47 protein-coding genes and 1 pseudogene are annotated in these 47,470 nt (G+C 68.4%); 28 read left to right on the forward strand and 20 right to left on the reverse strand.

The features are described 5' to 3' along the window. From VAE53_RS09315 to VAE53_RS09325, 3 genes are all read left to right on the forward strand, one after another. Positions 1–1,546 (forward strand): ABC transporter substrate-binding protein (locus VAE53_RS09315; RefSeq protein ID WP_322819103.1); only part of this gene is annotated, 1,546 nt, incomplete at its 5' end. Positions 1,547–1,555: 9 nt separating this feature from the next. After that, positions 1,556–2,506 carry an ABC transporter permease gene (locus VAE53_RS09320; RefSeq protein ID WP_322819104.1) on the forward strand — a complete coding sequence of 317 codons (951 nt, stop codon included), beginning with the start codon at positions 1,556–1,558 and terminating at the stop codon, positions 2,504–2,506. Beyond that, positions 2,506–3,399 carry an ABC transporter permease gene (locus VAE53_RS09325; protein ID WP_322819105.1) on the forward strand — a complete coding sequence of 298 codons (894 nt, stop codon included), beginning with the start codon at positions 2,506–2,508 and terminating at the stop codon, positions 3,397–3,399. Before VAE53_RS09320 ends, VAE53_RS09325 begins: the two co-directional genes overlap by 1 nt. 24 nt (positions 3,400–3,423) lie before the next feature. On the opposite strand, the gene VAE53_RS09330 is transcribed toward VAE53_RS09325, so the two are convergent. Both VAE53_RS09330 and VAE53_RS09335 read right to left on the reverse strand, forming a co-directional pair. Then, the gene (locus VAE53_RS09330; protein ID WP_322819106.1) at positions 3,424–3,804 is read right to left on the reverse strand and encodes a hypothetical protein; all 381 of its coding nucleotides are present in this window, start codon (positions 3,802–3,804) and stop codon (positions 3,424–3,426) included. A 32-nt stretch (positions 3,805–3,836) separates the two neighbouring features. Beyond that, on the reverse strand, positions 3,837–4,556 hold the full coding sequence (locus tag VAE53_RS09335) for an RsmE family RNA methyltransferase (RefSeq protein WP_322819107.1): 720 nt from the start codon (positions 4,554–4,556) through the stop codon (positions 3,837–3,839). 121 nt (positions 4,557–4,677) lie between these two features. Between VAE53_RS09335 and VAE53_RS09340 the strand changes: the two genes are divergently transcribed. Then, complete coding sequence (locus tag VAE53_RS09340; protein ID WP_322819108.1) at positions 4,678–5,697, forward strand: LLM class flavin-dependent oxidoreductase; 1,020 nt, start codon at positions 4,678–4,680, stop codon at positions 5,695–5,697. 81 nt (positions 5,698–5,778) lie between these two features. On the opposite strand, the gene otsB is transcribed toward VAE53_RS09340, so the two are convergent. The 5 genes from otsB to VAE53_RS09365 form a co-directional block, all read right to left on the reverse strand. After that, the gene (otsB, locus tag VAE53_RS09345; protein WP_322819109.1) at positions 5,779–6,567 is read right to left on the reverse strand and encodes a trehalose-phosphatase; all 789 of its coding nucleotides are present in this window, start codon (positions 6,565–6,567) and stop codon (positions 5,779–5,781) included. Continuing rightward, the gene (locus VAE53_RS09350; RefSeq protein WP_322819110.1) at positions 6,561–8,030 is read right to left on the reverse strand and encodes a trehalose-6-phosphate synthase; all 1,470 of its coding nucleotides are present in this window, start codon (positions 8,028–8,030) and stop codon (positions 6,561–6,563) included. Before VAE53_RS09350 ends, otsB begins: the two co-directional genes overlap by 7 nt. An 85-nt stretch (positions 8,031–8,115) precedes the next feature. Beyond that, positions 8,116–8,994 (reverse strand): hypothetical protein, encoded by an 879-nt coding sequence (locus tag VAE53_RS09355; RefSeq protein WP_322819111.1) that lies wholly within the window; start codon positions 8,992–8,994, stop codon positions 8,116–8,118. A gap of 199 nt (positions 8,995–9,193) precedes the next feature. Next, complete coding sequence (locus VAE53_RS09360; protein WP_322819112.1) at positions 9,194–11,902, reverse strand: valine--tRNA ligase; 2,709 nt, start codon at positions 11,900–11,902, stop codon at positions 9,194–9,196. 95 nt (positions 11,903–11,997) lie between these two features. Then, the gene (locus tag VAE53_RS09365) at positions 11,998–12,891 is read right to left on the reverse strand and encodes a hypothetical protein (protein WP_322819113.1); all 894 of its coding nucleotides are present in this window, start codon (positions 12,889–12,891) and stop codon (positions 11,998–12,000) included. 113 nt (positions 12,892–13,004) lie between these two features. Between VAE53_RS09365 and VAE53_RS09370 the strand changes: the two genes are divergently transcribed. Continuing rightward, entirely contained in the window at positions 13,005–15,500 is a 2,496-nt protein-coding gene (locus VAE53_RS09370) for a PEP/pyruvate-binding domain-containing protein (protein ID WP_322819114.1), read from the forward strand. Positions 15,501–15,515: 15 nt separating this feature from the next. Here the strand turns inward: VAE53_RS09370 and VAE53_RS09375 are convergent, their stop codons facing one another. Continuing rightward, complete coding sequence (locus tag VAE53_RS09375) at positions 15,516–15,728, reverse strand: hypothetical protein (RefSeq protein WP_322819115.1); 213 nt, start codon at positions 15,726–15,728, stop codon at positions 15,516–15,518. A gap of 7 nt (positions 15,729–15,735) precedes the next feature. Next, the gene (locus tag VAE53_RS09380) at positions 15,736–17,313 is read right to left on the reverse strand and encodes a DEAD/DEAH box helicase (protein WP_322819116.1); all 1,578 of its coding nucleotides are present in this window, start codon (positions 17,311–17,313) and stop codon (positions 15,736–15,738) included. 193 nt (positions 17,314–17,506) lie between these two features. Between VAE53_RS09380 and VAE53_RS09385 the strand changes: the two genes are divergently transcribed. After that, positions 17,507–18,367, forward strand: a complete 861-nt coding sequence (locus tag VAE53_RS09385) for a crotonase/enoyl-CoA hydratase family protein (protein WP_322819117.1) — start codon at positions 17,507–17,509, stop codon at positions 18,365–18,367. 57 nt (positions 18,368–18,424) lie between these two features. On the opposite strand, the gene VAE53_RS09390 is transcribed toward VAE53_RS09385, so the two are convergent. Then, positions 18,425–19,765, reverse strand: a complete 1,341-nt coding sequence (locus VAE53_RS09390; RefSeq protein WP_322819118.1) for a hypothetical protein — start codon at positions 19,763–19,765, stop codon at positions 18,425–18,427. Between the two features lie 141 nt (positions 19,766–19,906). On the opposite strand from VAE53_RS09390, the gene VAE53_RS09395 reads away from it, so the two are divergent. After that, on the forward strand, positions 19,907–20,722 hold the full coding sequence (locus VAE53_RS09395) for an XdhC family protein (protein ID WP_322819119.1): 816 nt from the start codon (positions 19,907–19,909) through the stop codon (positions 20,720–20,722). Here the strand turns inward: VAE53_RS09395 and VAE53_RS09400 are convergent. From VAE53_RS09400 to VAE53_RS09410, 3 genes are read right to left on the reverse strand one after another with little or no spacing between them, the layout of a single operon-like run. Beyond that, a complete protein-coding gene (locus tag VAE53_RS09400) occupies positions 20,703–22,082 on the reverse strand; it encodes a MurT ligase domain-containing protein (protein ID WP_322819120.1) in 1,380 nt (459 codons plus the stop codon). The genes VAE53_RS09395 and VAE53_RS09400 overlap by 20 nt on opposite strands. Positions 22,083–22,124: 42 nt before the next feature. Continuing rightward, positions 22,125–23,276 carry a site-2 protease family protein gene (locus VAE53_RS09405; protein ID WP_322819121.1) on the reverse strand — a complete coding sequence of 384 codons (1,152 nt, stop codon included), beginning with the start codon at positions 23,274–23,276 and terminating at the stop codon, positions 22,125–22,127. A gap of 35 nt (positions 23,277–23,311) precedes the next feature. Beyond that, positions 23,312–23,533, reverse strand: coding sequence for a hypothetical protein (locus VAE53_RS09410; RefSeq protein ID WP_322819122.1), 222 nt, complete (start codon positions 23,531–23,533; stop codon positions 23,312–23,314). Positions 23,534–23,776: 243 nt separating this feature from the next. Between VAE53_RS09410 and VAE53_RS09415 the strand changes: the two genes are divergently transcribed. From VAE53_RS09415 to VAE53_RS09425, 3 genes are all read left to right on the forward strand, one after another. Further along, positions 23,777–24,211 carry a hypothetical protein gene (locus VAE53_RS09415; protein WP_322819123.1) on the forward strand — a complete coding sequence of 145 codons (435 nt, stop codon included), beginning with the start codon at positions 23,777–23,779 and terminating at the stop codon, positions 24,209–24,211. A gap of 99 nt (positions 24,212–24,310) precedes the next feature. Next, the gene (locus VAE53_RS09420) at positions 24,311–25,249 is read left to right on the forward strand and encodes a DMT family transporter (protein WP_322819124.1); all 939 of its coding nucleotides are present in this window, start codon (positions 24,311–24,313) and stop codon (positions 25,247–25,249) included. After that, a complete protein-coding gene (locus VAE53_RS09425; protein WP_322819125.1) occupies positions 25,246–25,734 on the forward strand; it encodes a DUF192 domain-containing protein in 489 nt (162 codons plus the stop codon). The genes VAE53_RS09420 and VAE53_RS09425 overlap by 4 nt, the downstream gene beginning before the upstream one ends. 9 nt (positions 25,735–25,743) lie before the next feature. Here the strand turns inward: VAE53_RS09425 and VAE53_RS09430 are convergent, their stop codons facing one another. Next, positions 25,744–27,417 carry an EAL domain-containing protein gene (locus tag VAE53_RS09430; RefSeq protein ID WP_322819126.1) on the reverse strand — a complete coding sequence of 558 codons (1,674 nt, stop codon included), beginning with the start codon at positions 27,415–27,417 and terminating at the stop codon, positions 25,744–25,746. Positions 27,418–27,611: 194 nt separating this feature from the next. After that, positions 27,612–28,613 (reverse strand): aldolase/citrate lyase family protein, encoded by a 1,002-nt coding sequence (locus tag VAE53_RS09435; protein WP_322819127.1) that lies wholly within the window; start codon positions 28,611–28,613, stop codon positions 27,612–27,614. 187 nt (positions 28,614–28,800) lie between these two features. On the opposite strand from VAE53_RS09435, the gene recF reads away from it, so the two are divergent. Next, entirely contained in the window at positions 28,801–29,970 is a 1,170-nt protein-coding gene (recF, locus tag VAE53_RS09440) for a DNA replication/repair protein RecF (protein ID WP_322819128.1), read from the forward strand. Positions 29,971–30,056: 86 nt separating this feature from the next. Here recF and VAE53_RS09445 read toward each other — a convergent pair whose 3' ends face one another. Then, complete coding sequence (locus tag VAE53_RS09445; protein ID WP_322819129.1) at positions 30,057–30,905, reverse strand: DUF4397 domain-containing protein; 849 nt, start codon at positions 30,903–30,905, stop codon at positions 30,057–30,059. A 120-nt stretch (positions 30,906–31,025) separates the two neighbouring features. Between VAE53_RS09445 and VAE53_RS09450 the strand changes: the two genes are divergently transcribed. From VAE53_RS09450 to VAE53_RS09460, 3 genes are read left to right on the forward strand one after another with little or no spacing between them, the layout of a single operon-like run. Further along, positions 31,026–31,580, forward strand: a complete 555-nt coding sequence (locus VAE53_RS09450) for an RNA polymerase sigma factor (RefSeq protein ID WP_322819130.1) — start codon at positions 31,026–31,028, stop codon at positions 31,578–31,580. Continuing rightward, positions 31,577–32,287 (forward strand): anti-sigma factor, encoded by a 711-nt coding sequence (locus tag VAE53_RS09455; RefSeq protein WP_322819131.1) that lies wholly within the window; start codon positions 31,577–31,579, stop codon positions 32,285–32,287. Before VAE53_RS09450 ends, VAE53_RS09455 begins: the two co-directional genes overlap by 4 nt. Positions 32,288–32,330: 43 nt before the next feature. Then, positions 32,331–33,116: a thioesterase family protein gene (locus VAE53_RS09460; protein ID WP_322819132.1), complete on the forward strand. Its 786-nt coding sequence runs from the start codon at positions 32,331–32,333 to the stop codon at positions 33,114–33,116. A 25-nt stretch (positions 33,117–33,141) separates the two neighbouring features. Here the strand turns inward: VAE53_RS09460 and ccsA are convergent, their stop codons facing one another. Then, a complete protein-coding gene (ccsA, locus tag VAE53_RS09465; RefSeq protein WP_322819133.1) occupies positions 33,142–34,089 on the reverse strand; it encodes a cytochrome c biogenesis protein CcsA in 948 nt (315 codons plus the stop codon). Positions 34,090–34,157: 68 nt separating this feature from the next. Continuing rightward, positions 34,158–35,117, reverse strand: a complete 960-nt coding sequence (locus VAE53_RS09470) for a hypothetical protein (protein WP_322819134.1) — start codon at positions 35,115–35,117, stop codon at positions 34,158–34,160. A gap of 103 nt (positions 35,118–35,220) precedes the next feature. On the opposite strand from VAE53_RS09470, the gene VAE53_RS09475 reads away from it, so the two are divergent. Further along, positions 35,221–36,489: a pitrilysin family protein gene (locus tag VAE53_RS09475; RefSeq protein WP_322819135.1), complete on the forward strand. Its 1,269-nt coding sequence runs from the start codon at positions 35,221–35,223 to the stop codon at positions 36,487–36,489. Between the two features lie 3 nt (positions 36,490–36,492). Here VAE53_RS09475 and VAE53_RS09480 read toward each other — a convergent pair whose 3' ends face one another. After that, positions 36,493–37,716: a GNAT family N-acetyltransferase gene (locus VAE53_RS09480; protein WP_322819136.1), complete on the reverse strand. Its 1,224-nt coding sequence runs from the start codon at positions 37,714–37,716 to the stop codon at positions 36,493–36,495. Between the two features lie 110 nt (positions 37,717–37,826). Here VAE53_RS09480 and VAE53_RS09485 point away from each other — a divergent pair, with 110 nt between their 5' ends. Both VAE53_RS09485 and VAE53_RS09490 read left to right on the forward strand, forming a co-directional pair. Next, positions 37,827–38,207: a hypothetical protein gene (locus tag VAE53_RS09485; RefSeq protein ID WP_322819137.1), complete on the forward strand. Its 381-nt coding sequence runs from the start codon at positions 37,827–37,829 to the stop codon at positions 38,205–38,207. A gap of 24 nt (positions 38,208–38,231) precedes the next feature. Beyond that, complete coding sequence (locus tag VAE53_RS09490; RefSeq protein ID WP_322819138.1) at positions 38,232–39,122, forward strand: PAC2 family protein; 891 nt, start codon at positions 38,232–38,234, stop codon at positions 39,120–39,122. Positions 39,123–39,143: 21 nt separating this feature from the next. Here the strand turns inward: VAE53_RS09490 and VAE53_RS09495 are convergent, their stop codons facing one another. Continuing rightward, positions 39,144–39,467 carry a GntR family transcriptional regulator gene (locus VAE53_RS09495; protein WP_322819139.1) on the reverse strand — a complete coding sequence of 108 codons (324 nt, stop codon included), beginning with the start codon at positions 39,465–39,467 and terminating at the stop codon, positions 39,144–39,146. A gap of 177 nt (positions 39,468–39,644) precedes the next feature. Between VAE53_RS09495 and VAE53_RS09500 the strand changes: the two genes are divergently transcribed. From VAE53_RS09500 to VAE53_RS09550, 11 genes and pseudogenes are all read left to right on the forward strand, one after another. Continuing rightward, positions 39,645–39,845, forward strand: coding sequence for a flagellar FlbD family protein (locus VAE53_RS09500; RefSeq protein WP_322819140.1), 201 nt, complete (start codon positions 39,645–39,647; stop codon positions 39,843–39,845). Beyond that, entirely contained in the window at positions 39,845–40,642 is a 798-nt protein-coding gene (locus tag VAE53_RS09505) for a flagellar motor protein (protein ID WP_322819141.1), read from the forward strand. Before VAE53_RS09500 ends, VAE53_RS09505 begins: the two co-directional genes overlap by 1 nt. Next, the gene (locus VAE53_RS09510) at positions 40,639–41,394 is read left to right on the forward strand and encodes a flagellar motor protein MotB (RefSeq protein ID WP_322819142.1); all 756 of its coding nucleotides are present in this window, start codon (positions 40,639–40,641) and stop codon (positions 41,392–41,394) included. Before VAE53_RS09505 ends, VAE53_RS09510 begins: the two co-directional genes overlap by 4 nt. A gap of 3 nt (positions 41,395–41,397) precedes the next feature. Continuing rightward, positions 41,398–41,925, forward strand: a complete 528-nt coding sequence (locus tag VAE53_RS09515; RefSeq protein WP_322819143.1) for a flagellar basal body-associated FliL family protein — start codon at positions 41,398–41,400, stop codon at positions 41,923–41,925. An 18-nt stretch (positions 41,926–41,943) separates the two neighbouring features. Beyond that, positions 41,944–43,047 (forward strand): flagellar motor switch protein FliN, encoded by a 1,104-nt coding sequence (gene fliN / locus VAE53_RS09520; RefSeq protein ID WP_322819144.1) that lies wholly within the window; start codon positions 41,944–41,946, stop codon positions 43,045–43,047. After that, positions 43,044–43,637, forward strand: a complete 594-nt coding sequence (locus VAE53_RS09525; protein ID WP_322819145.1) for a flagellar biosynthetic protein FliO — start codon at positions 43,044–43,046, stop codon at positions 43,635–43,637. The genes fliN and VAE53_RS09525 overlap by 4 nt, the downstream gene beginning before the upstream one ends. Positions 43,638–43,781: 144 nt before the next feature. Further along, the gene (gene fliP, locus VAE53_RS09530) at positions 43,782–44,567 is read left to right on the forward strand and encodes a flagellar type III secretion system pore protein FliP (protein ID WP_322819146.1); all 786 of its coding nucleotides are present in this window, start codon (positions 43,782–43,784) and stop codon (positions 44,565–44,567) included. 9 nt (positions 44,568–44,576) lie between these two features. Then, positions 44,577–44,846 carry a flagellar biosynthesis protein FliQ gene (gene fliQ / locus VAE53_RS09535; RefSeq protein WP_322819147.1) on the forward strand — a complete coding sequence of 90 codons (270 nt, stop codon included), beginning with the start codon at positions 44,577–44,579 and terminating at the stop codon, positions 44,844–44,846. A 2-nt stretch (positions 44,847–44,848) separates the two neighbouring features. Next, positions 44,849–45,628 carry a flagellar biosynthetic protein FliR gene (gene fliR / locus VAE53_RS09540; protein WP_322819148.1) on the forward strand — a complete coding sequence of 260 codons (780 nt, stop codon included), beginning with the start codon at positions 44,849–44,851 and terminating at the stop codon, positions 45,626–45,628. Next, positions 45,629–46,711: a flagellar biosynthesis protein FlhB gene (gene flhB, locus VAE53_RS09545; RefSeq protein WP_322819149.1), complete on the forward strand. Its 1,083-nt coding sequence runs from the start codon at positions 45,629–45,631 to the stop codon at positions 46,709–46,711. Further along, positions 46,708–47,421: pseudogene (locus VAE53_RS09550) on the forward strand (FHIPEP family type III secretion protein); the annotation flags it as partial. The gene flhB and the pseudogene VAE53_RS09550, both read left to right, overlap by 4 nt. Positions 47,422–47,470: the final 49 nt, after the last annotated feature.

The raw sequence follows: 47,470 nt of genomic DNA on the forward strand, positions 1-47,470 counted from the left end.
CGGCGTCCGCCCCGGCACCCCGACTGCCCCCACCCCCACCACCCCCGGCGAAGTCATCAAAAAAGACGGCACCTACAAACTCCGCCAGGGCGCCATCTTCGCCACCATCAACCCCTACGGCGGCCTCGATAGCGGCCTCCTCTGGGGCTTCACCATCTTCGACCACCTCTGGTACACCCCCCTCGATACCGGAATCCGCGAAAACTTCCTCGCCACCAGCATCGAACAGCCCGACCCCCTCCACTTCACCGTCAAAATCGGCGAAGCCTACTTCCACGACAAACCCCCCATCAACGGCCGCCGCGTCAAAGCCCAAGACGTCGCCGCCTCCTACATGGCCGCCCGCCAGCAAACCCGCATCTCCAACTCCTCCTGGTGGACCCAAGTCCTCGATACCGTCGTCGCCGTCGACGACTCCACCATCAACTTCACCCTCAAACAAGTCGACGCCTGGACGTTCTCCTCTACCAACGGCGGCAGCCCCATCGGCTCCTCCATCCTCCCCGAAGAGATCGCCAAAGACCCCTCCTTCATGGACAAAGACCTCATCGGCTCCGGCCGCTTCCAGTTCGTCAGCCACGAAAACGGCGCCAACTTCAAACTCAAGCGCTTCGAAAAATGGCGCATCCCCGGCGAACCCTACCTCGCTGCCCAGGAATACCGCCTCATCCAAGAACAAGCCGCAGCCCTCGCCGCCTTCTCCGCCGAAGAAATCCACACCGTCGGCCTCAACAACAAACTCGAGCGCGAAGACCTCGTCAGCCGCCTCCGCGACCGCATCGTCATCGACTCCGAAGACTCCCGCTCCGTCTGGACCCTCCTCCCCCGCGGCGATGGCCAATGGGCCGACCCACGCGTCATCCAAGCCATCTCCATGGCCATCGACCGCAAAGAACTCATCAACCTCATGAACTTCGGCGAAGGCAAAATCAGCGGCCCCGTCCCGCCCGCCTTCGGCGAAGCCCTCCCCGAAACCGACCTCATGGCCACCTGGGGCAAACACGACCCCGCCGAAGCCAAAAAACTCCTCGGCGCAACCGCCTTCGATACCACCAAAGAATACGAACTCAAATACATCACCCCCGGCGACCGCAACCAGCAATTCGCCCAGATCGTCCGCTCCCAACTCGAAAAAAACCTCGGCCTCAAAATCAAACTCGTCGGCGAAGACCTCGGCCGCTGGCTCCAACAATCACTCTACGGCTCCCAATACGACGGCTTCATGGTCTACGCCTCCCTCTCCTACGACGACCCCAGCTCCTACATCGGCGGCTACGCCAAACAGATCGGCGGCCGCCCCAACTGGGCCGGCTACAAAAACGACGAAATGGACAAGCTCGTCCTCGAACAAAAAACCATCCTCGACGACGCCAAACGCAAAGCCGCCATCCAAGAAATCCAGCGCAAAGCCTGGCAGCTCGGCGCACCCTTCATCCCCACCTTCATCGCCATCACCAACAGCGCCACCTGGAACTACGTCAAAGGCCGCGTCGTCGGCCGCGGCAGCTACGGGCTCTTCAACGGCAAGGTCTGGATCGACAAATAGGGAAGCGGCATGCGCCAATACATCCTCCGGCGGCTCGTCTACGTGCCGCTCATCATGGCGATCGTCTCCGTCCTCGCCTTCTTCACCCTCCGCATGCCCTGGGCCATCGACCCCGTCACCCTCTACGTCAACCAGAACACCACCCTCGAACAAGAACAGCAGATCCGCCGCGAACTCGGCCTCGATAAGCCCGCCGTCCAGCAATTCTTCCTCTGGCTCGGCGAAGTCGCCCGCGGCGACCTCGGCGTCACCTTCCGCTCCCGCCAACCCGTCTGGGAAGAAATCGTCCGTCGCCTCCCCGTCAACCTCGAAATCCTCGTCCTCTCCGTCCTCTTCTCCACCCTCTTCGGCGTCACCTTCGGCGTCATCACCGCCGTCAAACAGAACACCACCGTCGACTACGCCCTCCGCTTCCTCGCCGTCTTCGGACAGTCCATCCCCGACTTCTTCCTCCTCGTCCTCCTCATCGTCCTCCCCTCCATCTGGTGGAACTACTCGCCCCCCGTCGGCGGCCACATCCCCCTCACCCGCGACCCTCTCGAAAACCTCCGCCTCTACCTCCCACCCACCATCCTCCTCGGCGTCGGCGGAGCCGCCGCCATGATGCGCCTCACCCGCAGCACCCTCCTCGAAGTATTCCGCCAAGATTACATGCGCACCGCCCGCGCAAAAGGCCTGCACGGCCGCGCCGTCGTCCTCCAACACGGGCTCCGCAACGCCCTCATCCCCATCGTCACCCTCATCGGCAGCCAGATCACCGCACTCTTCTTCGGATCCCTCATCCTCGAACAAGTCTTCTCCATCAACGGCCTCGGCCAATTCTTCCTCGTCTCCTCCGTCACCGGCGACTTCCCCGTCATCCAAACCCTCGTCCTCTACACCGCCTTCGTCGTCATGGTCATGAACCTCCTCGTCGACATCTCCTACGCCCTCATCGACCCCCGCGTGAAGTACACCTGATGGCCGCCGCAACCGCCGCCGCACCCCTCGACCTCGCCCCCGCCTACCAGCGCCCCGGACCCCTCCGCCGCCTCGGCCGCACCGCCAAACAGCACCCCGCCGGCGTCTTCGGCTTCATCGTCCTCGTCCTCTTCGTCGCCACCGGCCTCTTCGGACCAGCCCTCGCCCCCTACGACCCAGAAGCGCTCAGCGTCGGCCGCCCGCTCCAAGGCCCCTCCTGGCAACACCCCTTCGGCCTCAACCAGAACGGCCAAGACATGTTCAGCCGCGTCATCGCCGGCGCCCGCGTCTCCCTCATCATCTCCTCCGCCGCCATCTTCATCGGCGCCGCCACCGGCTCCTTCCTCGGCATCCTCGGCGGCTACTACGGGCGCTGGCTCGATTACCTCATCCAGCGCTCAGGCGAAGCCTTCGCCGCCTTCCCCTCGCTCGTCCTCTACTTCATGCTCCGCGCAGCCCTCGGCCCCGGCGTCGAAGCCATCATCGCCGCCATCGCCATCGGCGCCCTCTTCGGCGGCAACCGCGTCCTCCGCTCCGCCACCATCATCGAAGCCCGCCAACCCTACATCGAAGCCGCCCGCGCCATCGGCTGCAGCGAATGGCGCATCTTCACCCGTCACGTCCTCCCCAACGTCCTCCCGCTCGTCATCGTCATCATGAGCGGAGCCCTCGGCGCCGCCATCCTCGCCGAATCCGCCCTCTCCTTCCTCGGCCTCGGCCCCGACGTCGTCTCATGGGGTCGCGACATGAGCGGCCAAAACCTCTCCATCGCCCGCACCGGCTACTGGCACGTCGTCGTCTTCCCCGGCATCGCTATCAGCCTCGTCGTCCTCGGCGCCAACCTCCTGGGCGATTCCCTCCGCGACATCTGGGATCCGCGCCTTCGTCACTGACACCCCGCCAGCGACGCCCACCCCCTACACCCGAGCGAATTCACCCTCCCGCCAGGCGCGCAACGTCAACAACAACGCACTCACCACCGAAACCAGAATCGGCGCCAAAATGAACGTCCACGGCCCGAACGAGCGATCGTTCGATGCCCACAACGCCCCCAACGTCAGCACCATCCCGATCACCGTCCCCAGCGTGTACGTCAGCCGTGCCTCCCGACCCTCCCGGTACCGCATCCCCCCCGCCCAGAGCGCGAACACCGGAAACCCCGCAGCCAGCACATAGATCGCCACCACCGCCACCCCGAACAGCCACGCCCACCCCAGCGCACCCGCCACCACATGCAGCGCGAACGCCGCGCCGAACGCCAGCCCCGTCGCGCCGATCCCCAGCGCACCCCGCCGCATACCCCCAGCATACCACCGCCGCCGCCCCGCCCTCACCCCACCAACGCGCGCACCAACACCACCCCCGCCACCGCCGCCGTCTCCGCCCGCAGCACATGTGGCCCCGCCTGCACGAAGAGCGCCCCCGCCGCCCGTAACGCCGCCACCTCCCCGGGCGCGAATCCCCCCTCCGGCCCGCACACCACCGCCACCCGGCCCCGCCCCGGCAGCAACCGCACCGCCTCCGTCGCCGCCATCCCCGCCCGATCCAGCACCACCACCGACCCCCGGAAGCCCCCCAACAGCCGCTCCAACCCCTGCGCCGGCTCGATCACCGGCAGATACAGCCGCCCGCACTGCTCGCTCGCCTCCACCGCAATCCGCCCCCACCGCTCCACCCTCGCCCCCGAAGGCGCATCGCCGCGCTGGCCGAACACCATCGCCACCGGCCGGATGATATCCGCTCCGGCCTCCGTGCACTTCTCCACCGCCCACTCGAACCGCTGCGCCCGGATGAGCGGCAGCCACGCCTCCAGCACCAATTCCGGCAACGGCTCCTGCCGCACCATCGCCACCACCTCCACCATCACCCGTCCGCGCGCCACCTCCCGCACCACCCCCTGCCACTCCCGACCATCGCCCCCGAACAACCGCACCTCCTCGCCCGGCCGCACCCGCAACACCGTCGCCAGCCGGCTCGCCGCCTCGCCATCCAACCACACCGGCCCCGGCCCCGGTCGCTCGCGCAAAAACAGACGCGGCACATGTCCCACCCCAGTAGCCTACCGCGCCACCCGCACCTCGCGCCCGCCTCCGTTGCCGCCCCTACCCCCGTTTGCCATACTGGCCGTCGGTCCTTCATTGCAACGGATACGCCAACCCCACGAGGTTCCCATGCCCAGGCGCCTGGCCGTCGGAGTCGGATTCACCGGCAGCCCCGAACAAAACCGCCAAACCATCGAAAAAATCAAGGTCGCCGAAGAAGTCGGCGTCGAAGCCGTCTTCACCGCCGAAACCTGGGGACGCGACCAATTCTCCCTCCTCACCCAGATAGCCCTCGCCACCACCAAAATCAAACTCGGCACCGGCATCGCCCCCGTCTACGGCCGCTCGCCCGCCGTCCTCGCCATGACCTTCGCAACCCTCGACGAGCTCTCTGAAGGGCGCGTCGTCATCGGCCTCGGCACCTCCGGCTCCCGCGTCATCGAGCACTGGCACGGCGAACAATTCTCCAAGCCAATTCGCCGCACCAAAGAGTACGTCGAGATCATCAACCTGATCATCAGCGGCGAAAAAGTCTTTTACGACGGCGAGATCTTCAAACTCCAGCGCGGATTCAAGCTCCTCTTCGAACCACCCCGCAAACACATCCCCATCTACGTCGCCTCCATCTCCCCCAAAAGCATGGAATCGCTCGCCACCTGCGCCGATGGCTGGATGCCCATCTACTGGCCCAAATCCAAATACCAAGAAGCCAAAGCGTTCATCAGCCGAGCCGCCGTCGCCGCTGGCCGCCCCGCCGACGCCGTCGAAACGGTCGCCCAGCTCACCGTCGTCATCAACCCCGACATCGAAAAAGCCAAAGTCCAGGCCGCCGGCCCCATCTCCTGGTACGTCACCAACATGGGCGACTTCTACCACGAAATGCTCGCCCGCAACGGCTTCGCCGAAGAAGTCGCCGCCATGCGCAAAGCCGCCGAAACCAGCAAGCCCGCACCCTTCGGCACCACCCCGGAGATCATGGCCGCCATGGGCGACCGCATGCTCGACGAAACCGCCATCTACGGCGACATCGAAACCGTCGCCGCCGGGATCGAAGAGCGCCGCCAACTCGGCGTCGACCTCCCCGTCATCACCATGCCCCAGGGCAGCCTCAGCGAAGTCGAACGCATCCTCGGCACCCTGGTCGCCTGAATCCCGGCCCGAACTTCGCCCCGCAAAAAAGGGGAGGGCACCGGCCCTCCCCCTCCGTTCCCGCGACCGCACACCCCCAGCTCATACCCCGAGCGCGCGAGCTAGCGTCTCCAGCACCTCGAGCGCCTCCCCCGGAGCATCCACGACCACATCCGCCAGCTCCAGAATCCGTGGCGGCGTCTCTCGCCCACCCGAAACCCCGACCAACAACAGGTGGAGTCCATCTCGCTGCGCCGCCTTCAACGCCGCCTCGAACATCGCCACGTCCGTCAGATCGTCACCCATCACGAGCGCCGATTTCGCCCGATATCGCGCGATCAGCGCGCCCAACGCCACCCCCTTTCCGGCATTCGCATCCGGCAGCACCTCCAACACCATCCGCCCCTCCCGCAGGCGCAGCCCCGGAGGGAGCGTCGCCAGCGCCGCCCGCAGCGACTGCTCCAAGTCCGGCGCCCGGCGATAGTGGAACGCCGTCGAGACCGCCTTCCGCTCGATATGCAGAAACGAGCTCGGCACCGCCGTGATCACCTGCTGCTCCACCTGCTCCAGCGCCGACGATAGCGCTGCGCGGTTCACCCCCGGAATCAGCGGATCATCGAAGCTCGCCTCCAGCCCGTGGCTCCCCACCACGTCCACCCCCTCCACCGGCACCATCCGCCGCGCCGTATTCAGATCTCGCCCCGTGATCACCGCCACCTTCGCCCGCTGCGCCAGCCGGTCCAACACCGCCAACGTCCCCGGTGGCACCCGCGCCTCCGCACTGTTCGCCACGATCGGCGCTAGCGTCCCGTCGAGGTCCGAGGCCACCAAGAGCGGCCCCCGCGCCGCCGCCAACGCCTTGATCCGTTCGATAGTCTCGATCGTCAACATGACTCCTCCAGGTCGGCCAAAAACCGCTCGCCCCACGACCGGGCATCGTGCGCATGAACCTCCGCGATGAACGCGTCGCTGATCCGAGCCGGCTGGCCGGCCAGCCCCTCCACCAGCGCCGCCACCAGCGACTCCTGGTCGAGCGGGTCCACGGCCCGCAAACCCCGGCTGCCATCGCCCCCGTACACCTTCGCAACGCCAGCATCCACACCCGCCAACACCACAGCCCGCTCACCAGCAGGTCGGAGCGACTGCGCCACCGCCGCCTGCAGCGGCACGAGATTCATCCCATCCGCTAGCGACGACGTGAACACCACATCCGCGTCTCGTTGCAGCGAAACCACATCGTCCCAGCCGATACTCGCCCGAACCTGCGTGAACGGACACCCCACCCAGTAGGCGGCCTCCCGCGCGCGGGCCGCCTCCCGCTCGATCGCCACCTCCAGCGCCCCGTACGCCTCCACCCCCTCGCGCGTCGGCGACGCGATCCCCACATACGCGAACCGAACCCCTCGCCGGTAAGCCTCCGCGATCGCCCGCAGCCGCTCCGGAATGCCCTTCGTGAAATCGCCCCGTTCCAGCCCGACCACCACCGGTAGCCCGAGTTCACGCGCCATCCCCACCCGGGTCACCGGCTTCGCCCGCTTCGCCGCCGCCAACACCTCCTCCGGATCGATCCCCACCGGATAGGCCCCTACGCGCACCAGCCGCCCCCCCACCGAGAGCCCACCGGCCGTCGGCCGAGCATCACACAGCTCGCCCGCCGCCTCCACGAAGCGCGCCACATCGTCCGTCGTCTGAAGCCCGACCAAATCCGCCCCCAGCATCCCCTCCACGATCGCACGCAGCCGCTCCCGCGAGCCCCCCTCCAGGTACGGCGCCGCCACCGCCAGCGACGGAAACGGGATATGGAGGAAGAACCCGATCGGCCCGCCAAAGCCCCGCGCCCGTAGCATCCCCGGAACCAGCGCCAGCTGATAATCGTGCACCCAGCAGCTCGGTGCGCCCCCCTCCTCGCACGCCGCCTCGGCAAACGCCCGGTTCACCACCACGAACGAATGCCAGCCCGACTCCGTCGGCAGCACAGGCGCCGGATAGTACGGCGTCGCCCGCGGCAAATCCACCCGAACGAGATGGAAAAGCGGCCACGTAAAGCTGTTCGCCACCTCCCCATAGTGCCCCTGCCAAATCGCCGAGCCGAAAAACAACCGCCGGTGCCGCAGCGGCCCCCGCGGCGTATCCAGAATCTCGAAACCGCGCTCGTCCACCCACTCCCGGTCGTACCGCCCCATCCCCACACCGATCCACGTCGTCCCCGAACGGCCGTCCCACGGCGCGATAACCGGCCGCACCGCCGCCAGCAGGCCCCCGCTCGAGGCCGACGAAGGCGAATCCGCCCAGCGCGGCGCCTCGTGATCCAGAAACGCGCGATTCGCCAGGATCAGCTGTGCACGAGCCGTCATCCTTTCAGTAGGCACTACCGCCGCGGCCTCGATCAAGCCGATCGCCTCCGAAACCTCCGCATCGAAACGCGTTCGAAAGGCCACCCTACGCCATGAGCGCGCTCGCGCTCCCCACGATCGTCTTCGTCCCATCGTCCTTCTCGGTCCACACGTCCAGGTGCGCCCGCCGCCTCCGGCCCTCCAGCGTGATCGCTCGCACCACGCCCCGAGCCGTCACCGCCTCGCCACCCCACAGCACGTTCACCAGGTTCAGCGACATCCGACCCCCGGCGAGCCACCCCAGCCCGAACCGGTTCGTCAGCATCTCCGAAACGAACACCGTGCTCAGCGTCCCCTGCACCACCACATCCGGGAAACCCAGCTTCCGCGCCTCCTCCCGGTCGTTGTGGTAGTTCCTCCTCGGCCCGCTGAAGGCCATACAGAGGTCGAGGCTCGCCACCCGTCGCACCGGCTCCAACACCTCCAGCGGCTCGCCCGCCGGCGCCTCCGCTCGCATCCCCTTGCGGGCACCCCGATCCCGCCCCACCACCTCACCAGCGCCCTCCCCTTCGCGCAAGAACGACTGGTGGCATCGCCCGCGCGACACCATCACGTCCGCATCGTCGAAGACACAGAACTCCAGCACCACCACATCCCGGTCCTTCCGAATGTACCGGTCCACGATCATCCCGTGCGTCCACAGCCGCGTCCCGAGAGGCACCGCCCGGAACAGATCCCACTCCTGCTTGATGTGGAGATTCCCGTACAAATTCGGCAAGTACCAGTCCCGCAGCCGGAACGCGTACTGCTCGCTGTGCAACAACAGCGCCGGCACCACCGCTTCGCCCAGCGGCGACGGGCCCGTGTACCACGGATTCGCGTCCCCCGTGGCCGCCATGTACTGCGCCACCATCTCCGCGTCCGCCACGTACTCGTGGCGCCCCAGGTACTTCCCGACGTAGCTATCGTCGACCCAGTCCGGCATTGGCCTTCCCTCCGCGCGCACCATACCGCCCCACCACAGACGGGCGTCAACCCCGCACACCATGCGCCCCAACCGCCTGGCCCACGCCTCGCCGCTGCGCGCCCGGAGCGGGCCGCCACACTCGCCACAGCCCAAGGCAGCCGGGCACGCCGTTCACCACCCCGCCAGGCACCACGTGCCAGCCTCCCGAACCGCGCGCCTACCCCCCGAGCGCAGCTAGGCGCGCCTCCAGGCCCTCCACACGCTCGCGCGTCTCCGCCAGCGTCGCCTCCATCCCCCTCACCACGTGCTCCGGCGCCTTCGCCCGAAAGGTCGGGTTCGCGAGCTGGCGCTCCAGGCGCTCCCGGTGAGCGCGGGCCTCCGCGAGCTCCTTCTCCAGGCGAGCGCGCTCCGCCGCCACGTCCACCGCTGGCAGCGCCACCGCCACCTCCGTATCCGCCACCCGCCCGAACCCCCACTCCCCGGGCGGCAGCGGCTCGCTCTCGCCGATGACCGTCAGCTCCACCCGCGACGTGAAGTTCGTCGCCTCCGCCGTCGCTCGCAGCGCCTCGGCGTAGCTTCCCGCCCGAGCCACCACCTTCGGGCGCGCCCCCGCCTCCAGCCGCTTCTCGGCGCGAATATTGCGAATCGTCCGGTTCACCTCGATCACATGCGCCATCGCCGCCTCGGCACCATCGTCCGACCAATTCCCGCCGCTCTTCGGATACCAAGCCACGATCAGCTGCGGCGCCATCTCATCGTCCACGTGCTCCCGCAGCGCCTGCCAAAGCTCCTCCGTCACGAACGGCATGAACGGGTGGAGCAGCCGCAACCCATGGTCCAGCACATGCACCAGCACCTTCAGCGGCCGCTCATCCCCAGCCTGCAGACGCGGCTTCACCATCTCGATATACCAGTCGCAGAACTCGCCCCACAGAAAGTCCTCGATCTGCCGCGCACACTCGCCCAACTGATACGCCCGCAGGAGCGAATCCACCTCCCGTTCCAGCCGTTCCAGGCGCGAAAGAATCCAGCGGTCCTCCAGCGCGTACGCCTCTCGGTCCAGCGGGTGCGGCCGCTTCAGCCGCCGGTCGCCCACCCGCATCAACACGAACCGCGCCGAGTTCCAGAGCTTGTTCGCGAAGTTCCGCGCCGCCGCCATCCGGTCGTCGCTGTAGCGTTGGTCCTGCCCCAGCGTCGCCCCCGTCACGATCGCGAAGCGAAACGCATCCGCCCCGTACGTCTTCGCAGCCACCAGCGGGTCGACAACGTTCCCGCGCGACTTCGTCATCTTCTCGCCGTGCTGGTCGCGAATCAGCCCGTGGAACAGCACATTCCGGAACGGCACCGATTTCTCCGGCCCCAGATGCCGCATGTTGTAACAACCGAACATGATCATCCGGGCGCACCAGAAGAACATGATGTCGTAGCCCATCTGCATATCGGTTGTCGGGTAGAAGTACCGCAGGTCCTCGGTGTCGTCCGGCCAGCCGAGATCGGCATGCGGCGCCAGCCCCGAGCTGAACCACGTATCCAGCACATCCTCGTCCTGCCGCAACCTCCCCCCGCATTCCGGGCAAGCCGCCGGGTCCTCCACCTGGCAGATCGTGTGCCCGTTCTCGCAATACCACACCGGGATCTGGTGCCCCCACCAAAGCTGGCGGCTGATACACCAGTCGCGGATATTCTCCATCCAGTTCAGGTACACCCGCTCGAAGCGCTGCGGCACGATCCGGATCCGCCCCTCCTTCACCGCCGCGATCGCGTCTCCCGCCAGCGAATGCCCCGGCTCGTACTCCTTGTTCACCGCCACCCACCACTGCTCGCTCGGCAACGGCTGCACCGGCGTCTTGCAGCGGCTGCAGTGCCCCACGCTGTGGTGGTACTCCTCCACGTGGTCGAGAAACCCCTCGTCCTCCAAATCGCGCACGATCGCCTCGCGCGCCTCCTCCACCGTCATCCCGGCGTAGGGCCCCGCCTCCTCGTTCATGCGCCCCTGCAAATCGATCGCCACCACAACCGGCAAGTCATGCCGCTGCCCAATCTCCCAGTCGTTCGGGTCGTGCCCTGGCGTCACCTTCACCGCGCCCGTCCCGAACTCCATCCTCACCGCCTCGTCGGCAACCACCGGAATCTCCCGCCCCACGATCGGCAGCAGCAGCATCCGCCCCACCTTCTCCTCGTACCGTTCATCCGCCGGGTTCACCGCCACCCCCGTATCGCCCACCATCGTCTCCGGCCTCGTGGTCGCGACCACCACATAATCCGGCAGCGGCATCCCGCCCTCGCCCACCACCGGATACCGGATATACCACAGCTTCGAGGGCACCTCGAGGTAATCCACCTCCAGGTCGCTCAGCGCCGTCTCGCAGCGCGGACACCAATTGATCATCCGCAGCCCGCGATAGATCAGCCCATCCCGGTAGAGGTTCACGAACGTCGTCCGCACCGCCTTCACGATCTGCGGGTCCAGCGTGAACACATCCCGCGTCCAGTCGGCGCTCGCCCCCAGCTTCCGGTGCTGGTCCTGGATGCGCCCCCGGTACTTGCGCACCCACTCCCACGTCCGCTCGATGAACCGCTCCCGGCCGAGGTCGTGCCGGGTCAGCCCCTCCTTCGCCAGCTCCTTCTCGATCACGTTCTGCGTCGCGATGCCCGCATGGTCCTCGCCCGGCAACCAGAGCGTCGGGTCCCCCTGCATCCGGTGCCAGCGCACCAGCGCATCCGTGATCGCGTCCTCCAGCCCGTGGCCCAGATGGAGCTCGCCCGTCACGTTCGGCGGCGGCATGATGATGCAATACGGCTCGCGGCCCGGGTCGATGCGCGGCCGGAAATAGCCCGCCTCCTCCCACATCCGATAGATCCGCTCTTCTACGCTCGCCGGCTCGTAGGCAGGTGGCAACACGGGACCCGGCGTCGATGTCGTCATCGGAGCAACCCTGGCAACGAAATATGCGAACGGGCGCATCGCGCCCGGGCATCCAGTGTAGCAGGGCATCCCCTTCCGGCCTTCCTGCCCGCCCCTCAGCTCGCCAGCAATAGCCGACCCCCGCCCGGGACAGCCGGCTCGCCGCTCTCCCGCGCCCGGCCCACCGGACGCCGCCACGGCTGCACCTCCACCCGCGGCCCCACCTCGCCGAGAGCGAACTCCACCCCCTCCGCTCCCGCCAACACCGCGAACAGCGGCCGCGCGAGCGCCACCAGCTCCCGCCCGTCGTGGAGCGGGCCACCCGCCCGAAGCCGCCACCGCCGCTCGCCATCGCCGGTCCAGGCCGCCACCTCCAGCGCCCTGCAGCTCGCACCATGCAGAGCCATCACGCGCCCGAGCCGCTCCAGTGCCGCCTCCAGCCGCTCCCGCGTCAGCACGCCCGCAACCCGCACCGCGAGCCCCTCCCGTCGCGGCAGCACACCGACCGCACCGCGGCGCTCGGAAATGGCCACCCGCACGCGGGCAGCCCGCGCCGCCGCCACCGCCTCCTCGACCGTATCGGCGATCGCCCCCCGCACATCCAACCCCAGCCACGCCCGAGCCAGCCCGAGGATCGCCTCCCCTGCCGTCCGCTCGTCGGCGAACGCTCCCCCCAAGCCACCCAGATCCACCCCGATCGCCTCGCGCGACAAGATCGCGACGCGCGGCGTCACCTTCACCCGTAAGGCTGCCGCCATGCGCTCCAACTCCGCGAGTTCCACCTCCGGGTGCGCCGCCACCGTCACGAGCCCCGGGCAGTGCCCGCTCGCCTCCTCGGCCGTCATCCCCGGCTCCACCCCCGCACCCGTCGCCTCCACCGAGGCCACCGCCACCAGCCGTGTACCCGTCACCTCCTGCATCACCGCGAGCGGCTTCCCCTTCAGCTCCGGTGCCCCCCGCCGCGCCAATTGCACGGCCAGCCGCGGTACCACCAGGGCCAGCATGCGCATCTCCAACCTCCGGGCGGCACACCGCCATCCGAAAGGTAGAACAAATGTACTAATACCGCAACACCCCGCTCACCTTGCTGACCGTCCGGTCCACTGCCGGTACGATCCCCGCCATGACAGCCCACCTCCCGTGGCTCCGCGAAGCCGACCCCAGCAACCGCGCCCGCTACGGCGGCAAAGCCGCCTCCCTCGCCGCCCTCGCCCGCGCAGGATTCGATGTCCCCGAGGGCTTCATCATCCCCGTCGAAATCGCCCACTCCCTCGCCGGCGAACCCGCCAATTGGGACCCCGACCTCCGACGCGACCTCCTCGCCCGGCTCGCCGCCCTCGTCCCCGATTACGAACCCGTCGCCGTCCGCTCCTCCGCCGCCGACGAAGACGGCGCCGAAGCCTCCTTCGCCGGCCAACACGAGACCGTCCTCGGCGTCATCGGCGGCGACGCCTTCCTCGAAGCCATCGCCCGCTGCCTCGCCTCGGCAACCTCGGCATCCGCGCTCGCCTACCGCGCCTCCACCGGTGCAGCCCGCGACGCCCACATGGCCCTCGTCGTCCAGCGCATGGTCCCAGCCCAAGCAGCCGGCGTCGCCTTCTCCATCGACCCCGTCACCGGGGACCCCGACCGCGTCGTCGTCGAAGCCGTCCCCGGCCTCGGCGATGCCCTCGTCTCCGGCCAGGCCGAGGGCGAGCGCTTCGTCGTCCACCGCCGCTCGCTCGCCATCGTCGAACGGCCCGCCGGCCCGCCCGTCCTCGACGACGTCCAGCTCCTCTCCGTCGTCCGCTCCGCGCTCCGCGCCGAAGAGCTCTTCGGCAGCCCCCAGGATATCGAGTTCGCCTTCGACGCCCGCGGCAAACTCTGGCTCCTCCAATCCCGCCCCGTTACCGCCGTCGCCGCGGGTCCACGCCCCGACGGGCTCGGTGGCTGGTTCAACGAATTCGATACCCCCACCTCCGACGCCGACCTCTGGACTAGCGCCAACGTCCAGGAGATCCTCCCCGGCCTCCTCACCCCACTCACCATCACCACCTTCGAAGAAACCGTCCCTCGCGCCTACACCGAGGACTACCACGAGCTCGGCCTCCTCGGCAGCCACGAAAACCCTCGCTTCATGGGCTGCTTCTACAATCGCGCCTTCCTCAACATGGAGGCGACCAGGCTCATCGCCTCCCGCGTCCTCGGCTTCCGCGAAGGCGCCCTCGAACAACAGTACCTCGGCGGCCCCATCGAAGACGGCTGGCGAACCCCGCTCCCCCGCTTCGCAACCTGGCGCCGCCGCCTCCTCACCGCCCCGCGCATGGTCCGCGTCATGGCGACCCTCTCCAAACAGGCCGACCGCGCCGAGCACGCCGTCCTCGATGCCGAACGAACGGTCCGCGCCCTCGACCCGGCCAGCCTCTCGTCCGCCGAACTCCAACGCTACCGCGCCCGCATCCTCGACTTCTCAGCTCGAATCGCCCGCGTCCATCTCCGCGTCACCGGCGTCGCAGGCTCCGGCTACGACACCATCCTCGCCCTCGTCCGCCCTATCCTCGGCGACGAAGCCGAAGGGCGCGTGCCCACCCTCTTCACCGGCCTCCCCGGCGTCGAGAGCGCCCGCATCAGCCTCGACCTCTGGGAGCTCGCCCTCGTCGCCCGCCAAACCGGCATCGCCGATCGCCTGCGCCAGCCCGGCTTCGATCCCCGCGCCCCCGACCTTCCCCAACCCTGGCTCGAACGCTTCACCGCCTTCATCGAGCGCCACGGACACCGCGGCCTCAACGAAATGGAGGTCGCCGCAAAAACCTGGCGCTGGGACCCGACACCCGTCATCGCCATGGTCACTTCCTACTTCGACATCGAGCCCGAACACGCGCCCCCCGCCGTCCTCGCACGCCAAGAAGCCGAGCGTCTCGCCCTCACCCGCGAAATCGACCAGCGCCTCGGATTCCTCCAGCGCCGGCTCTTCCGCTGGCTCCTCCCGCGCGCCCAGGGCTGGGTCGCCCTCCGCGAGCGCACCAAATCCATCCTCGTCCGCTCCGCCCGCCTCGGCGATTGGCTGTTGCCCGCCGTCCAGGCCCGGCTCCTCGAACTCGGCGTCATCCGCGAACCCGACGACATCTTCTTCCTCTCCAACCGAGAAGTCGCCGAAGCCCTCGATGGCATCACCCGGCGCGACCTCTCCCGGCAGGTTCTCCAGCGCCGCCGCGAATTCGAACGAAACCGCCACGTGCTCCTGCCCGAACGGTTCCGCGGCCGCCCCGCTCCCCTCCCACCGGCTGCAGCGGGCCACACCGGCGAAGTCCTTCGCGGAACCCCCGTCAGCCCCGGCCGCGTCACCGCCCGTGCCCGGGTCATCCTCGACCCACGGACCGATGGCCCACTCCTGCCCGGCGAAATCCTCGTCGCTCCCGTCACCGATGCAGGTTGGACTCCCCTCTTCGCCCTCGCCGCCGGCCTCGTCGTCGATATGGGCAGCGCCCTCAGCCACGGCTCCACCGTCGCCCGCGAATACGGCCTGCCAGCCGTCGTCAACGTCCGCCAGGGCACCAGCCGCATCCGCACCGGCGACCTCATCGCCGTCGACGGAATCGCCGGCACCGTCACCATCCTCGAAGAAGCGCCCGCCGCCTAGGCGCCTTCCCGCTCCTCAACGGAAGATCGGCCGCACCCCGCAACGGCCCGTCACCGTATCGATGCACGGGTCCGGCCCCGCGTATTTGCCCAGCAGGCGGCGCCCCGCGGCCTCGCGCGCCTCCAACAGCCGACGAAACGCCTCCAGATCCTCGTCGCTCAGCTCCTCGCCTCGCCAGATCTTCGCCACGCACGCCGCCCCGAATTGCTCGAAGAGCGCCCGGTACATCGTTCCCCTACCGACCGCCCCCGGCCGCCTCACCGGCCCCCACCGCCTCCAACTCCTCCACATCCCACCGGGCAGGCACCCGAAGGTAGCGCACCGTCCCCTCGCCAACTTCCCGCACGATAGCGTCCCACGCGGGAACATCCCACTCGCTCACGAACGTATACGAACATCCCCGCCGACCCGCCCGCGCCGTCCTCCCGATGCGGTGGATGTACTCCTCCGGGTTCTGCGGCACATCGTAGTTCACCACATCCTCGATATCCGGGATGTCGAGCCCCCGCGCCGCCACGTTCGTCGCCACCAAGAACTCCAGGCGCCCAGCTCGGAATTCCGCCATCACCCGGTCCCGCTGCGACTGCCGCAAATCGCCATGGATCGCCTGCGCCGGCACACCCACCGCGTTCAACGCCGCCGTCAGTCGGTCCACCATCGCCTTCGTATTGCAAAAGATCAGCGTCCGCCCCAAGCCACGCATCTCGTACAGATACTGCAGCGCCCGCAGCTTGTCCCGCTCGGCCACCTCGCAAAAATACTGCTCCACCCCCTCCGCTGTCCGTTGCTCCGGATCCACCGCCACCCGCTCCGCCTGCCGCATGTACCGCCACACGATCCGCCCGATGCTCTCCGGCATTGTCGCACTGAAGAGCGCAGTCTGCCGTTCCTTCGGGGCGTGGCGCAAAATGTAGTCGATGTCCCGAGCGAACCCGATATCCAACATCTGGTCCGCCTCGTCCAGCACCACGAACCGCACCCGCCCAAGCGAAAGCGTGCCGCGCTCGATATGGTCGATCACCCGGCCCGGCGTCCCCACCACCACGTGGACCCCCCGCTCCAGCCGCTCCAGATCCGCCTTCACCCGGCTCCCGCCAGTCAGCGCCCACACCTCGAATCCATAAAAAAGCGCGAGGTGGTCCATCACCTCGCGCACCTGCTTCGCAAGCTCCCGCGTGGGAACGAGCACGATCGCCTGCACCTCCCGCCGCGCTGGGTCCACCGCCCGCGCCAGCGGCAGCCCGAACGCCAGCGTCTTCCCTGTGCCCGTTTGCGCCAGCCCGACCAGATCCTCCCCCGCGTACAGCCTCGGCAGCGCCTCCGCCTGGATCGGCGTCGGCTCGCTGAACCCCAGCGCCGCCACCGCCTCCAACCCCGTCTCGTCCACCCCCAGCGCGCGAAACGCCTCGGAGAGCGGCACCCGTGGCTCCGGACGTCGCCGATTTCGCGACGCACCCGGAGCCGAAGCGAGCGCAGCGCCAGCCTCGCCGTGGCCGCGCCGCCGGCGCCGCCGCCGCGTCCCGGAGACCTCCGCAGGGCGCCTCCCGTCGTTCGAAGGCCCCGCCGGTCCCCGTACCGGCAGCTGCGGCTCCCCGGTCGCCGCCTCGCGTTCCACCCGGTGGCCAGCCGCCAGTCGGCTCGGCCGCCGCGTTACCGCCGCCGCATCCGCGCGGCGCTCACCGGGAGAACCAGCATTCGGGCGAACCAGCGGTGCCGATGCAGCAGACACCGTCGCGGATTCGATGCCGACCTGCTCGCCGGCAGCGCGCCGGAAAGGGCGCGCAATCGTATCGATAAGCCTAGTCAGTTTCACGTCCTATCTTCACCGCCGGCAAAGTCTTTCCTCGCAGGAAGCCGGCGGACCCATCGCGTCGAACATCGGAGGCAAATCCCAGCGCCCTCGCTCTTCCCGGATATCCCCGGCGGGCCGCGTTCGACATCACGTAAAGCCAGTGTAGCACGCCCGACCGTTCGACATCGAAACTCGCTCCCCCCAAAATCGCCACATGCCCTACGAACACATCTCCACCGAACTCACCGATAGCATCCTCACCATCACCCTCGACCGGCCCGAACAACTCAACGCCTTCACCGCGACCATGCAGCGCGAGCTCATCGAAGCCTTCGACGAAGCCGACGCCAACGACGCCGTCCGCGCCATCGTCGTCACCGGCCGTGGCCGCGCCTTCTGCGCCGGCGCCGACCTCTCCGCCGGCCCCGCGACCTTCGACGCCGGCGCCCGGGGGCGCCCCACCGATATGCGCCAATATCGCGACGGCGGCGGCCTGGTCACCCTCCGCATCTTCGAGCTGAAAAAGCCGATCATCGCCGCCATCAACGGCCCGGCCGTCGGCGTCGGTGTCACCATGACCCTCGCCATGGACATCCGGCTCGCCAGCGAAACCGCCCGCTTCGGCTTCGTCTTCGCCCGTCGGGGCATCGTCCCCGAAGCCGCCAGCTCCTGGTTCCTCCCCCGCGCAGTCGGCATCCAGCAGGCCATGGAGTGGGTCGCCACCGGCCGCGTCTTCGATGCCCAAGAAGCGCTGCGCGGCCGGCTCGTCCGCTCCATCCATCCACCCGAAGAGCTCCTCCCCGCCGCCTACGCCCTCGCCCGCGAAATCGCCGACAACACCTCCGCCGTCTCCGTCGCCCTCGCTCGCCAGCTCATGTGGCGCGGCCTCGTCGCCGACCACCCCATGAAAGCCCACATGGCCGATTCCCGCGGCATCCTCATCATGGGCGCCAGCCCCGACGTCCGCGAAGGCGTCGCCTCCTTCCTCGAAAAGCGCAAGCCCAACTTCACCATGTCCGTCTCCAAAGACCTCCCCGACCTCTTCCCCTTCTACCGAACCCCCGAGTTCGAATGACCCGCGGTCCCGAGCCCGGAGCGCCCAACCGGGCGCCCCGGGCCACCGCCCCGACCGCTATCCACCGCCCCACGCGGCATCGACCATGGCCCCCACCTCGTCGTCCGAAAGCGACGTCACCCGCCCCTCGTCGTACTCCGCCATCACCAGCTCCAACACCCGCAGCAGCCGCCCATCGCGCTTGTCCAGCCCCTCCGCCATCGCCGGGCGGTGCTTCTGCATCCACATCAGGAGCCCCGCAGCCCCGCTCTTGTCCGTGATCGCCACCCCAGGCGGCCGATTCAATAGCCCCCTCGTATCGAACGGGTTGTAGATCTCCTCGTCCTTGATCAGCCCGTCCGCGTGAATCCCCGCTCGCGTCACATTGAAATTGTCCCCCACGAACGGCAGCCGCTGGTCCACCGACTCACCGATCGCCCGGTAGAAATCCGCAATCTCGCTGATGACCGTCGTGTCCATCCCGTGCGTCTCCCCCGTCAAGCCAACCAACCAAAAGACGAGCGCCTCGATCGGCGTATTGCCCGATCGCTCACCGATACCGAGCAACGTCCCGTTGTTCGCACTCGCACCGTAGAGCCAAGCCGCCACCGCGTTCGGCACGATCGCCGCCAGATCGTTCTGCCCGTGAAACTCGAGCGCCTCCGCCGGCACCCCCGCCTCCCGGCGCAGCGCCCGGGTCAGCCGCGGAATCCCCCGCGGCAGCGCAGCGTAGGGATCCGGCACCCCGACCCCCAACGTATCCGGATAGCGAACCTTCACCTGAATGCCGCTCTCCCGCGACCGTTCCATCAGCGCCTGCACGAACGGCAACACCGCCCCGAAGAAGTCCGCCCGCGTCGCATCCTCGATGTGACAGCGCGGCACCACCCCGTCCGCCAGCGCCGCATCCACCACCTCCAAATAGCCGCGGATCGTCGCCTCGCGCGTCGAATTCAGCTTCTTGAAAATGTGATAGTCCGAAATCGAACAGAGGATGCCCGTCTCGCGCAGACCCGCCGCCCGCACCAGCGCATAATCCCCGAGCGTCGCCCGAATCCAGCCCGTGATCTCCGGGTAGCGGTAGCCAAGCTCCTGACACCGCTCCACCGCCTCCCGGTCCTTCTTCGTGTAGAGAAAGAACTCGCTCTGGCGGATCATCCCTCGCGGCCCGCCCAGTCGGTGCAAGAGCGAAAACAGCGCCACGATCTGCTCCACCGTGTACGGCGCCCGAGATTGCTGCCCGTCTCGGAACGTCGTGTCCGTGATCCAAATCTCCTCCGCCGGGTCGAGCGGCACCGGCTCCCGCTCCAACTCCACCAGCGGCGGCAGCACGTACGGGAACACCCCGCGCAGATACTCCGGTCCCTCGGGCGAGCGCCGTACGGCATCCTCGGCGTAGCGTAACCAGGTCGGGGGCATAACACCCTCCTTCTCGAACTGGATTGTATACAATCACATCCACCCAACCCCGTGCTACCACCATCTCCCTATATCGCCCGCCCCAGCCATAGCCACCTTCCCCGCCTCCCACCACCGGCCCCGAACCACTACACTCCCGCTATGCTCGAATTGACCGAACGCCTCCTCCGGGCCGCCGAAGGCAGCGACCCCGTCCTCCTCGCCGTCCTCGTCGATCCGGGCTCGCTCCAGCTCTCGCCAGGCGCCCGCCTCCTCGTCGAACCCACCGGAGCCACCATCGGCACCCTCGGCACCGCCGCCCTCGATGCCGCCGTCGCAGCCGCCGCGCCCCACCTCTTCGCCCGCCCGCCCCTTCCCCACACCCGCTACGCCACCCCCGACGGCCTCATCGAACGCACCGTCGAAGGCGCCCCCGCCATCTACCTCGAAATCGTCGCAGCCCGGCCCACCTTCCTCGTCGTCGGAGCCGGCCACATCGGTCGCGCCCTCGCTCGCCTCGCCAACTTCCTCGGCTATCGCGTCGTCGTCCTCGACGACCGGCCCGATTACGCCGACCCGCAGCTCATCCCCGAAGCCGACGACGTCATCTGCGACGACTTCGAAGCCGCCCTCGAACGCTTCCCCATCGGCCCCACCACCACCATCGTCCTCGTCACCCGCGGCCACAAACAGGACGAACTATCGCTCCGCAAATGCATCGGCCGGGGCGCCGCCTACCTCGGCATGATCGGCTCCCGCCGCCGCACCAGCACCGTCCTCCAACACCTCCGCGACGAAGGATTCCCCGAGGAAGAGCTCGACCGCGTTCGCACCCCGATCGGCCTCGATATCGGCGCCGAAACCCCCGAAGAGATCGCCATCTCCATCGTCGCCGAAGTCATCCTCCTCCGCCGCGGCGGTACCGGCACCCCCATGTACTACCGCCCCCGGAAACGCCCTACTCCAGCGCGCTCCTGACCGCCCCCCGTCGCTTCAGCTCCGCCCGCAAATCCAAGAGCGCCGTATAGGTCGGGAGCACGAACACCCGCTCCCCAGGCACCGTCGCCGCCAACACCGCATCGAGCAGCCTCCCCGCATCCCGCTCCACCGCCAGCGGCGAAGGCCACCCCGCATAATCCAACCGCAGCGCCAGGTCTTCCGCCCGGTCGCCGCCCACCCAGCACTTCCCCACCCTCCCCGCCAACAGCTCGTAATCCACGTCCCACGTCCAGCTCACGTCCTGCCCATCCGCGAAGCGGTCGTTCAAGAGCCCCGCCACGGCGATGCCATCGCCCGCCGCCTGCGCCAGGAGCAGCAGCACCTGGTTCGCGCCCGCAGGATTCTTCGTCAGCAGCAACCAAAGTTCCCGGCCCTCCAGCCGGACCACCTCCTGCCGCCCGAACGCCGCCCGCGCATGCCCCAGCCCCCGCCGGATCGCCTCGGCCTCCAGCCCCGCGACCCGCCCCGCCGCCACCGCCGCCAGCGCATTGCCCACGTTGTACAGCCCCGTCAGCCGCATCGCCACCTTGCCAAGCCCATCCACCTCCCACCGAGCGCCCGCCAGCTCCAGCTGCACCGACCGTCCCGTCGTATCCGTCACCGGGCGCCCCCGCCCACACCCCGAGCAACGCCACCACCCCACGTGCGCGAAGTACCGCCGGGTATACGTAAAATCCCCGCCGCAACTACACCAACGCGCATCGAACGCCCCCACCTCCTCCCGGTGCAATGCTGGGTCATCCAGCCCGTACCAGTGCACCCTTCCCCCCCACCCCTCCGCCAGCGCCGCCACCGACGGATCGTCCGCGTTCAGCACCAGCGTCGCCGAGCGGCTCGCCGCCCCTAGCCCCTCCCGCCAGAGCCCCGCCACCGTCTCCACCTCGCCGTACCGGTCCAGCTGGTCGCGGAACAGATTCGTCACCACCATCACCGTCGGGTCCAGCGCCCGGACCGCCGCCGGAAACGTCGCCTCGTCCGTCTCGAAAATCCCCATCATCCGCGCCCCCCCGGGGATTCGCCCCAGCGCATCGGCCCGCCCCGCCAACGTACTCGCGAACCCCCGCACGAGGTTGCTGCCCTCCCGGTTGTGGAGGTAAGGCCGCCCAGCCGCGTCCAGCATCGCCGCCAACAATCGGCTCGTCGTCGTCTTGCCGTTCGTCCCCGTCACCAGAACCCGCCCCCCGGCCAGTTGCCGCCCGAGCGCCCCAACCACCCCCGGATCCAACCAGAGCGCGACCAAACCCGGGAGCGCCGTGCCGCTCCCGCGCCGCAGCGCCCGCGTCGCCAGACCCGCGGCCTTCGCTACATTCACCGCAGCCACCGTCCGGATGCCGGTCACCCGCTCATCTTCCCGCCCCTCGCCCACCCGCGAAAGCGCCCGTCAGGTACGCACCTGGCCCAACAACCCCGCCTGGCGAAGCAGCCCCACGATCCGGTCCCGAGCGACGATTCCGACTACCCGCCCATCTTCCACCACTGGCATATGGCGGAGCTCCTCCGACTCCATCTCGACCAACACATCCGATACCAGCCTGTCCCGGGCAGTCGCCCGGAGCGACTCGCGCGGCGTCATCACCGCCCCGGCAGGTGTCACGTCCCAGAGCGCCACCGGTACCGCTCGCAGCTCCTCGCCCGAAAGCACCCCCGCCAGCCGCTCCCCGTCGCTCACCAGATAGACCGCGTGCGGGTTCAGCTCCAGCACCCCCCGCGCCAACTGCCCCACCGGCTGTCGCGCATCCGCGATCGGCGCATCCGCCACCATCACGTCCTCCGCACGATAGCGCGCCAACTCCCGAACCAACCGATGCTGCAAGAGCGACTGACGCGCCGCATTCTCGAGAAACAGCCCGATCATTACCAGCCAGGCTCCGCCCGCCAACGAATCCGCCACCACCACATCACGCCCGAGCACCGCCAGCCCACCCAGCCCGACCATCGCCCAGGCGAATCCCCGCCCCGTCCAAGCCGCAACCCCCGTCGCCAGCCCGTGCCGACCCGTCACCAACCAGACCAACGAACGGAACACGCGCCCGCCGTCCATCGGAAACGCCGGCAGCAAATTGAACACCCCCAGCCCAACGTTCATCACCGCCAGCCACACCAGCACATAATCGATTCCCCGGTCCGCGCGCGCCCCCAGCGCCCACCACACCCCCGCAAAACCCGCACCCAGCGCGAAACTCACGAGCGGCCCCGCCAGCGCCATCGCCAGCTCCTGAAGCGGTCGGGCTGCCTCCCGCGTAATCTGGGCCACGCCCCCGAACAGGAACAACGTGATGCTCCGCACCGGGATGCTGAACCAGCGCGCCACCACACTGTGGCCCAGCTCGTGCAGCACGATCGACGCGAAAAACGCTGCCACGCTCGCCCCCGCCATCCACCCGTGCGTCCACCGCGACGCCCCGCTGAACGCCGCCGGGTAAAACTGCGTCGCCAAGAACCACGTCGTCAGCCCCGCGAGCACGAACCAGCTCGGATTCACCAGCAGCGGAACCCCGAACAGCGTCCCGATCCGGAACGTTCGCAGCCGCATACCCCTAGCGTACCCCGCTCGCAGGAAGGCTGCCGTCAGCCACCGCTCCTCGACGGTGGCGGCGGGGGGCCCGTCTCGTCGTCACCCTCCACCACCGCCTCCCAGCAAAGATAGAAGTAGAACAGCCCCATCAGAATCGGGATCAAGAACGCCGGGTGCCGGCTCTCCACGAGCCCCCAGATGCCGCCAAGCGTCATGAACATCAGCGCGAAGACGTAAACGAGGAACGCTCCCCAACTGAAACCCAACGGCAACATATTCGACGCCTCCGCCCCCGCATCCTACCAGCCCGCTCGTCCACGGAACCCGCATCCACAGCAAGAATTCCGTTAGAAAACGAACGCGCCGGCGCTCGCGGCCCAGTTTTACGAACGTTTTACAGCCCCATGGCAACCGCCGGCGCCCAGCGAGCGTTTCTTCCGGTGCACGTACCTGCACGGATTGCTACCGTAGCACGCAGGAGCGCCACCTCGGGCACATCTGGAGGTTCCATGAGCTGGATGCAGAGACGAATCATCGCCGTCGCCGCCATCGGCGTCGGCGTCGCAACCATCCTCGGTGCCACCCTTGGCATCGCCGTCGCCAAACATTCCAACACCGTCGGTGGCCGCTGCGAGGGTGGCGCCCCCGGCTGCAACATCCACTACGTCGGGGTCATCAAGGCCCAGCCAGTCAGCCCCGCCACCTTCACCCAGTGCCTGCCAGCCGCCGATTGGATCGGCATCTACATCTGGGACGGTCCAACCCAGAAGTGGCTCCACTACTTCAACACCAACCCCGGCAACCCCGGCAACTACCCGTCCTACCTCAACTCCCCTGCCACCGGCGGCATCTCCACCATTCCCGGCTTCTCCGGCGTCGTCCTCATCATGCGCCCCGGCGCAGCCAACCAAACCGTCACCTTCCTCGACGCCAACGGCGAGACCTGCAACTAATCACCCACCCCAGCACCACCGGGCCCCTCGCCAAAGCGGGGGGCCCCTTCGTTTGCCCACGCCACCCCGCACCACCCCTCAGGACCACCTCCCGCCCCCATGGGTGAAATCGCCGCCCTCCTCGCTGCCCTCACCTGGTCCGCCACCAGCGTCGCCCTCACCTCCCTCGCGGCCCGTACCTCCCCTGTCGTCTTGAGCGGACTCCGGCTCGGATTCGGTGCACTCGCCATGCCCCCCATCCTCCTCGCCAGCGGCCAGCAACACACCATCGCCGAAGCGCCGGTCGCCACCCTCGCCCAAGTCATCGCCTCCGGCGCCCTCGGCTACGGCCTCGGCGATACGCTCTACATCGCCGCCCTCGACCGGCTCGGCATGCAGCGCGCCTTCCCGGTCTCCATGGCCCTCTACATCGCCCTCACCGTCGTCTTCGGGGTCATCCTCCTCGGCGAGCCATTCTCCTGGGGATTGCCGGCTGGCGCCGTCCTCATCGGCGCCGGCATCTCCCTCATCGTCATCCCTGCATCGCCCGCCGCCCGAATTCCCCCGCCGGCCGTCGCATCCCCGCAGCCGGCCCCCGTGCTCGTCCAGGCACCGCGCGCCGCAGCGCCACCCGGCATCGCCGGCTACGCCCTCCTCGCCGGCGTCGGCATCACCTGGGCGGCGGCCACCCTCTGGCTCGCCGCCGCCAGCGGCGACCTCGGCGCCATCGCCGCCGGCACCATCCGCACCCCTGCCGGTGCTGTCGCACTCCTCGGCTTCGCCCTCGCCTTCCAGCGCCCCCAACTCGCCGCCCCCTTCCGCTCCCGGCGCCACCTCGCCGCCATCGCCCTCGCCGGCCTCGTCGGCACAACCATCGGCAGCCTCCTCTACGTCTACGCCGTGGTCACCGCCGGCGCCGCCCGCACCGCCATCCTCTCCTCTACCTCACCCCTCCTCGCCCTCCCGCTCTCCATCGCCTTCCTCGGCGAGCGCCTCACCCCGCGCATCCTCGCTGGCACCTTGCTCTGCGTCGCTGGTATCGTCCTCGTCGTCACATGAAGGCCACCCCACCCTCCGGAGCCGAAACCCTGCGCAGCATCGCCATCCCCTTCCTCTTCGTACTCTTCATCGTCGCCTGCGCACGAGACGCCGATACCCCGGCCCGGCCCCGCATCACCATCCAACACGGCGAAGCCCGCGCCGAAGTCACCGTCGAACTCGCCGTCACCCCCCAACAACGCGCCCAAGGGCTCATGTACCGACGCGCCCTCGACGACGACGCCGGTATGCTCTTCATCTTCCCCACCGACTCCCGGAGCGGATTCTGGATGCGCAACACCTACATCCCGCTCGACATCGCCTACATCGACGCCGACTTCACCATCATCGAAATCCGCCAGGGAACCCCCCTCGACGAAACCGTCCTCACCCCCGCCTCACCCTATCGCTACGTCCTCGAAGTCAACCAGGGCTGGTTCGCCGCCCGCCGACTCGGCGTCGGAGCACGGGTCACCATCCCGGCCGAGCTCCTCGCCGCCCGCTGAATCGCCGTCTCAGCCCGCCTCGAGGAGCGTTCCCCAGGCCGTCGCCGGCCGGCGCGAGGCCGCCAGCCGCCGGAACTGCCTCGCGGTCAGCGCCCCCGCGAAGTAACATCCCTGCCCCGTACGACACCCGACCTCCCTCAGATACGCGAGCTGCCACTCCGTCTCGATCCCCTCCGCCACCACCTCCATCCCCAGCGCATTCCCCATCTCGACCACCGCCCTCACCAGCGGGCCCGACCTCGCATCAGCCCCCAGCCGCCCCACGAACGACTGGTCCAGCTTCAACGCATCCACCGGCAGCTTTTGCAAATAGCTCAGCGACGAATAGCCCGTCCCGAAATCATCGATCGCCAGCCGCACCCCCAGCCGCTTCAGTGCCTGCAACGCCTCCATCGCTGCTTGCGCATCGCCCATCAACACACTCTCCGTCAGCTCCAACTGGAGCGCATCCGCTGGCATCCCCGTCTCCTCCAGCACCCTCCGCACCTGCCCCACGAGATCATGTTGGCGAAACTCCACGGCAGAGATGTTCACGCTCACCGTCAGCGGCAGCCCGTTCCGCAGCTCCAGCAGCCGAACCCCTTCCCGACACGCCTGCTCCAGCACCCAGCGCCCGATCCGGACGATTTCGCCCGTCTCCTCCGCGATGTCGATAAACGTCGCCGGCGAGAGCACCCCCCGGTGAGGGTGATTCCAGCGCAGCAGCGCCTCCATCCCCACCAGCGCCCCGCTCTCCAGGTCCACCACCGGCTGGTACCGCAACAACAGCTCGTCCCGCTCGATAGCCCGGCGAAGCGCATTGTCCAAATCGAACCGCTCCGCCGGGTGCGCATCCAGCTCCGGCGCGTACACCACGAACCGCGCCCGTCCCTCCGCCTTCGCCCGGTACAGCGCCACATCCGCCTTCCTGAGGAGCTCCGTCGTCGGCTCCCCGTTCCCATTGACCGCAATGCCGATGCTCGCCGTCACGAACATCTCCCGCCCCGCCACCGAGAACGGCCGCCGGAGCGCGCGGAGCAACCGACCGGCCACCTCCACCGCCTCCGAACCAGCCCGCTCGCCCGTGATCAGCACCGTGAACTCGTCGCCCCCGAGGCGCGCCACCAAATGCCCCTCCGCCGAACCCAGCAGCCGCTTGGCGAACACCGAAAGCAACTGGTCGCCTACCCCGTGCCCCAACGTGTCGTTCAAATACTTGAAACGGTCGACATCCAGGAAGAGAATCGCCAGCCGCCCCGGCCGCCGCTCCTCCACCAGCGCCCGCGCGAACGTCGCCAAGAACATCGCCCGGTTCGGAAGCTCCGTCAGCGGATCGTGGAACGCCCGGTACACCAGCGCATCGGTCGATGCCTGAAGCGCCGCAATCGACCGACTCAAGTCGTTCTCCAGCTCGTCCATCTCCCGGACCAAGCTCCCCGGCGCCCGAGACTCGAAATCGCCCCCTCGCGCCTCCTTGAGCAGCGCCCGGAAAACCCCGAGCGGCCCGCGCACCAGCCGGTCGGCCACCAGCGCCGCGCCGAGGCCCGCAGCACCTGCGACCCCCGCCTCCACCCCACACTCCAGCCAGCCCCCACCGAATGCCAACACCCGAACAGTCGGCCCCGCCATCGCCGCAAGCCCGAACAGCCCCGCCCAGAGCGCGCAGAGCGGCAAACGTCCCCGGAGCGTTGGAGGAAGCGCCATCCTCAGCCCCCGCCCCTGGTGCCGCCATTGCCGGCCCCACTCTGCCCCAAACCGACAGTCACCATATCAGCAATAACGGCAGCACCTGGCCGTTCCCCTAGGGTTCCCGATTCGCCACCTCCCGCCGAACCCCCAGGGCCAACCGGGCCGCCCCCGCCTGCGCCGCCCGAATCCCCGTTACCGTCCCGAAGGCCTCAGGCCGTCACCGCATCGGGAAAGAAAGCCCGCATCACCTCGTCGCTCAGCGCCACATTCTGGATGCGAGCCCGCTGGAGCGTCTCCCAGTAATACCGATACGTCGCCCGGTCGTGCAGATTCCCCTCGTGCTGGATCGGGCCCCAGTCCGCCGCATACGCCTTCAAGAGAATCGCCTGCGCCTCCTCCACCTCATCGTGCGAGGGCGCCATCGCCCGCGTAATCGGCTCGATCTGCGCCGGATAGATGCTCCACATCCGCAGAAAACCGAACTCCATCCGCGCCCGTCGCGCATCGTTGTAGATGAACTCCGTGTCCCGCAGCTCCAGCGTCACGTTGTGCGCCGGCACCACACCGTTCGCCAGCGCCGCCGCCACCATCTCCGCCTTCGCCCGCCGCAACAACGCATGGTCGAACTGGTGCGGCGACCGCATCGCATACGACGGGATCGCCCCGTGGTGCGCACTCACGAAGTCCATCAGCCCAAAGTCCAACACCTGCACATTCGGCAGCGTCGCAATCTCCCACACCTCCCGCAGCGCACCATGCGTCTCGATCAGCGCGTGGATCGGAATCTCCCGACCGATACCCGACCGCGCCGCGCAGTTCCGAATATAGTCGATCATCTCCGCCAGCTCGCGCGCGCGGACCGTCTTCGGAATCGTGATATACGCCAGCCGCTCGCCCGCGCCCGGCACGATGATGTCGACATCCGCCTTCCAGTGCTCGTGCGTGTAATCGTGGATGCGCACGCCCGCCATGTTGTGCACGTTCAACGGGCTGTTCTGCATCCGCACCACCATCTCCGCGTGCTCCCGCTCCCGCCCCGTCGGCGCGCCGTCCTCACAGTCCATCGTGATGTCGAATACCCCGCCCATCCGATTCTGCAACTCCAGCGCCTTCGCGATGCGCTCCTCCGTCCCCGCGAAATGCTCACAGGTCGGGATGATCGGGAAGGGCTTCTCCCCCTCGAAGAGGACTTCGTTCGGGTGACGTGGCATCGGCTAGTCCGTTCGTTCGGTAGATTTTCGGCAGGGCCGCGCCGGCAGAGTCGGGCGACCGAGCACTCCCCCAAGTATGCCCGTGCCTGCCCCCTCGGTGAAGCGCGCCCGCCCGCAAACCCCCTCGTAAAACGGCCGAAAAAATAAGCCCAAAGCTAACGAAGTCCGGCTATACTACATATGCACCGTGTTTATCTTCGATCTCGAGCTCGTCAACTTCCGCAACTACGTCCGCGCCCATATCCGCCTCGATCGCGGCCTCAACCTCTTCGTTGGCGATAACGCCCAAGGCAAGAGCAACCTCCTCGAAGCCATCTACCTCCTCTCCACCCTCCGCTCCAGCCGCGCAAGCCAAGAATCCGACCTCGTCCGGCGCGACATCCTCGAGTCCGATTTCCCCGTCGCCCGCCTCGCCTGCCAAGTCGAGCGCTCGGCCGGCAACCTCGCCCTCGAAGTCGCCATCGTCGGGCGCACGATCGATCCCGCCCACCGCGCCGGCAAGCGCGTCCGCGTCAACGGCATCTCCCGCAAAGCCTCCGATGCCGTCGGCCAACTCGCCGCCGTCCTCTTCACCACCCTCGACATCGAAATCGTCGCCGGCCCCCCGCTCATGCGCCGGCGCTACCTCGACATGATGATCTCCCAGGTCGACCGCGGCTACCTCCGCGCCATGCAAAAGTACGCCCGCGTCCTCCAACAACGAAACTCCCTCCTCAAGCGCATCCAGTCCCGCGAAGCCTCCATCCACGAGCTCCCCTTCTGGGACCAGGAGCTCGCCCACGCCGGCGGGACCATCTACTGGGCCCGCGCCGACGCCCTCGGCCACCTCGCCCTCCAGGCCCAAGAACAGATGGAACGCCTCAGCGACGGGCTCGAATCCCTCACCCTCGTCTATCGCCCCTCCATCGGCGGGCTCGACCAGTACGACGCCCCGATCGACGACGCCGAGTGGACCAGCCGCATGCTCAAAGCCCTCGCCGCCATCCGCCAGCGCGAAATCGCCGCCGGCGCCACCCTTGTCGGCCCCCACCGCGACGACATCGAAATTCTCATCGATGGTATCCCCGCCGATGCCTTCGCCTCCCGCGCCCAACAGCGCACCGCCGCCCTCGCCATGCGCCTCGCCGAAGCCAGCTACCTCCGGCGCGCCCTCGGCGACGACCCCGTCGTCCTCCTCGACGACGTCCTCAGCGAGCTCGACGCCCGGCGCCGCCGCGCCCTGCTCGAATACATCGACACCTTCCAACAGACCCTCGTCACCACTGCCGACCCCGACCGCCTACGCGACATCTACACCCGCGCAGCCGGCCGCTTCGTCGTCAACGCCGGCACCATCACCCGCTTCGAAGGCGAGTAGCCGCTCCCGGCCCGTTCCCTCCCGACAGCAGATGAGGCGGCCCCAGCTGGGGCCGCCTCATCACCCTACCCGTGAAACGGTCCGGGCTAGCGCACTCGTCGCGCCGCCAGCGCCAGGCCCGCAGCGCCGAGCACCAACGCCGCCCCAGTCGCGAGCAGCGGCCATTCCACCCCGCTCCCCGTCGTCACCGCCGAATCGCCCGTCCGCGGCGCTGCCGGCGCCGGCGCCGGCGCATCCACCAGCGGCACCACCCGCAGGCTGCCGTTCCCAGCCAGGCCGACCGCCACCGCGGTATACACCGTCCGCGCCTGCAACTGCAGGTTCGGCACCGTCAAGACCGTCGCGCCCGTCGCGTTCACCTTCACATCCAGGCTGTACGTGCCCGCAGGCACCGGAACGTACGGGCTCACGTTCCGGAAGGCTACGCCCGTGAACACATTCGTATTCGTACCGGCCACCGCCACATTCACCGGCGGCGCATCCGGCGAAGCATGGATCAAACGCACATGCGCGTTGTTCCCGCTCGGCGTCCGATTGTCATCCTCGAAGATCGTCAGCGCGAGCGACCCGTTCCCCACGAGCCCCGTCGCCAACACCGTCACATCCTTCCCCGCCACCACCTCCAGCGTCGCCTGGAGCGCGGGCGTACCCGTCCCGTCCGACGGCGAAACGAACACCTTTACATTGTGCCCGCCCGCCGGCAGCGCCACATACCCCGTATTGTTCGGGAACGCCAGCGCCGTGACAGCCTTCTGACCATCGACAAAAATGTCCACTGGCGGCGTGTCCGGGCTAGCGTGCATGATGCGCACGCGGCCCGTCGCCTGAGCCTCAGCGCCCCGCGGCGCCATCACCACCCCCGCAGCCAGCGCTGCCAACAGCGCCATGGCCACGAGGAGCTTCGTCCGGGACATGATCGCCCGTACCATCGTCATTCGAGCATCCTCCGATGTGGTGTGCCTGCGGCTGCCGGCCGGTCAACCGCGTACACCCCATGTACGCAGCCTCGACATGACTTCGATCACCAACGTCCAAATGTCGTCCAAGGTGCAAGCGTGACCAGCCACTTCGAACGCTTCCGCGCCGGCGACACCTCCGCCTTCGATGCCCTCGTCGCCGAATACACCGGCCCCGCCTTCGCTGCCGCCGTCCAAGTCCTCCGCGACCCCGCACTCGCCGAAGAGGCCGTCCAAGAAGCCTTCGTCCGCATCTGGCGACGCGGCCTCCAGTACGACCCCACCCGCGGCAACGAGCGCTCCTGGATCCTCGCCATCGCCCGCAACGCCGCCATCGACCTCCTCCGTAAGCGCGCACGCCTCCACGAGCGATCGATCGACAATGCTCCCTCCGTATATGCCATGCAGGACCCCGACGATACCTGGCAGGCCGTCCTCGCCAGCCTCACCGGGGAGCGCATCCGAAACGCCCTCGGAGCACTACCTGCAGAACAACAGGACGTGATCGTGCGCGCCTACTACCAGGGGCAGCGCCCCGCCGACATCGCCCGCGAAACCGGGCTCCCCGAGGGCACCATCCGCAGCCGCCTGCGGCTCGCCCTCACCCGGCTCCGCCAAACCCTCTCACCCATGCGCGAGGCCCTCGAACCATGAACCGAGACCAGGCCCTCGACCTCCTCCCCGATTACGCCCTCGGCCTCCTCGACCCCGACGAGGCCGCCGAAATCGAACGGCTGCTCGCCGCCGATGCCGCCCTGCGCGCCGAGCTCCAGCCCCTCCTCCAAGCCGCCCAGGCCCTCGCCCTCGGCTACGAAGATACCCCACTCCCCGACGGCGCCGCCCAGCGCATCGCCCAAGGAGTCCGCTCACGCATCCAGCCCGCCACACCCATCCCCCTGCACCCCCGAGCACCACTCGCCCCCTGGCGCCTCGTCGCCCTCGCATCCGCCGCCGCCGTCCTCGTCCTCGCCATCGGCCTTGCCGCCGCCGTCATCGCCTACCTCGATGCCCGCCAAGAAGCCAACGACCTCCGCGCCCAGCTCTCCAGCCGAGCCATCGAACTCCCCCTCAGCGGCGACGGCGCGCGCGGCGCCGTCTACGTCTCCTCCGACTTCTCCTTCGCCGTCCTCCGCATCGTCGGCCTCCCCGAAGCACCACAAGGCCACCACTACCAAATCTGGAGCGAAGGCCCCTACGGCGCCCGCAGCGCCGCCGATTTCGAAGGCAGCAGCTCCGGCGAACTCATCCTCCGCCTGCCCCAACTCCCGCGCGACATGACCCGCATGTTCGTCACCCTCGAGCCCGACGGCGCCACCGGCGACCGCCCCCAGGGCCCCGAAATCATGTCCTCTCCCCGCTGACACGCTGGCACCATCCACCCGGGCCCGTCATCATGGGTCAACCATGAACACCGATGCTTTCTTCCTCCCCGAAGGCGAAGCCTTCGTTCCCCAGCCCATCTGCTGCGGCCCCTGGGACCCGAACTCCCTCCACGGCCGCGTCGTCGCCGGCCTCCTCGCAGCCGAAGTCGAGCGGCGCCACGCCGAGCCCCACCTCCGCGTCGCCCGCATGACCGTCGACCTCTGGCGGCTCCCCGACTTCACCCCCATCACCATCGAGACCGCCATCCGCCGCGAAGGATCCCGCATCCGCGTCATCGACGCCGAAGCCCTCGCCGCCGGCCAATCGATCGGCCGCGCCAGCATCGTCCTCCTGCGCCAAAGCGAACGGCCACCAGGAAACGTTTGGGCGCCCCCCACCTGGGACTTTCCCCAACCTCACGACCTCCCGCCCGACCCACGGCCCCCCATCGCCAACGAAGGCTGGCAGCCCATGTGGGAGAGCCGCTCCCAGGGGCGCACCTTCGGCGCCGTTGCCCAAAAGCGCACCTGGATGCGCGAAGTCCGTCCCCTCATCGCCGGCCGCGCACTCACCCCCTTCCAGCGCGTCGCCATCGCCGCCGACTTCGCCAGCCCCCTCGCCAACTCCGGAAGCGCCGGCCTCGCCTACATCAACGTCGATATCACCCTCTACCTCCACCGCTACCCCGCCGGCGAATGGATCGGCTTCGAATCCACCGACCACGGAGCCAGCGACGGCATCGCCATCGGCCAGTGCCGCCTCTACGATGAACAGGGCCCCATCGGCGCCGCCCTCGTCGCCGCGCTCGCCCAGCGACGCCGCACCTGAAGCCCCAACTGCCGGGCTCGCCCCATCACACCCCAGCGTAGCTGTGGAGACCGCTAATCCAGAGGTTCACCCCAAAATAGGTGAACATCACCAAGGCCCACATCACCACCAGCCACCACATCGGGTCCGGCCGCCAGCCACGCCGCAGCCGGGCCGGAACCAACCGCCGGATCCCCGGCGCCCCCGCCACCGATCCGCTCCCCGCCCGCGCATGGAAATAGGCCGCCAGGCTCAGCCACGTCACCAGCGCGCTCGTCTCCTTCGGGTCCCACCCCCAGTAGCGCCCCCACGCACTGTTCGCCCACCACGCCCCCAGCGCAATCCCCAGGCCCAGCAGCGGGAACCCCACCATCACCGCCCGGTGGGCCAGATCCCCCGCCGAATCCGCCGATGGCAGCGACGCGAACCGGCGCCTCCCCTCGCCCCCCTGCACCAAGTACACCACCGCCCCGCAGAACGCCACCGTCAGCACCGCATACGAAAGCATCATCACCGAAACGTGCAACGTCAGCAGCGGCCCATTCTGCAGCGCCGGAATGAGCGGCACGATCTCCTTCGGAAAACTCGCGGCGATGCCCAACATCGCCACCACGATCGGAAGCGCCAGCGCCCCGTACCGCCGATTCCCGTACACCCGCTCGAACACCAAGTACGCCGCGCAAATCGCGAACGCGAACGCCGTCGTGAACTCGTACAGATTCGAAAGCGGCGCGTACCCACGTGCCGCCCAGCGGGCCACGAACCACCCCGCCAGGAACAGCGTCGTCAGCGCAGTGAACACCGTCGCCAGCCGCCCGATACCCGCGTTCGGCCCCCCACCCGAGAGGCTCACGCTCACCGTCCCCGCGCTCGTCTGGGCCGCCACACGCCGTCCCGCCAACGATGCGCTGGCCAAGTACGCCCAGTACAGCAACGTCGCAATCGGCGCCGTCACCACCGCCGTCCAATAGAGATAGAGCGCAAGTCCTGCCACGAATCGTTCCCTACCTCACGAATGGTACCGAGTTTCGCCGTGCCGGTCAGGCGACGCGAACAGCCCCTTTACCCACCCTCCAGCCGCTCCAGGGCGGCCATCAACGCCTCCGCGCATGCCCCCTCGTACGAAGCCGCCCGGCGGAGCGCCATCGCCGCCGCCCGACGAAGGCCCGGCACCTGCACATTCCCATGGCCGCCGCTCGGAAAAGGAAAAAGCGTAATCAACGGCGAAAGCGCCTTCACCTCCTCCTCCAGCGCCCGCGCCGCCAGCCCCAGCTCCGCCGCCGCCTCGGGCAGCGCCGCCTCCAGGTCCCGCAAGAAGGCCGCGCCATCCGTGCGCGCCGCAGCCAGCACCGCCAGCGTGTAGGCATTCCCCGCCCGGTCCACCTCCACCGAGCCCTCCAACGCCTCCGCCCACGCGACCAGGCCCGCCGTCCCGCGCGGCTGCCCATCCCCTCCGCCCTCCGCCCCGGCCAGCAAATTCAACGCCGTGCCGAGCGCCTCCACCACCACCCTCGGAGCCACCTCCACCGCCTCCACGGGCGCCCAGAGTTCCACCTCGCCCAGCGGCGCCCAGGCCTCCCACGCCACGAACGGCCCCACCTCCTCCGTAAGAATGTCCTGCACGAAGAACCCGCCCCGCCACCGGTCGTACCCGTCGATAATCCCGAACTCGTGCAAGTGGAGATCCCAGCCAATCAGCGGCACCCCAGCATCCAGCCGCTCCACCGCCCAGGCCACCGCCGCCTCCTTCGTCTCCCCACTCGCCACCGCAGCGAAACGCTCGAACCGCAGCCCCGTCCGCGCATAGCGGCTCACCATCGCCCCACGGTCGAAGCTCGCCGGCCCGCTCGGCAGCGCCACCACCCCCGCCTTCGAGCCCAAGCAGAAGTGAAACGCGTGGCCCGTCAGCCCCATCACCGCATGACGCGGCAAATCGATGCCCGCGTGCCGGAGCACCCCCTCCAGCGCCCCCGCAGCGCTCGACCAGTTCGGAGCCAGCTCCACCCCTCCAATGCGACCCATCCCCTCCAGTCTACCCCGCCGGCGGCCCGCCCCCAGTCAGCCGCCCCCTTTTGCCTTCCGCAGCGGTCCGTACAATGCGGCTTCACCCGCGTGGAGGGCGAACATGTCCGACTACCAAATCACGACGCTCCCCAACGGCCTCCGCATCATCACGGCCCACATGCCCGCCACCCAGGCCGTCTCCGTCAACCTCTTCGTCGGCGTCGGCTCCCGCTCCGAGCCCCGCCACCTCAACGGCATCACCCACTTCCTCGAGCACATGGTCTTCAAAGGCACCGAAAAGCGTCCCACCGCCATCCACATCGCCCAGGAAATCGAAGGCGCCGGCGGCACCCTCAACGCCTACACCAACAAAGAATTCACCTGCTACTGGAACATCGTCCCCTTCGACCGCTTCCCCGTCGCCATCGATGTCGCCGCCGACATGCTCCTCCACTCCAAGCTCGAAGAAGAAGAAATCCAGCGGGAATGCCCCGTCGTCCAACAAGAACTCAAGCGCAACCACGACAACCCCGCCGCCTGGGCAGCCAGGCTCATCGGCCAGGCCGTCTATGGCCCCCAACCCGCCGGTTGGGACGTCGGCGGAACGGTCGAACTCGTCGCTACCTGGAAACGGGAAGACTTCATCGGCCACATCCGCGAGTGGTACAAACCAGGCAACATCGTCCTCTCCGTCGCCGGCAACGTCACCCACGAACGCGTCCTCGAATTCGCCATCCCCCTCCTCGGCTGCATGGAGCCAGGCCCCATCCCACCCGTCCAGCCCTACGACCCCACCATCACCGGCCCCCGTGTCGTCGCCGAATCCCGCCCCATCGACCAATGCACCCTCTACCTCGGGCTCCCCATCTTCGGCCGCGACGACCCCGACCGCTACATCCGCCGCATCCTCAACGACGTCCTCGGCGCAGGCATGTCATCCCGCCTCTTCCTCGAAGTCCGCGAGCGCCGCGGCCTCGCCTACTCCGTCTCCTCCGGCTACGGCTACCTCGCCGACGCCGGCGTCTTCACCATCTCCGCCGGCGTCAACCGCGACCGCCTCCGCGAAACCATCCAAGTCTGCCTCGCCGAAGCCGACCGCCTCGTCGCAGAGCCCGTCCCACCCGACGAACTCCGCAAAGCCAAAGACCACAACATCGGCCGCTTCCGCCTCTCCCTCGAGACCGCCTACGCCATCGGCCAGCGCAACGGCGAGCTCCTCCTCACCAAAGGCCGCGTCGAAACCATCGACGAAGTCGTCGCCGCCATCGAAGCCGTCACCGCAGACGACATCCAGCGCGTCGCCGCCCGCATCTTCGACCGCGCCAAGCTCCACGCCGCCGTCGTCGGGCCCGACCTCGACGAAGCCGAGATCGAAGCCGCCCTCGGCTAACCGCTACCAAATCTCCGGCGACCACGGCTCGGGCGTCCAACGGAACAAACGCCCCAGCCGTCGCACCGTCCCCTCGTCCGCCTCGATCCGCCCCGCCCGCCAGAGCGCCAACGCGCTCGCCTGCCCGAAGTACAGCGCCCCCAGCTCCTCCGCTCCGAGCGTCACCTCCGCCGACTCCGTCGTCGGGCGGCAGCGCGCACCCTCGGGGCCGCCCTCGATCACGAAACGCCCCGCCGCATAGCCCCCAAAATCATCGCATACCTCCAACACCAGCCCCCCCTCCGCCGCGAACCTTCGCCCCTCCAGCGCCCCCGCCACATCCATCACCCGGCACCAGAGCGCATCCACCGGGCGCCGCTCCAGCCGACGCGCGTCATCCAGCAACCAAAGGAGCGCATCGTCCAACGGCCGCATCGATGCCCTCACCCGCTGCACCAAGTCCACCCCGAAGACGAACTCCCAGAGCGCCGCCTCCGCGCCACCGTCCACCCCCGCCAGCTCCACCACCTCCACCTCCCCAGCCGGGAGCCCCGCTGCTTCCCCACGCCGGACCCGATAGCGCACATAGCCGATCGTCGTTCCGCCCTCCACCAAGCTCACGAAAAACGATCGGCTCCAGTCCGGCCCCACCCGTTCCTCCGCCGGCAACGCATGCTCCTCCCACCAGGCCGCCGACCGTGAATGCAGCCCCGCCCGCTGTCCCCGTACCGCCTCCCAGACCGCCGGCCACGCCCCGAGCGCCTCCTCCCTGCTCACCAGACGCGGGCGCCCGCGCGCCCCCGGGTGGCTCCGCAACCGCGCATGCACCCGATCGATCGCCACGCTCACCCACTGTTCCGTCGCCAACCCATAGCCGAAGCGACCATAGATCGGCGCCTCCGATGCCCAGAGCGCCGCGATCGCCTCGCCCCGCTCGCGGATCCGCCGGAGCTGCTCCGTCATCAGCGCCGTCAACACCCCCCGGCGCCGGTGCGTCGGAAGCACCCCCACCCACGTCACCCCCGCACACGGGAGCGAACCGCCCGGCACCGACATCTCGAACGTGAACACCCCAGCCGAACCCACACAAAGCCCGTCCTCCCACGCCGAGAGCTGCCGCTCTCGCTCCGCGATGCGCGCCGCCCGCTCCCGGCGACCCGGTTCCGCCTGATGACCGAAAGCCGTGGCATTCACCCCAAGGAACGCCTCGAACTCCTCCTCCGCCGGCGTTCGAACCTCGAAACCCATTGTGGCCTCCTTCGCGAACCCCCACTGTACCCCTCCCCCCAGACGCAGTCACCGCCCGTCAGAGCCCATCCGGAACCTCGGACACCACCCCGAACGTCTTCCACCCCACCATGTCCCGATTCCCGCGCGCCGCTCGCTGGCTCGCCATGCTCACCCTCCCCGCCCTCACCCTGGCAGGAGCCCAGGCCCAACCCGCCCGCCACGGGCCCCCTTCCCCCACCGCCTCCCCACCCACCGCACCCACCCCGGCCACACCCCCGCCCGAAATCCTCCACCTCGCCCTCCAAGCCCAGCCAACCGACGCTCCACCCACCATCCTCGCTGCCAGCCCCGCCACCTGGCCCAGCACCTGCCTCGGGCTCGCCCCACCCGGCGCCGTCTGCGCCCAGGCCCTCACCCACGGATGGATTCTCACCCTCGGCGCCCCCCACGATATCCCCACCACCATCCACGTCGGCGGCGGCATCGCCATCGTCTCCCCGGGCCCCTAGCGAGCGGGCAGGTACAATGGGGCCGTGGACGGCTTTACCCTCTCCCCGATCGAACCGCCCCTCCGTTCCCCCATCGTCATCCTCGCCTTCACCGGTTGGAGCGACACCGGCACCGTCACCACCGATGCCGCCAACCACATCGTCGATGTCCTCGGTGGACAACAGTTCCTCCAGGTCGACCCCGAAGACTACTACGTCTTCACCGACACCCGCCCCACCGTCTCCATCGACGAAACCGGCATCCGACGCCTGCATTGGCCCGAAAACGCCGCCTTCGCCGTCCGTACCGAGAACGGCGACCACGACCTCGTCGTCATCCGCGGCATCGAACCGAACCTCCGCTGGCGTACCTTCGCTAGCCGCCTCGCCGAAGCCATCGTCCCCCTCCGGCCCTTCCTCGTCTGCACCCTCGTCGCGCGCCCCGCCGCCACGCCCCACACCCGCCCCATTCCCGTCACCGGCTCCAGCGCCGACCCACGCCTCGCCGCCCGCTACGGCCTCGGCCGCTCCCTCTACCAAGGCCCGACCGGCATCGTCGGCGTCATCCACGACGTCCTCCGCCGCCAAGGCCTCGACCTCGTCAGCCTCGCCGCCGGCGTCCCCCACTACCTCAGCATCGACGAAAACCCCCCAGCCACCCTCGCCCTCCTCCGCGCCCTCCAGCCGATCCTCGGCTTCCCCATCCCCGAGGGCGACCTCGAACAGCGCGCGCACGCCTTCGTCGAACGCGTCAACGACGCCTCCAGCGGCGACGACCAAGTCGGCACCTACGTCCGCACCCTCGAAGCCCAGTACGAAGACGACCTCGACGACGAAGGCACCAGCGACGAACAACCAGGCCGCAGCGAGCTCCCCTCCGCCGACGACATCCTCAAAGACGTCGAAGACTTCCTCCGCGGCAGCGGCGACCGCTAGCGGCCTGCTCGCCCACACCCACTACGGGAAATCGCTCCCCGGAATACTCTCCGGGTCGCGCACCAGCTCGTCCCATCGCCGGCGAATCACATCCAGCGGCGCCGGCGGCGGCGTCCAAGGCAGCCCGCGAACGATAACCCCCCGATTCGGAGCGTGCTCCACCAACCCCTCGCTCTCCAGCCGCCGAAACGCCTCCCGAACCGGCGTCTGGCTCACCCCCCAGCGCGCAGCGACCTCCTCCTGCCGAAGGTGCTCCCCCTCCCGGATGTGCCCAGAAAGGATTGCCGCCTGCAGCGCCTCGTACACCAGCTCCGCCTTCGTCTTCCGTGGGTTCCGCGTCGCCATACACCCAAGCATACCCCATCGCCGCCACCGTACCCCCCAACCCCGGCCGCCAGCCTGCCATCAGGGAATCACCCGCCCAACCTCAGCACCCTCCCACCGCCCCTCAGGGTCTTCCCCCAATCCCGACCGCTACCCCGCCCCCCTACCCTGGAAGCACCCACGCCTCGGGGCATCGCCATGATCAAACTCACCCGCATCGATGGCACCGAGTTCTACCTCAACCCCGACCTCTTCGAGGTCCTCGAAGCCTCCCACGATACCCACATCACCCTCACCAACGGCCACCGCTACGTCTGCCAGGAATCGCCCGACACCATCATCGAGCGCATCGCTGAGTTCCGCCGGAAGAGCATCGGCGCCATCCGAAGGAGCGCCTGATGGACCTCGCGACGGTCATCGGCCTCGCTGTCGCCGTCATCGGCATCATCGGCGGCAACATCCTCGAAGGCGGCGACCCGATGAAGCTCATCAACCTCCCAGGCTTCTTCATCGTCGTCCTCGGCTCCTTCGGCGCCGTCATGATCTCCCAGCCCCTCTCCGTCATCGTCGGCCTTCCCAAATTCATCCTCAAAGCCTTCTTCGGCAGCTCCAGCCACGACTCCGCCGAGACCGTCGAACTCTTCGTCCAGATGGCCGACAAAGCCCGCCGCGAAGGCCTCCTCGCCCTCGAAGCCGACGTCGAAAAAATCCACGACCCGTTCACCCGCAAGGGCGTCCAGCTCATGATCGACGGCACCGACCCCGAACTCCTCCGCGAAATCATGGAGATCGAGCGGGAATCCATGAAACACCGCCACGAAGGCAACTTCGCCGCCCTCGAATTCATGGGCGGCATCGCGCCCACCATCGGCGTCCTCGGCGCCGTCATGGGCCTCATGGGCGTCATGTCCCACCTCGACGAGCCCGACCACATCGGCCCCGGCATCGCCACCGCCTTCGTCGCCACCTTCTACGGCGTCTTCACCGCCAACGTCCTCTGGCTCCCCCTCGCGAACAAACTCAAGAACAACTCCAAACACGAGCTCCACGCCCTCGACGTCGTCATCGAAGGCCTCATGTCCATCCAAGCCGGCGACAACCCACGCATCGTGCGCGAAAAACTCGAAGGCTTCCTCCAGCCCTCCGCCCGCGGCAAAAAGGCCGACCACGCCGAGGCCCGCAAGGAGGCCGCATGAGCCGCAAAGCCCCCGAAGCCGAAAAACCCGAAAACCACGAACGATGGATCGTCTCCTACGCCGACATGGTGACGCTCCTCTTCGCCCTCTTCGTCGTCCTCTACGCCACCAGCGACGCCAACCCTCAAAAACTCCAGTCCGTCCGCGTCTCCATCGAACAGGCCTTCTCCATCGGCGTCCTCCAAGGCTCCAACGGCTCGTCGGCCGTCCTCAACCAGGGCGGCGGCCTCACCCCCAGCCTCAACGACATCCGCTCCAACACCTTCGAAGGCCTCAACCAAACCCTCTCCCAATTCGCCGCCGCGAACGGCCTCGAGGGCAAAATCCAGCTCCGCTCCGATGCCACCTCCATCACCATCTCCCTCGCCGATAACCTCCTCTTCGACCCTGGCAGCGCCGAGCTCCGCCCCGGCAGCGTCGACGTCCTCCTCCAAGTCGCCGATGCCCTCCGCGGCCTCCCCAACCAGCTCCGCATCGAAGGCCACACCGACAACATCCCCCCCAACACCCCCGAATACCCCACCAACTGGGAGCTCTCCACCGCCCGCGCCACCCGCGTCCTCCGCGTCCTCGTCGAACAGGGCGGCCTCCAGCCCGCAAAACTCTACGCCGCTGGCTACGCCGATACCCGGCCCCTCGCAGCCAACGATACCCCCGAAGGCCGCGCCCTCAACCGCCGCGCCGATATCGTCATCCTCTACCCCACCCTCCAAGACCTCCAAAAAGCGCTCGCAGGCAACAAAAAGGACTAGGCCATGTTCAAAGACAAAAAAATCCTCGCCGGCGGTGCCGTCCTCTTCGTCGCAGCCTTCTGGTTCTACATCAAGCCCAACTACATGGACCCCAAACCACCGCCCGTCTACACCCAAGAACAGATCGACGCCGCCCCCCGCCCCACCGTCTTCATCGGCAAAGCCTCCGGCGGCCATAGCAAAACCAACGCCCCCGACGGCATCGTCCTCAACCTCGCGCCCTCGGGCACAACCCAGCGCTACGTCAAACTCGTCATGGCCCTCGAATTCGGCCCACAAACCCCTCCGTGGGTCGGCCTCACCACCGACCAGCTCGCCGCCAAGAACGCCGAGTTCGCCCACCACCTCGAACCCGAAATGCACAAAATCCTCGACGCCATCGCCAACGTCATCGGCTCCCACACCGCCGAAGAAGTCTCCACCGTCGAAGGCAAAGAAAAACTCAAAGCCGAACTCATCGAAGCCATCAACCACCACCTCCACGGCGACAAAGTCGAACACATCTACTTCGAAACCTTCATCGTCCAATAAGCCAGCAGGAGCACCCCCATGGCCGACCCAGTCGACGTCCTCGCCCAGCTGCTCTCGCACCAGCAAGCCGCCACCCTCCAAACAGTCGGCCAGCGCGCATGGGAGACCACCGCCCGCGCCCTCCAAACCATCCAGGGCGCCCCGCCCACCGTCACCCTCGGCGAAGCCCGCCTCGTCATGGCCGAAGAGATCGCCAGCGCATTCGGCGACCCCCACCTCGCCGTTCCCATCGAACTCACCACCGACAACGACCAGGCCGCCACCGCCTACCTCGTCCTCCCGACCGCAGCAGCCGCCGCCTACCTCCAGACCGAGGCCGACAACCCCGAAGACCAAGAACAGCAAACCCTCGTCGTCGCCTCCACCTTCCTCGGCCAGATCGTCCAGGCACTCAACCAGAACGTCTTCACCGCCTCCTCCAACGGCCTCATCCTCTCCTTCGACGACATCACCGCCAACACCATGGGCCAAACCCTCGCCGCCCTCGAGGACGCCTGCCTCTACCTCACCGCCACCATCGCAATCGCCCGCGAACTCCCCCTCACCCTCGTCCTCCCCGGCACCTTCCTCGACATCGTCGCCGGCGCCATGGCCAGCGCCTTCCAGGCGCCCACCGCCAGCTCCCCCCTCGAAACCGATACCCCCCTGATCACTCAGGAAGACCTCGAAGCTGCCGAACTCCTCGATGAAGGACTCAGCCGCCTCGAGGCCACCATGACAACTACCCCGAACGAACCCCAGACATCGCGCCCCACGGCATCCCACACCCCATCCCCAGCCAAACAACAGCCACCCATCACCGCCCAGCGCGCCCGATTCACCCCCCTGCCCGACCCCGGTTCCCGCGAGCACACCGCCGGCATCGAGCTCCTCGCTGGCCTCGAAATGAACGTCACCGTCGAACTCGGCCGCACCAAGCTCACCGTCGCCGAAGTCCTCGGCCTCGGCCCCGGCTCCGTCATCGAACTCGACCGCATCGCCGGCGAACCCGTCGACATCCTCGTCAACGACCGCCTCGTCGCCCGCGGCGAAGTCGTCGTCGTCGACGAAAACTTCGGCATCCGCGTCGTCGAAGTCATCCGGCGCGGCCAAGAAGTCGAAGAGCCCGAGCCCGTCGCATGAACGACCCAGCCGCCCGGCGGAGGCTCACCTGGCTCCTCGCCATCGGCGGCGCACTCCTCGTCGCCGTCCTCTTCATCTCCATCGCCGCACCCGCTCGCCACGATCCCCCCTTGCCCACCCTCGTCCCCCAGAACACCACCGAGCAGCCCGCAGCCGAGCCCCCCCAAAACGGCTTCTCCCTCGGCCCCGGCGACCTCGCCTCCCTCGGCTGGCGCCTCGGCCTCGTCGTCATCGTCATCGCCGGCTCCATCGTCGTCCTCCGGTGGTGGGCCCGTCGCATCGCCGCCCCACGCAGCACCACCGGATTCCTCCGCGTCGTCGATACCCTCCCCATCGGCAGCAACCGCACCATCCACCTCCTCGCCCTCGGCGAGCGCGTCATCGCCATCGGCGCCACCCAGCAGCAGATCACCATGCTCGAAACGCTCACCCCCGAAGAAGCCGCCCACATCCTCACCCTCGCCCGAGCCCAATCCGAACCGCTCCCCCTCGGCGAATTCGCCGCCCAGCTCATCGAATCCCTCCGCCGCCACGAGCGGCGACCCACCCCGCCCCCAGAGCCGGCCATCGGCATCCAGCCACGCGACTGAGCCTTCGCGTTTTCCCACCCCCCGGATCAGGGTTTCGCCCGCCCCCGCCGTGAGGATTCCCCCCGCACCCGGTGGGATTCTCCGGATACAGGCCGCCCCCACCAATCGATACGCTCGCCTCACCATCGATTCACGGGAGCCAACGTGGCCAACCGCCAAACCCATCGGCGCCGTCGGCGCATCCTCCTCCCTTCCGCCTCGCTCGGCCTCGCGCTCGTCCTCCTCACCAGCTGCGTCCAACAGACCACCACCGCCCAGCCCCCAGCCCCCCAAGACCCCGCCACCCTCGCCCAAAACCCGAACAACGTCACCGCAGCCATCCAACTCCTCGTCCTCATCACCGTCCTCTCCCTCGCCCCCGCCATCCTCGTGATGGTCACCTCCTTCACCCGCATCATCGTCGTCCTCTCCCTCGTCCGAAACGCCATCGGCATCCCCCAGCTACCACCCAATCAAGTCCTCATCGGCCTCTCCCTCTTCCTCACCGCCTTCGTCATGGCGCCCGCCATCAAAACCATCAACCAAGAGGCCGTCCAGCCGTACCTCGCCGGCACCATCAGCCAGCAAGAAGCGTTCGAGCGCGGCGAACGCCCCCTCCGCGAATTCATGCTCCGCCAGACTCGCGAACAGGACCTCGCCCTCTTCCTCGAACTCTCCGGCAGCCCCAAACCCACCTCACCCGACGACGTCCCCACCTACGTCCTCGTCCCCGCCTTCACCATCAGCGAACTCAAGACCGCCTTCCAGATGGGCTTCGTCATGTTCGTCCCCTTCCTCATCATCGACCTCGTCATCTCCTCCGCCCTCCTCAGCATGGGCATGATGATGCTCCCCCCCGTCATCGTCTCCCTCCCCTTCAAAATCCTCCTCTTCGTCCTCGTCGATGGCTGGTATCTCATCGTCGGCTCCCTCGTCGGGAGCTTCGCCTAGGAGGCACCCATGAACGAAGGCGTCATCCTCGCCCTTATGCGCGAAGCCCTCACCGTCGGGATGCTCATCGGCGCCCCCGTCCTCGGCACCACCCTCGTCGTCGGCATCGTCGTCTCCATCGTCCAGGCCGCCACCCAAGTCAACGAAGCCACCCTCACCTTCGTCCCCAAACTCATCGCCGTCTTCGTCGCCCTGCTCATCTTCGGCCCGTGGATGATGGCCACCCTCCTCGATTTCTCCGCCGGCATCCTCGCCAACATGGCCACCTACGGGCGCTGACCATGACCATCGACCTCTCCCCCGAGGCCACCTACACCTTCCTCCTCATCCTCATCCGCACCGCCTCCATGCTCGTCGCCTCGCCCCTCCTCTCCCACCGCGGCATCCCCGCCCAGGCCAAGATCGGCTTCGCCGTCTTCACCGCCCTCGTCCTCACCCCCATCACCCCACTCCCGAGCGGCCGAGCCCCCGAAACCCTCGGCCGCCTCGTCGATGACGTCCTCCGCGAAGCCCTCTTCGGCCTCGGCCTCGGCCTCTCCATGAACATCGTCCTCATCGGCCTCCAGATGGCATCCCGCATCATCGGCCTTCAAGTCGGCTTCGGCCTCGGCGCCGTCTTCGACCCCATCACCGGCACCGAATTCGGCGTCTTCGACCAGTTCTACTCCCTCCTCGTCACCCTCGTCTTCTTCGCCATCGACGGCCACCACCTCGTCGTCCAAGCCCTCGCCGAAACCCTCCAGGCCGTGCCCCCCGGCACCTTCGACCCCTTCGCCATCACCCCCTCCGGCATCACCGCCCTCGTCGCCGGCCTCACCGTCACCGCCCTTCGCATCGCCATGCCCATCATGGCCGCCCTCCTCCTCACCGATGTCGGCATGGGCATCGTTGCCCGCACCGTCCCACAGGTGCAGATCCTCATCGTCGGCGCCCCCATCAAGATCGGCATCGGCCTCCTCGTCCTCGGCGCCTCCCTCCCCGTCGCCATGCAGCTCATGAACGCCGTCTTCGGCGCCTCGCTCACCGGCTCCACCCGCGTCCTCCTCGGAGGTGCCAGCTAGATGGCCGGCGAGCGCACCGAAGCCCCGACCCCCAAGCGCCTCCGCGACGCCCGCCAAAAAGGCGAAGTCGCCCACAGCGACGAAGTCGTCTCCATCGGCGTCCTCCTCCTCGCCATCCTCTCCCTGCGCATGCTCGGCCCCCAACTCTGGGAGAACATGGCCGCCATCCTCGTCCAGGGCCTCGCCCAGCCCGTGCCCCAGCTCACCCCCGAGTCTGCCCAGCAACTCGGCCGCCAGACTGCCTGGCAGCTCGTCCGCGCCCTCCTCCCCCTCCTCGCCGTCGTCGCCCTCTCCGCCATCGCCCTCAACCTCGCCCAGACCGGCCCCCTCCTCGCCGGCCAACGCCTCAAGCCCCAGCTCTCCCGCATCAACCCCGCCGCCGGCCTCAAACGGATCTTCTCCTTCGAAGGCCTCTTCCGGCTCGCCAAATCCCTCCTCAAATTCATCATCGTCGCCCTCGTCGTCGGATTCACCCTCCGCAGCCAGCTCGCCGCCCTCGCCGAGCTCGCCGCCCTCAGCCCCGGCCACGCCACCGCCCGCCTCGCCGGCCTCGGCTTCGACATCGCCTTCCGCGCGGCCGCCGTCCTCTTCGTCCTCGCCCTCGCCGATTACGCCTGGCAGCGGCGCCAGCACCTCAAGCGGCTCCGCATGACCAAACACGAAGTCCAGCAAGAGCTCAAAGAAACCGACGGCGACCCCCACATCAAAGCCGCCATCCGGCGCCGGCGCCAGCAACTCCTCAACCGCATGATCGCCGCCGTCAAAACCGCCGACGTTGTCGTCACCAACCCCACCCATTACGCCGTCGCCCTCAAGTACGACGCCGTCTCCATGCCAGCCCCCATGGTCGTCGCCAAAGGGCAGGATTACCTCGCCCTCCGCATCCGCGACGTCGCCCGCGAAGCCGGCGTCCCCGTCCTCCAGGAACCACCGCTCGCCCGCGCCCTCCACGCCAGCGTCCAAGTCGGGCACTACATCCCCGCCAACCTCTTCCACGCCGTCGCCGAAGTCCTCGCCTGGGTCTACGCCCTGCGCAGCCGCGCCGGCCAACGCACCCCACCACCCGCCGGAGCCCCCCGATGACCGTCCAGGCCCAACCCCGCCCGGCCACCGCCGGCCTCGGCCGCCTCCTCGGCCAGACCGACATCCTCCTCGCAGCCGGCATCATCACCATCGTCGGGATGATGATCATCCCCCTCCCCGCCCCCCTGCTCGATGTCCTCCTCACCATCAACCTCGCCGTCTCCGTCGTCATCCTCCTCGTCGCCATCTACACCGAAGAGCCGCTCAAATTCTCCGTCTTCCCCTCCCTCCTCCTCATTACCACCCTCTACCGCCTCGCCCTCAACGTCTCCACCTCCCGCCTCATCCTCCTGCACGGCGATGCCGGCCAGGTCGTCCACTCCTTCGGCAGCTTCGTCGTCGGCGGCAACCTCGTCGTCGGACTCGTCGTCTTCCTCATCCTCGTCGTCATCCAATTCGTCGTCATCACCAACGGAGCCGGCCGCGTCGCCGAAGTCGCCGCCCGCTTCACCCTCGACGCCATGCCCGGCAAACAGATGGCCATCGATGCCGACCTCAACGCCGGGCTCATCAACGAAGAACAAGCCCGCGAGCGGCGCAAAGCCATCGGCCAAGAAGCCGACTTCTACGGCGCCATGGATGGCGCCTCCAAATTCGTCAAAGGCGATGCCATCGCAGGAATCGTCATCATCCTCGTCAACATCGTCGGCGGGCTTTCCATCGGCATCCTCCAGCAGGGCGTCGGCCCCGCCGAAGGCCTCGACCTCTACGCCAAGCTCACGTGAGCTTGGCGTAGAGGTCGAGGCCTTCGGCGGGGCC

Origin of the sequence: Tepidiforma sp., from assembly GCF_034432735.1 — a bacterium.
In the GTDB taxonomy this organism is placed as follows: Bacteria; Chloroflexota; Dehalococcoidia; order Tepidiformales; family Tepidiformaceae; genus Tepidiforma.

Bases quoted from the DNA above. Each gene is read 5' to 3' on its own strand.
- VAE53_RS09320 (WP_322819104.1), top strand. From the start codon at position 1,556: ATGCGCCAATACATCCTCCGGCGGCTCGTCTACGTGCCGCTCATCATG.
- VAE53_RS09325 (WP_322819105.1), top strand. From the start codon at position 2,506: ATGGCCGCCGCAACCGCCGCCGCACCCCTCGACCTCGCCCCCGCCTAC.
- VAE53_RS09330 (WP_322819106.1), bottom strand. From the start codon at position 3,804: ATGCGGCGGGGTGCGCTGGGGATCGGCGCGACGGGGCTGGCGTTCGGC.
- VAE53_RS09340 (WP_322819108.1), top strand. From the start codon at position 4,678: ATGCCCAGGCGCCTGGCCGTCGGAGTCGGATTCACCGGCAGCCCCGAA.
- otsB (WP_322819109.1), bottom strand. From the start codon at position 6,567: ATGTTGACGATCGAGACTATCGAACGGATCAAGGCGTTGGCGGCGGCG.
- VAE53_RS09350 (WP_322819110.1), bottom strand. From the start codon at position 8,030: ATGACGGCTCGTGCACAGCTGATCCTGGCGAATCGCGCGTTTCTGGAT.
- VAE53_RS09355 (WP_322819111.1), bottom strand. From the start codon at position 8,994: ATGCCGGACTGGGTCGACGATAGCTACGTCGGGAAGTACCTGGGGCGC.
- VAE53_RS09360 (WP_322819112.1), bottom strand. From the start codon at position 11,902: ATGACGACATCGACGCCGGGTCCCGTGTTGCCACCTGCCTACGAGCCG.
- VAE53_RS09365 (WP_322819113.1), bottom strand. From the start codon at position 12,891: ATGCGCATGCTGGCCCTGGTGGTACCGCGGCTGGCCGTGCAATTGGCG.
- VAE53_RS09370 (WP_322819114.1), top strand. From the start codon at position 13,005: ATGACAGCCCACCTCCCGTGGCTCCGCGAAGCCGACCCCAGCAACCGC.
- VAE53_RS09375 (WP_322819115.1), bottom strand. From the start codon at position 15,728: ATGTACCGGGCGCTCTTCGAGCAATTCGGGGCGGCGTGCGTGGCGAAG.
- VAE53_RS09385 (WP_322819117.1), top strand. From the start codon at position 17,507: ATGCCCTACGAACACATCTCCACCGAACTCACCGATAGCATCCTCACC.
- VAE53_RS09390 (WP_322819118.1), bottom strand. From the start codon at position 19,765: ATGCCCCCGACCTGGTTACGCTACGCCGAGGATGCCGTACGGCGCTCG.
- VAE53_RS09395 (WP_322819119.1), top strand. From the start codon at position 19,907: ATGCTCGAATTGACCGAACGCCTCCTCCGGGCCGCCGAAGGCAGCGAC.
- VAE53_RS09405 (WP_322819121.1), bottom strand. From the start codon at position 23,276: ATGCGGCTGCGAACGTTCCGGATCGGGACGCTGTTCGGGGTTCCGCTG.
- VAE53_RS09410 (WP_322819122.1), bottom strand. From the start codon at position 23,533: ATGTTGCCGTTGGGTTTCAGTTGGGGAGCGTTCCTCGTTTACGTCTTC.
- VAE53_RS09415 (WP_322819123.1), top strand. From the start codon at position 23,777: ATGCAGAGACGAATCATCGCCGTCGCCGCCATCGGCGTCGGCGTCGCA.
- VAE53_RS09420 (WP_322819124.1), top strand. From the start codon at position 24,311: ATGGGTGAAATCGCCGCCCTCCTCGCTGCCCTCACCTGGTCCGCCACC.
- VAE53_RS09425 (WP_322819125.1), top strand. From the start codon at position 25,246: ATGAAGGCCACCCCACCCTCCGGAGCCGAAACCCTGCGCAGCATCGCC.
- VAE53_RS09430 (WP_322819126.1), bottom strand. From the start codon at position 27,417: ATGGCGCTTCCTCCAACGCTCCGGGGACGTTTGCCGCTCTGCGCGCTC.
- VAE53_RS09435 (WP_322819127.1), bottom strand. From the start codon at position 28,613: ATGCCACGTCACCCGAACGAAGTCCTCTTCGAGGGGGAGAAGCCCTTC.
- VAE53_RS09445 (WP_322819129.1), bottom strand. From the start codon at position 30,905: ATGACGATGGTACGGGCGATCATGTCCCGGACGAAGCTCCTCGTGGCC.
- VAE53_RS09455 (WP_322819131.1), top strand. From the start codon at position 31,577: ATGAACCGAGACCAGGCCCTCGACCTCCTCCCCGATTACGCCCTCGGC.
- VAE53_RS09460 (WP_322819132.1), top strand. From the start codon at position 32,331: ATGAACACCGATGCTTTCTTCCTCCCCGAAGGCGAAGCCTTCGTTCCC.
- VAE53_RS09470 (WP_322819134.1), bottom strand. From the start codon at position 35,117: ATGGGTCGCATTGGAGGGGTGGAGCTGGCTCCGAACTGGTCGAGCGCT.
- VAE53_RS09475 (WP_322819135.1), top strand. From the start codon at position 35,221: ATGTCCGACTACCAAATCACGACGCTCCCCAACGGCCTCCGCATCATC.
- VAE53_RS09480 (WP_322819136.1), bottom strand. From the start codon at position 37,716: ATGGGTTTCGAGGTTCGAACGCCGGCGGAGGAGGAGTTCGAGGCGTTC.
- VAE53_RS09485 (WP_322819137.1), top strand. From the start codon at position 37,827: ATGTCCCGATTCCCGCGCGCCGCTCGCTGGCTCGCCATGCTCACCCTC.
- VAE53_RS09495 (WP_322819139.1), bottom strand. From the start codon at position 39,467: ATGGCGACGCGGAACCCACGGAAGACGAAGGCGGAGCTGGTGTACGAG.
- VAE53_RS09500 (WP_322819140.1), top strand. From the start codon at position 39,645: ATGATCAAACTCACCCGCATCGATGGCACCGAGTTCTACCTCAACCCC.
- VAE53_RS09505 (WP_322819141.1), top strand. From the start codon at position 39,845: ATGGACCTCGCGACGGTCATCGGCCTCGCTGTCGCCGTCATCGGCATC.
- VAE53_RS09510 (WP_322819142.1), top strand. From the start codon at position 40,639: ATGAGCCGCAAAGCCCCCGAAGCCGAAAAACCCGAAAACCACGAACGA.
- VAE53_RS09515 (WP_322819143.1), top strand. From the start codon at position 41,398: ATGTTCAAAGACAAAAAAATCCTCGCCGGCGGTGCCGTCCTCTTCGTC.
- fliN (WP_322819144.1), top strand. From the start codon at position 41,944: ATGGCCGACCCAGTCGACGTCCTCGCCCAGCTGCTCTCGCACCAGCAA.
- VAE53_RS09525 (WP_322819145.1), top strand. From the start codon at position 43,044: ATGAACGACCCAGCCGCCCGGCGGAGGCTCACCTGGCTCCTCGCCATC.
- fliQ (WP_322819147.1), top strand. From the start codon at position 44,577: ATGAACGAAGGCGTCATCCTCGCCCTTATGCGCGAAGCCCTCACCGTC.
- fliR (WP_322819148.1), top strand. From the start codon at position 44,849: ATGACCATCGACCTCTCCCCCGAGGCCACCTACACCTTCCTCCTCATC.
- flhB (WP_322819149.1), top strand. From the start codon at position 45,629: ATGGCCGGCGAGCGCACCGAAGCCCCGACCCCCAAGCGCCTCCGCGAC.